Raw genomic sequence first — 46,359 nt, forward strand, 5'->3', positions numbered from 1 at the left:
CCGACCCCGATGAAAACGCGCAAGGATGCGCTTTTGGGTGCTGCGCGGGTGGTTGATCTGGTTAATAAAATCGGTCTGGACCGGTCGCCTTTGGCCTGTGCGACGGTGGGGATGATGCAAATCCACCCCAATTCGCGCAACGTCATTCCCGGCGAGGTTTCCTTTACGGTCGATTTCCGTCACCCCGATGATGCGGTACTGTCAGACATGGACAAGGCTCTGCGCGAAGGTGTGGAAAAAATAGCCAAAGACATCGGGCTTGAAAGCGCATTGGACAATATTTTCTATTACGCGCCGATCCCGTTTGATGCGTCCTGTGTTGATGCGGTGCGTAAGGGGGCCGAACTTGGTGGTTTCTCGGCGCGGGAAATCGTCTCGGGGGCCGGGCACGATGCGTGCTATTTGGCCCAGGTTTGCCCAACCGCGATGATCTTTATCCCGTGTGTCGATGGCATTTCCCATAACGAAATCGAAGAAGTCCATAAACACTGGTCCGATGCCGGTGGGCAGGTTCTTTTAAGTGCGGTTTTGGCCAAGGCCGATGAAACGGTGATGGCAAAATCCGACTGAGTTTCGGACGGACAATAACGGGACGGCTGACCATGCAGCTGTCCTTGCGGGCGGGCTGGTTATCCAGTCCGCCCGTTTTCTATTCCGGGGATGACAATCAAACGGGGAATTCGTTTTCCACCGGATGGATGACCTTGGTAAAGGGTTCGTCTTCGTTTTCAGCAATCCAGTGCGCCCAATAGCGCGGGCGGGCCCGGCTTGTGTCGGGCTCAAGGCTAAGGAAATTGCGGGCGCCAACAAACTTGGTGTTGGTGCCGGGGAATGTGCCCATCCGCGATATGATCGACGGATCGATTTCCTTTTCGTTATCAAGCAAATGGGTCAGGGCAAACAGCACCATCTTGCCCGGTGCCGGATGGACAATTGCCGATGAAATCAGCTGATTAATCACCCGCGTCTGACCAATGTATTCGGTCCGGTTGTTTTCAAGCATGCCAAAGGCCGCGACATGAACATCGCCCGACAGGATCGTCACCCGGATGCCGGTTTCCTGAATTTTAAACAGGCGATGGACCATGCGGCTGCGTTCGCCCTTATGGCTTCGGCTGCTCCAATGGTCTTGTAAATCGTCTTCAAGTTCCTGTTGGCCGGGTACGGCTCCGAGCAAGGTTTCAAGCACATTAAAGTCGGGATAGACGACCGGGATGCTCGACATCACAAACAGATGGTCGATGTCGGAAAGGCTGGAAAGCCAGTCATATATCTTGTCCCAGTGATCGGGCGATAAGACCTGTCTTTGGGTGCGTTCGGACCGCATATCAACAGACAGGATCGCTGTACTGCCGACAATGTGCCCAACCGAAAATCCATGATCAGGGGCCAGATAGAAGGCAGGTTTTTCGGTTTCGGGGGATAGATGTTGCTGAAAAACGCCAAACGCATGGGTGGCGATTTTGCCGATGCCCTGAAACACATCACAATTCTGGCGTTCGGGCGGATAGGAGCCCCAGCCATCGAAAATATCATGATCGTCCCACATCGAAATTGCCGGAACGGTCGCCATCATTTGCGCGACTTCGGGCTGGGCCCAGCGTTCGGTATAAAGATCGAAATAGAATTTTTCGAGTTGGCTTTTCATCGGTTTGGTGACGGTCGCCTTGTTGGCCTTGGTATTGGGTAAGGCGTTCCATGTCTTGATACTGGGGACCACTTCCCAAACGGAATCGGCATAGACCTGATCCCCGCCCAAAAGCATCAGATGATAGGGGGCTTGATCATGACGTCCGGCCATCTCAAGCCACATCTTGTTTTTAACCTCGACCCCCTTCATCACCTTTTGCGATGAAAACCCGTTACAGGATGCATAGGCCATGTTTGGTGCTTGGCCGCGGGGTGGTAGATGAACATCAAAATAGGTGTCTTCCGACGGGCTATACGTCAGTGTGGTCGGGGTGTCTGAAAGTGGGGCGTCAAAAGAAAAACTGTACGCCGCCCGGTCGCCAAGCTGCCAAACAAGCGTTGCGCTGGCAGGGGGCACATGGACATCGCCGATAAAGAAAAGATCGCCGGGTGGCCCGTTTTTGGTCACCATCAATGCACTGAATTTCCAGCGGTTTGTTGCTGCGTCATAACCGCGAAATGACAGCACCGGTCCCATCAGGATTTTCATCGTGCCCGCCCCTTTGTTTTGATTTTATGCCCGCTTTGGGTCGCCAATATATTGCAATTTAAAGTGGATTTGAACGCCCGTTATAAAGCTATTTCTCAGTGGCGTCGGCAAATTTGGAAATTTGGACAAGGGGGACCAAATGATGAATGGGCAGTGCCGAAATAATATCATCTGAAGGAACGTGTGATGCGTTAGCTGTCTGAGGGCGTCTCATTCATAACGCCGCGAAGGTGGCCGGTTGTCCATCTTTCAAGTGTGCCGTCTTCTTTCAACCTTTTGATCAGCAGATTAATTTCGGCAATATGCTGTGCGCAGGGACTTTGGCGCGAAAACATCAGCAACACTTCGTTGCGGGCCAGTGGGGGCTCTGCCGGTTCAATTACGTCCTCAAGATGGTTTTTATACAGGTTGGTCAGTCCGTCATAGCGGCCCAGTATCACATAATCGGCACGGCCATTGATCAGAACATCGAAAATTCTGTTTCCTGTCGGGGAATAGATCATATCAAGGCTGGTTTCGGCGTAATGATCTATGTAATCGCCATAACTGCCACCTTGCGGACGAGCGCCACGATAGCCGATCAAATCATAAATGTTGTTCATTGGAAAACGGTTCTGGCGATGTTGGAAAACCATGACATCGTCAAAGGCGAATGGCGCACTATAGGTGTAAATGCGGTTGCGTTCCTTGGTGAAATACGCACCTGCAATGACGTCAAGCTCACCCTTACCCAGCATTTGGATCGATCGTGACCAGGGAATATCAAGCATGAGGTCAAGGTGGATGCCATGTCGCGCGGCATATTCATCAAGGATGTCGATGGCAAGGCCCAACTGCCGGCCATTCTCGTCGATATAGGTGATCGGTTCCCAGCCTTCAGCACCGCCAACAGACATGGTTTCGCATCCCTGCATCGCAACAGAATGTGTCGTTTGATTATTGGGTGCGTCAGGTTCGTCGGCAATCGCACTGCTGATCGACAAAATACTCCCGGCGCCAATAAATAAGGCACCAACAAATAAAGCAGCGTCAAAAAAGCCAACCGCACCTGATCGCGGGGGCGTGCACACCATTTCTGACCTCGGCGGAAGTTATATCAACATCTGCTGCTATAGGTTTGTTCCGCGGGTGGGGCTTGCAACTATCCATAAGTGGGGCAAGACGCGCTTTCAAGCCGATCTTTGATGTATTATCCGTCCAGTCCAACGCCTTTGAGGATAATGCGCACGACATTTTCTTTGGCCTCGGCGAATTGGGTTTCGCTCAGTGGCTGATCATTGTTGAAAATCTCGATCTGGGCCCCGAAATCGGCGTAATGCTGGGTGGTGGCAAAGATCATAAGTATGAAAAAGGGACAGTCGCCTTTTTCCGATGCAATAGGATCTTTTGGCTTGATTATGGATTTTATTTATAGGCAGAGATTACTTTATGCATAAGTTCGTAATTCATGTGTCGCCTCCAGTTCCACTTGAGATTACGTCCGTTTGATGTTGAATAAAGATACCGAAGAAATTGTGAAGGAAGCTGGGGATTGTTCATATAAAATGCGCGATTATTTGGATTCAAGTACCAAACGTATCCATGCTTGCTATCAAGTTCTGACAATGGATCCAATGGTCGCATTGTGAGTTCTTTTAACAGTTTTGATTCAAATTCTTCATCGTAGATCAAGCAATGTATATGAGCATGTGTGATGCAGCTTCCAGAGTGATTGCTAATCGTCCCTGAACCACTTTCAAAGAATATTAGATCATTTTTGTGATTTTTTTGGTAAGCTTTTTTGATATTCAAAAGTAATTCTGAAAGTTCTATTTTTTCTGAATTGCTCAATTGAGCAAAATTGTTTCTATGTTGCTTTGTGACTATTAGGGCGTGTGATTCATGAAGGGGGCCAAAGCTGGGGATAACTAAAAAATTAATTGTCTCTAACAGGATGTTTTCACCGCATTTAATTGATTCGATATAGTCAATATTGTCAATGTGAGAGTAATCACATTGTATTTCTGCACATATATTGCAGTTATTATTTTGCATCGGACGCCTTTGGAATAATTTTTTCAGCCCACGCTGCTAGCCGACTGAGTACTAGATCCGAAAAATAACCGAGCAGAAAACTGAAAGAGAACGCGAGCATTCCAGATTTTTGGTGCGCAAAGTTTATCGGAAGAACGCCAGAGGTAACCAAAAGATATGTGTTGAACGCAACTATTGCAGAGAGAAACGGTGTAAGCACTCTCCAATAGAATTTATGAGGCTGCCAACTAAATTTATATTGGTTGTTTTTCCCTCTTGCGGTGACGCGATAAAACCACTTTGTGTCGTACGTCCATCCGCCAAAGAAGCCGCCTAGTATAGAAAATATAAAGACCTTGTTGGGGTGTGACATACCCACATCGCTTGAAAAAAATTGCATGAAAATCATTACAGCAACTGCGACTAGGAATATTGCCACTAAATAAAAAAATTCAAATACAATTTGGTATTTGTCAGACGAGAAAAACGGTACGCAGTCTCTGCCCTCTAATCCGGTTTCTTGTTCTTTTGGCATCGCTTGTCTGATGTCCTGTCTGGGTTGATATCCTTCTGAGGTCGCAATCATAGGTTATGTTGGCTTTTTGAGCTAGTGTAATTGGGGGTGCGCGGTGGGCATCTTCAGTTCAATTTGTTTGTTGCGTTTGTGTTGTGGAAACCCAGCGAGAACTGCGTGGTCAACTGCACCTTTAAGTTGTTACAGACCGACACCCTTCAATATGATACGCACGACATTTTCTTTGGCCTCGGCGAATTGGGTTTCGCTCAGTGGCTGATCATTATTGAAAATCTCGATCTGGGCCCCGAAATCGGCGTAATGCTGGGTGGTGGCAAAGATCATATACATCAGTGAGTAGGGCTCAATGTGGTCCATCTTGCCCTCGGCAATCCAGCCGCGAATGACGACAACGCGGCTATCAAGCCAGTTTTTCACCGTGGTCGAGATGTAATCAGATGAAAACTTTGCCCCACGAATGATTTCATGCGCCCAAAGCCGCGAACCATAGGGCCGGGCGCGCGATAAATCCATTTTGGCTTCGATGTATCCGCGCAAGATGATGGCCGGATCTGCACTGTTGTCGAACGTCATGGCCGCTTCAAGCCAGTGATCACAGACGTCTTCCATAATCCGGCGATACAGCGCTTCTTTGGTGCTGAAATAATAGTGCACATTTGCCTTGGGGACGTTGGCAACTTCGGCAATCAGTGCGGTGGTCGCCCCCTTAAAGCCGTAATCAGCAAAAACCTTCTCGGCGGCAGCAAGAATTTGCTCTTCATTTTCCTGGCGAATGGCGGCTTTGTGTGCCCCGTTTTGCGCCGGTTTTACCGCTGTCTTGCTGTCTGTTTTTGAGCCGGTTTTAAGTGGGGTCATTCATGCTCTCTGATTTGCGTCATTTATCTTGACCGTTTGGTCAGGTTAAAATAACCTCTACCTTAAATATGCAAAAGAAACTTTTTTATGCGCGTCATGTTTTGGGGACCCGAAAAAGGGTTCCAGAGTCGGTTTTGTCCGAAATATCGAACACTCCCGATGAAAGATAAACAGAAAAAAGGCGCCGTAAACAAAAATCAGGGTTCCTAAAATGGCATTTGACGGTCGAAAATTCGAAACAATTCCCCGGTGGTGTTAAAGCTCTAGTGCATGGGCGTGTCTCATGCTAACGATTTTTGCGTGTCCGCATGCCGGACAACCCCAAATTAAAAATGTTCGACATTTCGGTCACTGCGTTGGTCTTTGGGCTGGATGAAAAACATACGTTTGGATGAAGAAGTCAGGTATCGGCGATTGGGGAAAGTCCCCCGACCGATATCAGGGAAGCAATGCGAAAAGGTACGGGAGACCTTTTATGACAGCCACCACGAAAATCAGCCGGCCGAATGATCTTTCGGCATTCTGGATGCCGTTTACGGCCAACCGCCAGTTCAAGCAGACCCCGCGTATGCTGGTCGCGGCCGAAGGCATGTATTACACAACCGATGACAACCGCCAGATCCTTGACGGGACGGCGGGTCTTTGGTGCTGCAATGCCGGGCATAAACGCCCGAAAATCGTTGAAGCGGTCAAGGCGCAGATGGACGAGCTGGATTATGCGCCAGCCTTTCAGATGGGCCACCCCAAGGCGTTTGAGCTTGCCAATCGTTTGGCACAGATCATGCCGGGGGACCTTAATCATGTGTTCTATACCAACTCTGGTTCTGAATCGGTTGAGACCGCCCTTAAAATCGCCCTTGCCTATCACCGTGCACGCGGCGACGGCCAGCGCACCCGCCTGATCGGGCGTGAGCGCGGCTATCATGGTGTGAACTTTGGCGGCATTTCGGTGGGTGGTATTTCTGGCAACCGCAAAACATTTGGCCAGATGCTGGGTGGTGTTGACCATATCCGCCACACATACCTTCCAGAAGAAAACGGCGTGACGCGCGGCATGCCGGAACATGGGGCCTTTTTGGCCGATGATCTGGAACGCATTTGCGCACTGCATGATCCATCAACCATTGCGGCCGTGATTGTCGAGCCGGTTGCAGGCTCCACCGGCGTTTTGATCCCGCCAAAGGGATATCTTGAACGCCTGCGTGAAATTTGCACCAAACATGGCATCTTGTTGATCTTTGATGAAGTCATCACAGGTTTCGGGCGCCTTGGCGCGCCGTTTGCGGTGGATTATTTCGGGGTTCAGCCTGATCTGGTGACAACGGCCAAGGGACTTACCAACGGCACCATCCCGATGGGGGCAGTGTTTGCCACCGATGATATTCATGATGCCTTCATGACCGGCCCGGAAAACATGATCGAGCTGTTCCATGGCTATACCTATTCGGGCAACCCGGTTGCCTGTGCAGCTGCCATGGCAACTCTTGAGACCTATGAAGAAGACGGTCTGTATGAAAAGGGCAAGGAACTTGGCCAGTATTGGGAAGATGCGGTCCATAGCCTGATCGACCTTCCGTTGGTCAAGGATATCCGTAACCTTGGCCTGATCGGTGCGATTGAGCTTGAGGGGATCGAAGGATTCCCGACCAAACGTGCCTTTAACGCGTTCCTGAAGGCGTTTGAAAAAGGCATCCTGATCCGAACCACCGGGGATATCATTGCGTTGTCGCCGCCGCTGATTATTGAAAAATCACACATTGATCAGCTGTTTGGCACGCTGCGCGAAGTGCTTAAAGAAATCGACTGATTGGTCGTTGAGCTATGTCTCTTGCCCGGATCGGGCAGGGGACAAAAGCCCGGTCTGCTGATTACAACAACGACAGCAGATCGGCGCATGATGAGGAAACATCTGTTTCGCGATTTTTCTGATCGCGTCCCGACTGGGAAATAGACCCGCATAAAAACAAGGGGTCTTTGGGGCGCGGTTGGACATAAGTCCGAAGATCGGCATAAGCCGGCAAAAGGACATTAAAATATCAGATCAAGGAGGTTATCTCGGATGTCAAAGCTGAGAGGCGGCCTGATTCAAATGAGCCTGAAAGGTTCAACCGATCAGACCCCCGAAGAAATCCGCAAAGCCATGATCGAGGCACATCTGCCCTACATCGAAGAGGCGGGTAAAAAAGGTGTGCAGGTCCTGTGTTTTCAGGAAGTTTTCACCCAGCCCTATTTCTGTCCCAGTCAGGACAAGAAATGGTATGCGGCGGCGGAAAAGATCCCCGATGGCCCGACCACGCAATTGATGTGTGAACTGGCGGCCAAATACAAAATGGTGATTGTTGTTCCGATCTATGAGGAAGACATCACCGGGGTCTATTACAATACCGCTGCGGTGATTGACGCCGATGGCACCTATCTTGGTAAATACCGCAAAACCCATATCCCCCATGTCGCCGGTTTCTGGGAGAAATTCTTCTTTAAACCCGGTGCGTCAAACTGGCCGGTGTTTGAAACCCAATATTGCAAGCTTGGTGTTTACATTTGCTATGACCGCCACTTCCCCGAAGGCTGGCGTGCGCTGGCCTTAAATGGGGCGGAATATATCGTCAATCCATCGGCCACTGTTGCCGGGGTTTCAGAATATATCTGGAAACTCGAACAGCCCGCATCTGCCGTTGCCAATGGTTGCTTTATCGGGGCGATCAACCGGGTTGGCCGCGAACAGCCCTGGGATATTGGCGAGTTTTATGGCCAAAGCTATTTCGTCAATCCGCGCGGCGAAATCGAAGCACAGGCATCGCGTGAGAATGACGAACTGCTGGTCCATGACATGGATATGTCGATGGTGCGTGAAATTCGCAATAACTGGCAGTTCTTCCGTGATCGTCGTCCATCGACCTATACCCGACTGACAGACGGAAATTGACATTAAATACCGGCGAACGGGGAAACCCGCTCGCCGTTTTGCTTTGACCGACATATGGGGCAATGACCCCGAAATTCCGGCAAAGTTCAGGGCAACGTCCCTGAGGGAGGCTTCCATTGAGTGTGCCAAAAGAAACTCTTTTGGTTCCGAGAGAGACATACGATCAGGGGACACCCCATGACTCTAAAACAAGTTGTCGATAACGTTGCCGCGATGCCCGCATCGAAAAAAGCCGTTGTTGATATCAAAGATTTATCGCTGACTTTTCAAACGGCTGATGGCCCGGTTTACGCGCTGTCAGAAGTTGATCTTACGATTGAAGAAGGCGATTTCGTATCGTTCATTGGTCCGTCGGGCTGTGGCAAAACAACGCTTTTGCGCGTGATTGCCGATCTGGAAAAAGCCACGGGCGGCGAAATTTCGATCAATGGCGTCTCGCCCGAGGCGGCCCGCGAAGCGCGCGCATATGGCTATGTGTTTCAGGCGCCGGCATTGTTGCCGTGGCGCTCCATTGAACGCAATGTGACCTTGCCGCTTGAGATCATGGACCTGTCCAAGGAAGAACGCATCAAGCGCGCCCATGAAGCGCTCAAGCTTGTGGAACTCAACGGGTTTGAAAAGAAATTCCCATGGCAGCTTTCAGGCGGGATGCAGCAACGCGCGTCCATTGCGCGTGCGCTTTCATTTGATGCTGATTTGCTTTTGATGGATGAACCATTCGGCGCGCTGGATGAAATTGTCCGTGATCATTTGAACGAACAACTTTTGAAACTGTGGGCGCGGACCAACAAGACGGTGGCGTTTGTCACTCACTCCATCCCCGAGGCGGTATATCTTTCAAGCAAGATTGTCGTGATGTCACCGCGTCCGGGGCGGATCATTGATGTGATCGAAACCAAATTCCCCAAGGACCGAACACTCGACATTCGTGAAACGCCGGAATTCCTTGAGATTGCCCATCGGGTACGCGAAGGACTGCGCGCGGGGCATGGCCATGACGAGTAACACCGCAACCTTGTCGGAATCAGTTGGAGGACCGTCGCTTTGGACCCGGATGATGTCGGGGCACAGCGGGCCGGTCTGTGTTGTTCTGCTGGCCCTGTTGGTTCTTTGGTATGTCGGTGCGGTTTTCATGAATGCGCCGACCCAGATCGACCGATATGACCGGGCGGATCAAACATGGACGACCAGTCAGCTGATTGAAGATACGCTGGCACAGGAACGTCCAATCCTGCCTGCCCCCCATCAAGTCGTCGAGGAGATGTATAAATCCATCTTTGCGATCAAGATCACGTCAAAGCGGTCCTTGGTCTATCATAGTTGGGTCACGCTTTCGTCGACACTTCTGGGGTTTAGCATCGGGACCTTGCTGGGCATTGTTTTGGCGGTGGGCATTGTCCATGTCATGACGCTGGAAAAAAGCCTGATGCCGTGGGTGATTTCATCGCAAACCATCCCGATCCTTGCCATTGCGCCGATGGTCATCGTTGTTCTGGGCGCGATCGGGATCAAGGGGCTGGTGCCAAAGGCGATTATTTCGACATATCTTTGTTTCTTCCCGGTCACGATCAGCATGGTTAAAGGCCTTAGATCCCCACAGGTGATCCAGCTTGATCTGATGCGGACCTATAATGCCTCAAAATGGCAGACATTCTGGCAACTGCGGTTGCCATCCGCCATGCCGTACCTGTTTGCCAGCCTTAAGGTCGCGATTGCGATCAGTCTGGTGGGCGCGATTATTGGCGAATTGCCAACCGGTGCTCAGGCAGGTCTTGGCGCGCGCTTGCTTGCCGGATCGTACTATGGCCAAACCATTCAAATCTGGTCGGCACTGTTCACCGCCGCCTTTTTGGCCGCGATGATGGTGGTGATTGTTGGCTGGTGTGAACGGCGTGTTCTCGTCCGGATGGGGGTAAGCGCATGACACAGGTAAAGCTTGATAAATTCTGCCTTGTGGGGGCCGTTGCCGCCCTGTTGGCCCTGATTTTCCCGCTGGCGGGCATTGATGGTGATACCGGCAAACAGGTTGCCTTTGTCGGTGATATTCCCGGTCTTGCCAGTGCGATGGCGCTGTGCGTGATGGCCGGGGCGGCGTTTACCTGGATTGGTGTGCGCACCATTTTCCACGCGTTCATTATTCTAGCGGCGGCGGTGTTTGGCGCCTGGCAGGCGATTGATGCGCTGTATGATTACGGTGTGGCGGGCTATGCCAGCACCGGGTTCTGGCTGTTCATCATTTCGCTTTGGGCGTTTGTCTGGCGCGCGATTGATGTGATCGCCAATTACCACAGCCTTGAAACCGTCAAACAGCAATCGGCCAATATTATTGTGCCCATCGCGTTTGGCGTCTGGTTGCTGTTTGTCTGGGAAGTTGTTGTGTCGGGCTTTGGTGTGCCGCAGGTTTTGCTGCCGCCGCCCAGTATGATCGGGGTACGTTTCGTTTCTTCGACCGACACCATGATGGCCGATTTCTACCAGACCTTTGTCAAGGCAGCACTCAGTGGCTATGTCATGGGCTGCGGATCTGCGTTTCTGGTCGCGATTGCGGTAGACCGTGTGCCGTTTCTTAAACGCGGGCTTTTGCCGCTGGGCAATATGGTGTCGGCCTTACCAATCATTGGGGTCGCGCCGATCATGGTGATGTGGTTTGGCTTTGACTGGCAATCGAAGGCCGCGGTCATTGTGATCATGACGTTTTTCCCGATGTTGGTGAATACGGTGACCGGGTTGAATGCGGCGGGCAAACTGGAAAAGGATCTGATGGCGACCTATGCGTCGGGCTATTGGTCGACGCTTTTCCGTTTGCGGTTGCCAGCCGCCATGCCGTTTGTTTTCAACGCACTTAAAATCAATTCCACGCTTGCGCTGATTGGTGCAATCGTCGCCGAATTTTTCGGCACCCCGATTGTTGGTATGGGCTTTCGCATCTCGACCGAGGTGGGCCGCATGAATATCGACATGGTCTGGGCGGAAATCGCACTGGCGGCCCTTGCGGGGACCGCCTTCTACGGGGCCGTTGCGTATGTTGAGAGAAAAGCAACGTCATGGCATCCGTCTTTTAGGGTACGTCGCCATTAAAGGCACAATCAAAGACGACCCACCGGGAGGACTTGACGATAACCTTGAGGAGACATCGACGAATGAAGAAATTATTGGCGACTGCACTAGGGTTGAGTTTCGGTTTGACATCGCTTTCAGCGATGGCAGCAGATGACGTAACCCTGCAGCTTAAATGGGTTACGCAGGCTCAGTTTGCCGGCTATTACGTGGCACTTGATAAAGGCTTCTACGAAGACGCCGATCTGAACGTTACCATCAATCCGGGCGGTCCGGATGTGGCCCCGCCGCAGGTAATTGCTGGCGGCGGTGCAGATGTGATTGTTGACTGGATGCCATCGGCATTGGCGTCACGTGAAAAAGGCGTTCCGCTGGTCAATGTCGCACAGCCCTTTGCCAAATCTGGCATGATGCTGACCTGCCTGAAAGAAACCGGCGTTGAAAGCCCGGACGATTTCCCGGGCCGGACCCTTGGCGTCTGGTTCTTTGGCAATGAATATCCGTTCCTAAGCTGGATGTCGAAACTTGGCATTCCGACCGATGGCAGCGACAAGGGTGTTACCGTCCTTAAACAGGGCTTTAACGTTGATCCGCTGATCCAGAAACAGGCCGATTGCATTTCGACCATGACCTATAACGAATACTGGCAGGTGATTGATGCCGGTATTTCAGCCGATGACCTGAAGGTCTTCAAATACGAAGATCAGGGTGTTGCGACCCTTGAAGACGGTCTTTATGTGCTTGAGGACAACCTCAAGGACCCGGCATTTGTCGATAAAATGGCGCGCTTCGTCGATGCCAGCATGAAAGGCTGGATGTGGGCGAAAGAAAACCCGCAAGACGCGGCGATGATCGTTCTTGATAACGATATGACCGGTGCCCAGACCGAAAAACATCAGGTCCGCATGATGACCGAAGTTGCCAAACTGCTTGGTGATAGCGGTGCATTGGACGAAGCGGCCTATCAGCGGACCGTCGATAGCCTGCTGTCGGGTGGTTCTGATCCGGTGATTACCAAAAAACCGGAAGGTGCCTGGACCCATGCCGTAACCGATAAATCGGCAATGTAATCGGTTCTTGAACCGCGACTTTAAACCGTCCGGCGGACATCTGTTCGCCGGACGGGTTTATCTTCCGAAAATGCTTATCGTGATGCCCCGACACAGTTGGGGAAACAGGCGGAATGCCGGGCTGCCCGCACCTTTCCGCAAGAGACAGACAAGGAGCCACCCATGTCCATGGTTATTCGTGGCGGAACCATTGTTACCGCCGATCTGACATATAAATCTGACATTCTGGTCGAAGACGGCAAGATCGCCGCGATCGGGGACAATCTGACCGGGGACAAGGTGATTGACGCCGACGGTTGCTATGTCATGCCCGGCGGGATTGATCCGCACACCCACATGGAAATGCCTTTTATGGGCACCTATTCCGAAGACGATTTTGAAAGTGGTACCAAGGCGGCTGTTGCCGGTGGCACGACCATGGTGGTCGATTTCTGTTTGCCAGCCCCGAACCAGTCGCTGCTTGAAGCGCTTCAGGCGTGGGACAATAAATCGTCCAAGGCGGTCTGTGATTATTCCTTCCATATGGCGGTGACCTGGTGGAGCGAGCAGGTCTTTGACGAAATGAAAATCGTCGTCGAGGAAAAGGGCATCAACACCTTTAAGCACTTCATGGCCTATAAGGGCGCGCTTATGGTCGATGATGATGAAATGTTTGCATCCTTCTCGCGCTGTTCCGAACTGGGGGCAATGCCGCTGGTCCATGCCGAAAACGGCGACGTGGTCGCGACTTTGCAGCAAAAACTGCTGGCCGAGGGTAATAACGGGCCCGAAGCACATGCCTATTCCCGCCCCGTGGATGTCGAGGGCGAAGCATGTAACCGTGCGATCATGATTGCAGATATGGCCAATGTGCCGCTGTATATCGTCCATGTATCGTGCGAACCGGCCCATGAGGCGATCCGCCGCGCACGCCAGAACGGCAAACGTGTGTTTGGTGAACCGCTGATCCAGCATCTTGTTTTGGATGACAGCGAATATAAAAACACCGATTGGGATCATGCCGCACGCCGGGTCATGTCCCCGCCATTCCGCAGCAAGGAACATCAGGACGGTCTTTGGAACGGTCTGGCATCGGGCAGCCTTCAGGTGGTCGCAACCGACCACTGTGCCTTCACGACGGAACAAAAGCGCATGGGTGTTGGCGATTTTACCAAAATCCCGAACGGGACGGGCGGCCTTGAAGACCGCATGCCGCTTCTCTGGTCGCGCGGCGTGAATACCGGTCGTTTGACCATGAATGAATTCGTGGCTGTCACTTCGACCAATATTGCCAAAATCCTTAACATCTATCCGCGCAAGGGTGCGATCCTTGTTGGGGCGGATGCGGATCTTGTGGTTTGGGATACGAAGGCGTCAAAAACCATCACGGCAAAACATCAGCAATCCTCGATCGATTACAACGTGTTCGAAGGCATCGAGGTGACCGGCCTTCCGCGCTACACGATCAGCCGTGGCAGGATTGCAGCCGAAGAAGGCGTGGTTATTGCCAAATGCGGCGACGGCGAATTCATCGCCCGCGAACCCTATCCGGCGGTGAACAAGGCGCTTTCCAAATGGAAAGAAATCACATCCCCGCGCAAGGTTGAACGCAGCGGTATTCCGGCTGGCGTTTGATCGACCCGATATGTACCTGACCTTGAAATGCCGTCCTTCGGGGCGGCATTTCTTGTTTCAGGTATGGGTTTGACCGTGAAAGGCTCGGACCGAATTGATGAAGGCACGAAGGGCGGATGGCAGATAGGTGCGTTTGGGATAGTAAATCCAGAACTGGCCGTAATCGGGCATCCAGTCTTCCAGGATCGGGACAATTTCGCCCCGTTCAATCGCGTCATCTGCACTGCCTTGCAGCTTCTGGCCAATGCCGATCCCGTTCCTGACCGCATCAAGCATCATCTGCGTTGAGCTCACGGTCAGATTGCCGTTATTTGCCAAAACGAAATGGTTCTCGCCATCAGTGAAGTCCCATGGTGCAAGCTTGCCGCCGGGAAACAGCAGATTGATGCAGTTATGATTGGCCAGATCATTCGGGTTCATGGGCGTGCCATGGCGTTTGAGGTAATCCGGGCTTGCGATCACCATCGGGCGGATGGATGGGCCAAGGCGAATAGCGCTCATGCCTGGTGCTAGTGTTTCTTCAAACCGGATACCGGCATCAAAACCCCCGGCGACGATATCGACGAAACCATCATTTTCAATGATCTCAAGCCGCACATTGGGATTATCCCGACAAAAGCCGGCGATGGCCGGGGCAAGCACCACACGCGCGGCATTGGCCGGAACATTAAGCCGCAATGTACCGGTCGGGCCAGATCGATAATCATCGAGACTTTGCAACGCACCGCTCATCTCGCGCATGGCCGGACTGACCCGATCATAAAGTGCGCGGCCCGCATCGGTCGCTGCGACACTGCGCGTGGTGCGGTTTAACAACCGGACTTGCAGGCTGTCTTCAAGGTTTTTGATGCGGTGGCTGAGTGCCGAGGGGGTCACGCGCAATTGCTTGGCAGCGGCGCGAAAGCTGCCCAGTTCGATGATGGCGCAGAAGGCCGCCAGATCGCTGATGTTCTCATTCATCATTGATGAAAATATCTCATTAAATAATTCAGTATTGCGTAGATTGTTTCACCATAGCGTAGGTCATAGGCTGTCGTCATTCAGTTTCGCGGAAAATCCGCACAAAGCATGGAGTTTGGATGATGTTTGGGAAATCAACGATCTGGTTGGGCGCAATGGCGCTGTGCGCCGGGCTATTGGGTGGGGCTTCTGCCCATGCCGATGACGCAAAACGCATTCTGGTGTTTGGCGATTCAAACAGCTGGGGCTGGAAGGCAAAACTGGAGGCGTTCCCTGTTGAACGGTTTGGCGATGACGAACGGTGGGCTGGCGTCATGGCAACCGCCCTTGGCGAAGACTATACCGTGATTGTTGATGGGCTAAACGGCCGCACGACAGATCTGGATTTCGGTGAGGATTTGGGCGCACTGGCAGCCGAAGATTTCAATGGTGCCAAGGACCTGCCGGAAGTTCTGGCCAAAAACCTGCCGCTTGATCTGGTCGTTGTGATGCTGGGCACCAATGATGCGCAGGCGCAGTTTGATCGCAATGCCGATCAGGTGGCGCAAGGGGCAATGCATCTGGTGGATATCGTGCGCAACATCAATGGCGGGGTTTTGACCACTTATGGCACGCCAAAGGTGCTGTTGGTCACGCCGCCGCCGATGGGTGACATTTCCAAAACTCCGCTTTCGGCCAATATGGCGGGTGGTGTTGAAATCTCCCAACAATTTGCCGATGCATTTGACCGCGCGGCCAAGCTTGGCAATGTGCCGGTCTTCGATGCGGGAAGTGTCATTGGTACCAGCGGTGTCGACGGCATTCATTTCACCGCCGAGGAACACGCCATCCTTGGCAAGGCCGTTGCAAAACAAATCGAGGCAGGTGTGCTGGTTAACTGATCGGTACTATTTCGAACGAAAACAGGGCAGCCGTTGGCTGCCCTGTTTTGTTTCTGGATCAAATCCAAACTCAGGCCGGGCTGAACAATTTCAGCAAGATGATGCCGCCAAGAATCATGCAAATCGCGATCAGGCGTCCGATGCTGGCGGCTTCGCCCAGCATGACGATGCCAAAGATAACCGCACCAACCGCGCCAATGCCGGTCCAGATGGCATAGGCCGTGCCGAGTGGAATGGTGCGCATGGCAAGGGCCAAAAGCCAGAAGCTGCCTGCCATGGTGACAAGGGTAAAGATGGTGGGAACGGGTTTGGTGAAACCTTCGGAATATTTCAGGCCAGATGCCCAACAAACTTCCAAAACACCGGCAATGATCAATGCAATCCAAGCCATCGGCGGCCTCCTTTTAAAAAGGGGCCGTCCCCGTTGCTCTGATACCGAAAACCGGTCGTCCGGTTTTCGGGGTGCCTTGCGCGTGCAAGCTCACCATTGTGCTAACAGGATTTATAGGCGACAAATCACCGGTGGGCAATTGCCCGCTTGGCAATGGCGCTATGCCACTTTGTCATTACTCTGAGCATTCTGGGCGACATGACGAGATCAAGTGATACCCGTGCCATACCAAAGACCGCCGCCCTGATCCTTGCCGGCGGCGAGGGGCGGCGCATGGGCGGCAACAAACCGTTTCGCGAAGTGGGCGGTATGACATTGCTGGCACGCGTGATCAAAGCTGCGCGTGCCCAATGCGATCGTGTGATGATTTCGTCAAACGAAGATACCGCGATATTTGCCGAGTATGACGTGTCGGTGGTGCGCGACCTTCCCAAAGCCGGGCAGGGGCCATTGGGCGGCGTTCTTGGCGGGCTGGATGTATTGCCGGGCGATATTGACTGGCTTGTGAGTTTTCCGGTTGATTGCCCGATTGTACCCGATGACATGGTCGCACAGTTGTTGAGCGGTGCCCGAAATGCAGGCGTCAAAGCCGCCTTTGCCAGCTACGCGGATCGGGATCATTATCTTTCAAGTATCTGGCATCGGGACGGTGCGTCGGTCATTGCCAGACAGCTTGCCGACGATAACCGCCGTGTCGGGGCAGCCTTGCGGATGATGGATGCGGTAAAGGTAGCGTTTCCTGTTTCCGAAGGGGCGATTGAACCCTTTACCAATGTCAATTCGCCAGAGGATTTAAGCGCACTTAATAAAATGCTGTCTGGCTTTGTCGGGGGCACGGGGCGCTAAGCATTCCTCCGGACGGCATCTAGGGCGTACTCTAGAAAATCAAAGTTCAAACAATATTATTGCACACCAAATGCAGGTTGCAGGTATGATTGGACTTGTTCATTTCTGGTGGTTCTCGTTTGGCGATGTTTTGCGCCGATCCGGCCATCTAAACACCGAATCTTCGTTATCAGATTCGACATTCTAAGGGCTAAAGATGCAATCGACGTTTGCAATATTCTCGCTCGCCTTTGTTGTGCTGGCAGTCGTTCTGACTTTCATGAGTGTCAAAATCGTGCCGCAGGGCTACGAAGTTACCGTCGAAAGACTGGGGCGCTATTTGCGCACACTGGACCCCGGGATGCACGTTCTGATCCCGATTATTGATCGGCTCGGGCAGCGTATGAGCCTGATGGAACGGGTGCTCGACATTCCCAGTCAGGAAGTCATTTCCAAGGATAATGCGTCCGTTGCGGTTGATGGTGTCGTCTTCATCCGGGTAACCACCACCAAAGATGCGGCCTATAAAGTCGAACGGCTTGATTATGCGGTTCAGAATTTGGCAATGACCAATTTGCGCAGTGTGCTCGGCTCGATGGAACTCGACGAGATGCTGTCGAACCGCGAAAAGATCAGCCTGTTGCTTTTGGCAGTTCTTGACGAAGCGACCAGCGATTGGGGTGTTAAAATCACCCGGGTTGAGATCAAGGACGTCAATCCGCCAGAAGATCTTACCGATGCCATGAACCGTCAGATGAAGGCAGAACGCGAGAAGCGCGCGCTTATCCTTGAAGCGGACGGTGAACGTGAAGCCAACATCAAACGTGCGGAAGGCGAAAAATCGGCCGCCATTCTGGCCGCCGAAGGCCGCATGGCCGCAGCCGAGCTGGATGCACGGGCCCGTGAACGTACGGCCGAGGCAGAAGCCAAAGCAACCGAAACGGTGTCCAAAGCCATCCGCGAAGGTGATGTCCAGGCGATCAATTACTTTGTTGCTCAGAAATATGTTGAGTCACTGGGCCAAATTGCATCAAGCCCCAATAGTAAACTGGTGTTTATGCCGCTCGATGCGTCAGGTGTCGTTGGTTCGATTGGCGGTGTCGCCGAATTGATCAAAACGATTTCGCAGACGGATAAAAGCTAACGTGACATTGGGATCGCTGTAATGGATTTGTTTGCTGATCTGAGTATCGAGTTTTGGCACTGGTGGATTTTGGCCTGCCTGATGCTTGTGCTTGAAATGGTGTTGCCGGGCATCATTTTCTTGTGGCTGTCCGTCGCGGCGGCGGCCGTGGGATTGGTCGTTTTGTTGGTTCCCGACATTTCGGTGGAAATACAACTGATCGCGTTTGGCGTGTTTAGTGTGCTGTCGTTCGTGATCGGACGGCGGTTTTTTCGACCCGGGATTTCCGGTGCGAACGAGCAAGATGTCAGCAGTGCCAGTTCTTCGCTGGTCGGCAAAACAACGGTCCTGACCGAAAAAACCACCAATGGCCGTGTGCGACAAAGTGTCTATGGTTCAAGCTGGGTCCTGAAATCAGACGAAGACCTTGCCAAAGGACAGAAAGTCCGTGTCTGCGGTATCGAAGGCAGTATGCTTCTTATTGAGGCGGTCAAAACCGACGCACCAAGCTAGTCGCGTTTTTGGTAAATGAAAGGCCCCGATCTTGGTTGATCGGGGCCTTTTTGATTTGGTTAGTTGACCGAACAGGCGCGCCACGGCGTCCAAGGCTTATAACCGTCAAAGAACCGGGCCAGAAACTGATCAACCCGTTCACGGTTGGCCGCGCGCTCCGTCGGTTCAAGGTCCTTGTCAAACTTGCCACAATTCTTTTCGACCGCATCGCCAATGGTTTTCCAGTCGACATCTTCGTTATGACCGGGAAGGCCGGTGGCAATCGCGCACCAGCCAACGGCTTCGGCCGGATCGCCAAGGGACTTGGCTTCTTCGGCAAGATAGGCTGCGGCGCGCATTTCACCGCGTTCGGCCGCTTGGCGCAGATATTGATAGCGCGCGGTATCGCTGGCGGCAAAGCGGTTGGCAAGAAGGGTGGCCGCACGCGGATCACCAGCCTCCCATGCGGTGGTCAGATATTCTTTTGCCGGGTCGGTTTTACCCTGATCAAGCGCATCAAGGGCAAGCCACAGCATGGCTTGTGTTTGTCCCTGATCGGCGGCCTGTTGATACAGGGTGCGGATCAGATCGGCAGGGGCGCCAGTCGCCTCAAGTTTTCGGGCCATGACAATGCTGGCATCCGGGTTCTTATTACCCGCCGACGCCTTCATCATGGTCCATCCGGCGTCTTCATTGGCCTTAACGCCGACACCATTGATCATTTGACACGACAAAAGGTACTGCGCGGTGGCATTGCCCTGATCGGCAAGGGGGGTGAAAACCTGTGCTGATTTTTCAAATTCACCATGGCGATAGGCCGAAATGCCGTCATCAAGTACAGAAGACGCATCGGCCTGACTGGCGAATGTGGCCAATGCCAGCGATGCGGCCAGCATAAGGGCCGTGGGCCGCAAAGCCGACGTTTCCGATTTGTGCGGGACAGTCTTGCACACGGCAGACTTTGAACAATGGGCGATCAAGGTTTTCATGGAATTCTGTCTAACATTTTTGCTGTACTACAGGCGAAAAAAGCGCCGGGGCGGATACGGTAATTGGGGGCCAGTCACTGTATTAGCCCCGGCAAGTTCGCTCATGGCAGGGAGGATCTGGTTGGGCGCATGTCGTGGTTTTGGTCAGAAGCGTGGTCTGCTGGTTGATCCGAACGAATGGTGGTAAGGAAATCACGAACACGATTGCCCAGATCATCAGATTGCGTACGCAGGCGATCTGTCGCATCGCGCAGGCCATCCACGGCATGCAGGTTATCATCTGCCGCCGTGCTGACCTGTGCGATGGTGCTGTTCATTTCACCCGCCGCGGTGGCGGATTGTTCGACATTGCTGGCGATTTCGGCGACGAATTCCTGTTGCTCGCTGACCGCATCGGACATTTCGCCGACGGTTTCATGAATACCGGTGATGCTGTCGCGAATACCGGCAATCGCCTTGACCGCGATGCCGGTGGTTGACTGAATTTCATTGATCCGTTCGGCAATACGATCTGTTGCAGACCCGGTCTGATTGGCAAGGTTTTTGACTTCTTGCGCAACCACGGCAAAGCCTTTTCCGGCTTCGCCCGCGCGGGCGGCTTCGATGGTGGCATTAAGTGCCAGAAGGTTGGTCTGCGCGGCGATGTCCTGAATAAGGTTAAGGATCTCGCCGATTTCCTGCGCACCGGTTTCAAGTTCATGCATCGTGGCATTGGTGCGCTGCGCGGCATCGACAGCACTGGTCGCAGCAGTAACAGATTTCTGTGCCCGATGGCCGGTATCCTGTACCCGTTCAGACAGTGAATGCGTGGCATCAGATACCGACGCCATATTGATCGAGATTTCCTCAGACGCGCCAGCAACACCGGTCGCATTCGAGGATGCGGCTTGTGCACGGTCCCGCACCTGATTTGAGGTTGCCTGAATGTTTTCCGCTTCGCGGGCGACACCTTGGGCGACCTGCATGATGGAGGCCTCAAACGCATCTGCGAGATCAAGCATGGCGCGCCTGCGTTCGGTTTCGGCGTGTTCGCGTTCGCGGGCAACTTTTTCTTCAGCCTGCTGGGCGGCAAGGCTAGTTTCGCGAAACTGACCAAGGATTTCGGCCATGCGCCCGATTTCATCGCGTCCCTGATCTTTGACCTCGGTCGAAAGATCGCCGTTGGCCACACGGCGCATGCCATCAATCACCCGCAAAAGACGTTTGATCAGGTTGCCCCGGACATAGAAAATCAGGATCAAAAGTGAAATCACCAGAACAGCGACACCGATAAACGCAATCACTTTTTGATCGCGCACTACCTGCGACAGCGCATCGGTGGCATTGGCATCGACCTCGACCCGTTTGCCATCGACCATCAAGGTGATGGAATGCGACAGGGCTTCGGCACTGGCAAGTGTTGCTTCAAGGGTTTGTTCGGTCTGATACTGATTGTCCCATTCGGTTTCACGCAGATCAAACACACTCTTGCCGCCCGTGCCATACGCCAAAAGGGCCTTGGCAAGGTCGCGGATTTGGTTGCCATCATCAGTGTCGGGCAATTCTTCAAGCGCATCGGAAATGCGCAATTCCGCCCAGCTCCATTGGTTGCGGACTTCATCCATCGCCTCCCCCTCGGGTACGGCAATAGCAGCGGTCAACATGCCAAAGGCAAGGTTCACATTGGCGCGTATTTCAGCAATCAGCTGTGAAAAGGCGATGGTTTCTTCAAGTGTTGCGGCGGCATCAAGATTGCCATTCGAAACCCGGGAAATCCCGCGTGACACATCTATATCAACCACCTCAACCAGCGGATTGAGGAATTCCGACAGGTCGGCATAGGCAAAAACCATATCAAGCGTCAGATCACCGCGCTTTTTTTCAATCTCAAGGCGCTGGGTGGTCAGATCATGCAGGGTTTCACGGCGGGCAACAATGTCATCAAGCTGTGTGGTCAGGGTCGGGATCGCATCAACCAGTTCGGGCTCTGAGGGTGTGTCATCTTCCGATGCTGGATCCTCAGCGTTTTCGTCACGTGGAGCGGAAACGTCTATCATCACCGGTTCGGGATTGGCCGCAGCAATTTCGGTCAGACGCAGCCGGGCATCAGCAATCAATGTATCAAGGCGCGCCTGTGTTGCGGCCAACTCGTCGGCATTGCGGGACGCGGCAAGAACGGGGGCTTGCGCCGCAAGGCCAACCCCATCCATTGCCAGTTCCATCTGGCGAATGATTGACGGCAGACTGTCGGTGGTGATGTCGGCGACAAGGTCGCGACTGTTACCAAACGACACCCATGATACGACCGATGAAACCCCGGCCAGTACCAAAATTAGAGCAAAAGAAGCCATTAGCCGACCTTGAATGCCAAGGCCAGCGCGACGTTTTTGAATGGCGCTATTCACTGTTTCCTCCCTGTCTTGCCGCAGTTCTTATTGTTGAGGCAGACATTCCCGTTTGGGACATTTCGCATCCGTTTTCGGACGTCTCGGGTTTTTATTTGTAGGTCTTATGACTTAATGAAAAAGGTGTCTTTGAAAGCGTTGGTGGTACAAATGGTGGTTTTGGGAAGGGACGGTCGGGGATGAAAAATCACCCCCGACACCCCCAGTAGTGAAGCCCGAATTACTGGGCAGCACTCCATTCCGCGATCAGATCGTCATATTTAACGGTCTCACCCTGCGGTTTTTCGTTGTCGAGCAACGGTTTTGGTGCACCCGGCTGGTCGAACCAGTATTGTGCATCGCGCTCTTCGTTAAGCTTCGGTGCACATTCGCCACCGATGCCTGCACGTTCGAGACGTTCCATCACACGGTCCATCGCAGTTGCAAGGTTATCCATTGCTTCCTGCGGGGTCCGTTCCCCGGTGACAGCTTCGGCAACGTTCTGCCACCAGAGCTGAGCCAGTTTCGGATAATCAGGAACGTTGGTGCCCGTCGGTGACCACTGAACACGGGCCGGCGAACGATAGAATTCAACCAGACCACCCCAGTTCGGTGCGATGTCGGTCATGGCCTGAGTATCCAGGTCAGACTGACGGATCGGTGTCAGGCCCGTAAGGGTCTTTTTCAACGATACCGATTTCGACGTCGTGAACTGTGCATAGAGCCATGCAGCTTTACGGCGCTCAAGCGGGGTGGACTTCATCAACGTCCAGGAACCCACATCCTGATAACCAAGCTTCATGCCTTCTTCCCAGTACGGGCCATGCGGTGACGGTGCCATACGCCATTTCGGCGTGCCATCGTCATTCACAACCGGCGTACCTTTTTTGGCCATGTCGGCGGTAAAGGCGGTGTACCAGAAAATCTGCTGCGCGATCTGGCCCTGGGCCGGAACCGGACCAGCTTCACCAAAGGTCATGCCTGCGGCTTCTGGCGGCGCATAGGCTTTGAGCCAATCAATGTATTTGGTCAAAGCATAAACCGCTGCCGGGCCGTTTGCGGCACCACCACGGGTAACACTTGAGCCAGCAGGCGCACAACCTTCAACACGGATACCCCATTCGTCGACCGGAAGGCCGTTCGGGATGCCCTTGTCGCCAGCACCAGCCATCGACAGCCACGCATCGGTAAAGCGCCAACCCAGTGACGGGTCTTTTTTACCATAATCCATGTGGCCATAGACTTTCTGACCGTCGATTTCCTTCACGTCATTGGTGAAGAATTCGGCGATGTCTTCGTAAGCCGACCAGTTGACCGGAACACCAAGATCATAGCCATATTTGTCTTTGAACTGCTTTTGCAGGTCATCGCGCTGGAACCAGTCATACCGGAACCAGTAAAGGTTCGCGAACTGCTGGTCAGGAAGCTGATAAAGCTTGCCATCCGGGCCCGTGGTAAAGGACAGACCAATAAAGTCGTCCAGATCGAGCGTCGGAGAGGTCACATCAGCGCCTTCGCCGGCCATAAAGTCAGTCAGCGGCACAACCGCGTCATAACGCGAATGGGTGCCGATGAGGTCCGAGTCATTGATATAGGCGTCATAGATGTTGCGGTTTGACTGCATCTGAGTTTGCAGTTTTTCGATGACATCGCCTTCGCCAATCAGGTCATGGGTAATGTTGATCCCGGTGATTTCCGAGAACGCCTTTGCCAGAACCTTGGACTCATATTCGTGCGTGGTGATGGTTTCCGATACCACGTTGATGTCCATGCCGCGGAACGGTTCTGCGGCTTTGATGAACCATTCAAGTTCGGCCATCTGGGCATCTTTACTCAGGCTCGACGGCTGAAATTCGCTGTCGATCCAATTCTTCGCTGCGTCGGTATATTGGTCTGCAGATGCTGGGTTTGCCAGCACTGCAAGGCCAAGGGCGACGGCAACTGCACTGCCTTTGATTACGGCAGAGGATCCCTTAAACTTAACGATCATGTCGTTTCTCCCTGATCGTCTTCCTTTTTCTCGTCCGGTTGAACCGGTCATCAACAGCGGGGGAAGACGGGTACCCACCGTAATGAATGGATTGGGACCGGCACGGGTGTAGGACACCGTGCCGGTCTGGTTTCTTATCCCCAGCGCATCACAATGAAGAGCCAGAAAAGTGCTATGATTGACGCAATCCACAGGGCGGCATCGGTAAATGCCAGCCAGCCCAAATGGATATAGGCCGCGCCAAGAAGGCTGATAAACAGGCGGTCACCGCGCGTGGTGGTCAGCGGCAAGAAGCCGCGACGTGGTACGGTTGGTGAAACTGTCTGCCAAATTCCCATCCCGATCAGCATCAGGATAATGCAGCTGAAAAACACTGCCGTAATCGGGGTCCAGGCCATCCAAGACATATTATTATTCCTCCTGTTTTCCGATTACACGCGGCCCATCGCGAAACCTTTGGCGATGTAGTTGCGAACAAACCAGATCACCAAGGCCCCGGGCACGATGGTTAAAACGCCGGCTGCGGCCAAAACGCCCCAATCAAGCCCTGATGCCGAAACAGTACGGGTCATGGTGGCGACAATCGGTTTTGCATCGACCGATGTCAGGGTGCGGGCCAACAGCAATTCCACCCAGCTGAACATGAAGCAGAAGAATGCCGTCACCCCGATGCCCGAACGGATCAGCGGAATAAAGATCGTTCCAAAGAAGCGCGGGAACGAATAGCCATCAATATAGGCGGTTTCGTCGATTTCCTTAGGGATACCTGACATGAAACCTTCCAAAATCCACACCGCAAGCGGCACGTTAAACAAGCAGTGCGCAAGGGCGACCGCAATATGGGTGTCAAACAGACCGACACTTGAATACAGCTGGAAAAACGGAAGCAAGAACACAGCAGGCGGTGCCATCCGGTTGGTCAAAAGCCAGAAGAACAGATGCTTGTCGCCGACAAAGTTAAACCGCGAGAAAGCATAGGCTGCTGGCAGGGCGACCGCCAAGGATATGACCACGTTAATCGCAACATAGATCATCGAGTTGATATAGCCCGAATACCACGCCGGATCGGTCAGGATCGTTGCATAGTTCGCCAGTGTCGGATTGTCCGGGAACAAGGTCATTGCACCGAGAATTTCCGAATTGGTCTTGATCGACATGTTGAACAGCCAATAGATCGGCAACAACAGGAACAGTATGTAAAGAATGAGTGCGATATGACGTTTCTGGAACCGCATTTTATTGTTCCTCCCGCTTTCCGGCGTTCATCACGACGGTATAGAAAACCCAGCAAACCAGCAGAATGATCAGGAAATAGATCAACGAGAATGCCGCCGCCGGACCCAGGTCAAACTGACCCACAGCAATCGTCACCAAGAACTGGCTGAGGAATGTGGTGGCCGTACCCGGCCCGCCGCCCGTCAGAACGAACGGTTCGGTATAGATCATGAAGCTGTCCATAAAGCGCAGCAGCACACCGATCACCAGAACTGACTGCATTTTCGGCAGTTGGATGAACCGGAAAACCGCCCAGTTCGACGCGCCATCAATCTTGGCGGCCTGATAATAGGCGTCCGGGATCGACCGCAATCCGGCATAGCACAGCAAAACAATCAGGCTAGTCCAGTGCCAGACATCCATCACCAGAACCGTGACCCATGCATCCATCGGATTTTGGGAATAGTTATAGTCAATGCCCAGCATGTTGATGACATAGCCGCCAAGACCAATGTCGGCACGACCGAAAATCTGCCAGATGGTGCCAACCACGTTCCATGGAATAAGAAGCGGCAAGGCCAGAAGAACCATCGATGCCGAAACACCCCAGCCCTTGCGCGGCAACGTCAATGCAACCGCGATCCCCAACGGAACTTCGATAAGCAGCACGCTCATGGTGTAGACGATCTGACGCACCAGCGCGTCATGCAGGCGGCGATCACCCAGAACCTGTTCAAACCATTCGGTGCCGACAAAGAACCGCGTTTGCGGATCAAAAATATCCTGAACCGAATAGTTCACAACGGTCATCAGCGGAATAATCGCGCTGATGGCGACGATAAAGAAGACCGGCAGAACGAGGAACCAGGCCTTATTGTTGGTAATTTTGTTCATTTCCCCATTCCCCTCACGCGACCAACTGACTGTCGGCGTAAAGCTTGGTCCATTCAGGCGCGAAACGCAGCACGCCAGACTGACCGGTGATTTGGGCGTCTTCGCCAAGCTTGACCTTGATGTCGGATGCCCCGAACCGGGTGGTTGCGATCTTGTACTGGCCGAGGTCTTCGACCTTGACGATGTTTACTTCAACGCCGTTGTCACTGCTGACACCATCGCCGGTTTCAAGTTTTAGGAACTCTGGCCGGATGCCCAGTTCGATCTTGCCGGTTTGTTTGGAAACGGCATCAAGATGACGGTCGGTAAGGGCAATGCGTTGCCCATCAATCCAGGCCGCACCATCGTCGATCTTGCAATCCATGATGTTCATGCCCGGGCTTCCGATGAAATATCCGACAAAGGTATGGGCCGGATTTTCAAACAGTTCCTGGGGCGTGCCCAGCTGAACAACCTTGCCGCCATACATGACAACAACCTTGTCGGCAAAGGTCAGGGCTTCGATCTGATCATGGGTGACATAAACCATCGTCGGACGCAGCTTATTGTGAATTTCCTTGAGCTTGCGGCGCAGAACCCATTTCAGATGCGGATCGATCACGGTCAGGGGTTCATCAAACAGGATGGCCGACACATCATCACGCACCAGACCACGGCCCAGCGAAATGGTTTGCTTTTCATCCGCGCCCAGACCGCGTGCTTTTTGCTTGAGCTTGCCGGTCAGATCGAGCATCCCGGCAATTTCACGCACCCGTTCGTCAACCCGTTTGGGGTCAACACCGCGATTGCGCAGCGGAAAGGCAAGGTTTTCGTAAACGGTCATGGTGTCGTAAATGACCGGGAACTGGAAAACCTGTGCAATGTTGCGTTCTTCCGGGGCCAGTTTGGTGACATCCTTGCCATCAAACAGTACCTGTCCTTCGGATGGGGTCAAAAGGCCGGAAATGATATTGAGCAACGTGGTTTTGCCACAACCCGATGGGCCGAGAAGGGCATAGGCCCCGCCATCTTCCCAAACATGTTCCATGCGACGCAGCGCATAATCCGCGTCCGATTTCGGATCGGGGAAGTATGAATGCGCAAGGCTTTTTAGATCGATACGTGCCATTTTAATTCTCCAACCTCAGGCGGCCTTGCCGTTTTGAATTTCACTGGGCGGGGCTGCCACAAGGCGATCATTGGCGTCATAGGCAAACAGACGGTTCGGATCGAGATAGAATGTGGTGGCTTCGCCAAGCCGCGGGTTGTGAACGCCTTCTTCTTGAATCACCCACGAAACATCGTTGAAGTGAACATGAACAAAGGTTTCCGAACCGGTGATTTCGGCCAGTTCAACCTGACCCTGCATGGCAACGCACTGTGCGTTTTCCCGCTCGACTGACAAATGGTTGGCACGCACACCAACGGTGTAATTGCCATTGCCAAGATCGGCCAAGTGACCCGATAGCGAAACCTGATGGCCGCTGGCAAGATACAGCGCACCGTCGCGGACCTCTGCCTTAAGAAGATTGATCGGGGGATCGGAAAAGATCAGGCCGGTCTCGACATAAGCCGGGTTATGATAAACCTCTGTGGTCGGCCCGAACTGGGTGACGCGGCCTTCGTGCATGACGGCGCATTTTCCGCCCAGAAGAAGCGCTTCCATCGGTTCGGTCGTGGCGTAGACAACAATGGTGTCGCGCTTGGCCAAAAGATTGGGAATTTCTTCACGCAGTTCTTCGCGCAATTTGTAATCAAGGTTCACGAGCGGCTCATCAAGCAGCAGTAGCGTGCAATCCTTGACCATGGCGCGCGCCATCGCGGTGCGTTGCTGCTGTCCACCGGACAATTCCTGTGGCAGGCGATCAAGCAGATGTTCGATGTGCATCAACTCGGCCGTTTCGCGCACACGCTTTTCAATTTCAGCCTTATCGACACCTTGTAATTTCAAAGGGGATGCAATGTTGTCATACACATTCATCGACGGATAATTGATGAACTGCTGATATACCATGGCGACATTGCGTTTCTGCACTGCCATGCCGGTCACATCGGCATTATTGACGAGTATGCGGCCACTGGTTGGGGGTTCAAGCCCGGCCATCATCCGCATCAGGGACGTTTTACCGGCCAGAGTCCGCCCCAGAAGGACGTTGAATGACCCCGGTTCCAGCGTCATCGACACGTCGTCGATGTGAGTCTCCCCGCCCACGGTCTTGGTGATGTTTTCAAGCGTAAGGGTCATATTCCACTGTTTCCTTCGCCCGCTTTCACGGTGTTTTTTGATTTCAGTTCGGTGTCAAACCATTGGGTGATGGCATCACGGGTTTGGTCTGAAAGATGCAGGCCCAATTTTGAGCGACGCCACAAGACATCCTCGACCGTTCGGGCCCATTCGCAATCAACCAGATAACGCAATTCGCATTCATATACGTCATCGCCGAAATGCTTACCAAGCCCTTCCAGATCAGATGCACCCCCAATGATCAGCTTGGTAAGTGTGCCGTAATTTTGCACGTAACGGTAGATGTGTGGTTTGGGAATCCACGAAAACTTCTTGTGCATCGCGGTAAAGTAATCATCGAAATCGGCATTCGGCATATCGCCGCCCGGCAAGGGTTTGTCGGCTGTCCAGCGGATGTCATCGTGCCCCAAAAGCGGGCAAATCTTGCTCATCGCGGATTCTGCCAGCCTGCGATAGGTGGTGATCTTGCCGCCATAGATGTTTAGAAGCGGTGCAGCATTATCGTCACGATCACCCTTGTCGATTTCAAGAACATAATCGCGTGTGACCTGGGATGCATCTTCGCTGCCATCGCCATACAGCGGACGAACACCCGAATAGGCCCAGACAACATCGTCAGGTGTGATTTTCTTTTCGAAATAGGTGTTTGTCAGCTGACACAGATAGTCGGTTTCTTCGGCGCTGATGGCGACCTTTGCCGGATCACCTTTGTAATCGCGGTCTGTCGTGCCGATCAGGGTGAAGTCCTGTTCATAGGGGATGGCAAAGACAATCCGCCCGTCCGGGTTCTGGAAGATATAGCAATAGTCATGGTCAAACAGCTTGGGCACAACAATGTGACTGCCCTGAACCATGCGAATGCCCTGTTTCTTTTTGGCTTCAACCCGGTTTTCAAGAAGCTCGGCACACCATGGGCCCGCCGCATTGACGACAGATCGTGCACGGATGGTCCGTTCGCCATCCTCATTGCGGATGACCACTTTCCAAAGATCACCGTCACGTTTGGCCGAAACACATTCCGTACGGGTTTCGATTTCCGCACCCAGATCGCGGGCCGACATCGCGTTTAGCACAACAAGACGTGCATCCTGTACCCAGCAATCGGAATAAACAAATGCCTTATTCATACCGTGGACCAGCGGTTTACCCGCCGGGTGATTTTTAAGTTTGATGCCTTCGGAGCCCGGAAGCTTTTCGCGTCCGCCAAGATGGTCGTACAAAAACAGACCAAGGCGGATCATCCATGCCGGGCGTAGGCCTTTGACGTGGGGCAGAACAAAGCGCAGCGGCCAAATAATGTGCGGGGCTGCACGCAGCAGAACTTCACGTTCGATCAACGCCTCGCGGACCAGACGGAACTCGTAATGCTCAAGATAGCGCAGGCCACCATGGATCAGCTTTGTGCTGGCCGATGAGGTCGCACTGGCAAGGTCGTTCTTCTCACACAAAAAGACCTTAAGCCCACGACCCGCAGCGTCCCGTGCGATGCCTGTGCCATTGATACCACCGCCAATGATGGCGACGTCGTATGTTTCTGAACTGAGCAACCGCTTCCTCCCTGGTGCTCTGACTTGTGACAGATGTTTTCAACTGTCGTTCTTTGTTGTCATAGACGTTACGGAGCCCCCAAAATAATTGCAAGCGAAAATTATGATGATCTGAAATTTTCGATAATGAACTGAATTTTGCGGCCTGTAACAAATTGTAATTGAAAGATATTTTGAATTCAGATGCATATCTATGGTTTGGGAAAGGGGGAGGAGGCCGCTTCTGAGTGCCCTGTTTCGCGATCAGAATCGGTTGAAAATGAAAAAACAGCGCCGGTGTTAAATACCCGGCAGGGATATGCGGTGGCGATATATGTGCATGACGGGAACAGGTCGCCTTGACCGTGTTTGCCGCACATTCTGCCAAAACCAACTCTTTCAGGCGTATGGGGTGCAATCTTGTTGCAAAGCGTGGGTTTGTACCTGTTTGCGATTGCCAAGCCATAAATATCTCGCGAAGATGTGGCATCTTGACCGGAGCAGACTAGATGATGGCTATCGCATTTTGTCACTCCCAATGAAGAATACCGGAGGCACTAAAATGGTTTCGCTTAAAGACCCGTCACTCTTCACCCAGCAGGCCTATGTCGGCGGGGAATGGGTCAACGCCCCAGATGGGAAAACAGAACAGGTCACCAACCCGGCAAACGGGGATGTGATTGGAACGGTTCCGGTTCTTGGCCGTGACGCCGTCGCGCACGCGATTGACGTTGCTGAAAAGGCCCAGAAGCTTTGGAAAAAGCGGACAGCCAAGGAACGCGGTGCCATTCTGATGAAATGGTACGACCTGATGATGGAAAATCAGGACGATCTGGCGACCCTAATGACGGTCGAACAGGGCAAGCCGTTTGCCGAAGCCAAGGGTGAGATCGCCTATGGTTCATCGTTCCTGCAGTGGTTCGCCGAAGAAGGAAAACGCGTTTACGGCGATGTGATCCCCACCTTTGCCGAAGGACGCCGGGTTCTGGTGCTTAAAGAACCGGTGGGTGTTTGTGCCGCCATCACGCCATGGAACTTCCCGACTGCGATGATCACGCGCAAAGCCGCCCCGGCATTGGCTGTTGGCTGTGCGATGGTGGTTAAACCGGCCATGGAAACCCCGTATTCTGCCCTTGCCATGGCGGTTCTAGCCGAACGGGCCGGATTGCCCAAAGGGTTGCTGTCGATTGTGACGGGTGATGCGGTCGAAATCGGTGCTGAAATGACCGAGAACGCCAAAGTCCGCAAGCTGACCTTTACCGGCTCGACCGCGGTGGGTCGTTTGTTGATGCGTCAATGTGCCGATACGGTTAAGAAAATCAGTCTTGAGCTTGGCGGGAACGCGCCGTTCATCGTTTGCGAAGATGCCGATATTGATGCCGCCGTTGATGGCGCAATTGCATCGAAGTACCGCAATGCCGGTCAGACTTGTGTCTGTGCCAACCGTCTGTTTGTGCATGACGCGGTTTATGACGAGTTCGCGGAAAAATACGCTGCCAAGGTCGCGAAAATGCAGGTTGGCGATGGCTTTGAAGACGGGACTGTCATTGGTCCGCTGATCAACGAAAAGGCCATCCAGAAGGTTGAAAGCCAGATTGCCGATGCGGTGTCCAAAGGCGGGCGTATCCTGACCGGTGGCAAGCGTCATGAAAAAGGCGGATCGTTCTTCCAGCCGACCGTGATTGCCGATGCCAACCGGGAGATGACGGTCTTCCGCGAGGAAACCTTTGGTCCGATGGCCCCCTTGATCCGCTTCCACACGGACGATGAAGTGCTTGAGATGGCCAATGATTCCGAGTTCGGCCTCGCATCCTACTTCTATTCACGCGATATCTCTCGGATCTGGAAGCTGGCCGAGGGCCTTGAAAGTGGTCTGGTCGGGGTGAATGTCGGCGTCATGGCGACCGAAGTTGCCCCGTTTGGCGGTTTCAAGCAGTCTGGCGTTGGCCGCGAAGGATCGAAATACGGGATCGAGGACTACCTCGAAGTCAAATACGTCTGCATGGGCGGCGTTGACGAATAACGTGTGATCTTTGGCAGAACGCCAGATCAATCTGGCTTACACGAAAAGGGGCGCTGCTGGTTGCAGCGCCCCTTTTTCATCGACAGGTGAGTTCGGATGATAGGTCCACTTCTTAGATAAGCTGATCGTCTTTGGTGTTTTTGGCGTTCTTGTTGTCATCGCCAAGGATCGATTGCGATGATCCGGCAGGCAGTTGCGACTGCAGTTCGGTAAAGACATCAAACATGCGCGGGTTGAAGGCGATCTGTACTTGCATCTTGTCGCGCCGTTCGCTTTCGCTTTCCGGTGTGTTCATTTCCGCATTGGCAACCGTATTGCCATTAAGCTTCTGCTCAATCGCATCAGAGATGGCTTTTTCGATGGCCTGACGTTGGGTGCCGTCCATTTCGGCCAGCGCTTCTTCATCCAGCCCCATGCTTTGCAGCATCTTGGCGCGCATTTCTTCGATCTTGCGTTCTTCGATTTCTTTGACGTAGGTGGTGAAACCGTGCTCGCGGATATAGGCCAGCTCGGCATTTTCTTCCTTGTTCTTCTCAGGAAGCGGCTGGCTGTTTGATGCAATCGTCCGCGCCTGCTCGACAGCGTTTTTGGCGCTATAGGCGGTGTTGGTGACGTTCATCAACGTATCATACAATCCCATAAGAGCCCTCCATGGGAAAAAGATGCCGGTTTAAATTCATACTCCGGATAAATCATGCAATCCTTGTGCCGGGGTATTTCGGCAATTTCTGCTGGGCGGTCCGCTAAAGAAATTGCTGTGAAAACAGGTGCTTGGTTGGGAAGGGTGAAAAAATTTTCGAAAACGAATTGTTTTTTGTGCGAAAATTTTCCTAAATGGCGTCATAAAACCATCGGTCACGTTTGTAACACGGGCCGAACCGCATGACTTCATGCAAGGAGAATACGGCAGGAAAACTGCCAGCTCGGGAGGAAAACAAAGATGACCGACACGCGTTATATTCTGGCCATTGATCAGGGAACGACCAGCTCACGGGCGATTGTCTTTGATGAAAGCGGCCATTCCGTTTCTGTCGCACAGCAGGAATTCCCGCAACATTTCCCCAATAATGGCTGGGTCGAACATGACCCGGAAGATTTGTGGGACACGGTGGTTGCCGTCTGTAAAGAAGCGCTTGCGCGGGTCGATATTCAACAGGTTGCCGCTATTGGGATCACCAATCAGCGCGAAACCACCGTGGTTTGGGATCGTAAAACCGGCAAGCCGGTTTATAACGCGATTGTCTGGCAGGACCGGCGTACCGCGTCCCTGTGCCATGATTTGAAAAAATCCGATCCAAAACTTGAAGACGAGGTCAATGCGCGCTCGGGCCTTTTGATTGATCCGTATTTTTCCGCCACCAAGGTTGCGTGGATTCTTGATCATGTATCAGGTGCGCGTGCCCGTGCCGAACAGGGCGATCTGGCCTTTGGCACGGTGGATAGTTTCCTGCTGTGGCGGTTGACCGGCGGGAAATCCCATGCGACCGACGCCACCAATGCCGCACGGACCAATCTTTTTAATATTCGCGAAAACGACTGGGATGATCATTTGTGTGACATCTTCCGCGTACCGCGCAATATGCTGCCTGATGTGCGTGATTGTGCTGCCGATTTTGGTATGGTGGATGCCGATCTGTTTGGCAGTGAAATCCCGGTGCTTGGCATGGCGGGTGATCAGCAGGCCGCCGCATTCGGACAATGCTGCTTTGAACCGGGGGATATCAAAAGCACCTATGGCACCGGCTGTTTCGTGATCCTCAATACCGGGGATGAGGCGGTGACATCGCAGCATCGGCTTTTGACCACGGTGGGATACCGTTTGAACGGGAAAACAAGTTACGCCATTGAAGGTGCCATTTTCGTTGCCGGGGCAGCGGTGCAGTGGTTGCGCGATGGATTGGGGATCATCAAATCGGCAGCTGAGACCGAAGGCTTGGCCAAATCGCTTGATGGCAATCACGGGGTATATTTGGTGCCAGCCTTTACCGGGCTTGGCGCCCCCTATTGGGACCCGGATGCACGTGGGGCTATTTTCGGGCTGACGCGTGATACTGGCCCGCGTGAGTTTGTCCGCGCCGCCCTTGAAAGTGTCTGTTACCAGACGTTTGATCTTTTTGAGGCCATGGCGGCCGACGGTGTTTCGCCAAAGGCGGTGCGGGTTGATGGTGGCATGGTCAGCAATGACTGGATGTGTCAGATGCTTTCAGATGTTTTGGGCATTGATGTTGAACGCCCCAAAGTCACCGAAACAACAGCCCTTGGGGCGGCGTATCTGGCCGGGTTACAGGCCGGTATTTACCGCGATCTTGATCATATTGCGCAAAATTGGCACATGGATGCCCGTTATTCACCGGCGATTGAGCCCCGCCGCCGTGTGGACCTTCTTGCTGGCTGGAAGGATGCTGTCCGGCGCGTGCAAACAGATCAGGATCATTAACACGCATGGCAGCCTTGCCGCACTTTTGTGTCGTTGGGCTGGTAAGTCTCCGAAATGCTTTGTACTATTTCAGGACGGTGTCATTGGCACCGTCCTTTCTTTTTGCGGGTAGGGGCCCGTTCATCATAAGCAGTGCAGTGATAATGCCGGGGGACCTATGCTTGATCTGATCGTCGGAAAAGTCGGACCTGTGTTTCTGACGATCCTTGGGGGCTTTCTTTTGACCCACGTAAAGATCATCTCGCGCGAAGGCATACCGTTCCTTGCCAAAATTGCGATGAATGTCTTCATCCCGGCCATGCTGTTTCAGACCCTGTCGCAATCAGACATCAGTGCGCATTTCGATTTGCGCCTGTGGGGAAGCTACTATTCCGGTGTGCTTTTGAACTTTGCGCTGGTGTTCATGGCCGCACGTGTCTGGCTTAAGGCCAAAACAGACGAAGCGGCCGTGACGGCGATGGGCGGGGTGTTTTCCAACATTGTTCTTCTTGGCATCCCTCTGGTGCAGGCGGTGTACGGCGAAGAAGGATTGGTGCCGCTTTTGATCGTTTTGTCGATCCATCCGCTGACCCTTCTTGGCCTGACGATCCTGATTGTCGAGGGTACACGCGGTGGCGATGGGCATTGGCTGCCCAAGGTCGTGCGCAGTGTCGTGCGTGTCATGCGAAACCCGATTATTATTGCGATTGTGATGGGGGTTCTTGCCTCCCTGATTGATCTTCCGATCCCCGAAATGATCAACGGCACGCTGGAACGGTTCCGAACAGCCGGACCGACAATTGCGCTGTTGCTGGTTGGGGCCGGACTTTATGGTCAGTCGGTACGCGGGAATTTAAGTGCAAGTTTGCTGTGCACCGTTGCGAAAATGTTTGTGCAGCCGGTTCTGGTGTTTTCGGTAGCACATTTTGTTTTCGATCTGCCGCCTTTGTGGCTGACCATCGTGACACTGGTGGCGGCCCTTCCGGCCGGGGCCAATGTTGCGGTTGTGGCGGGGAATTATAACGTCTGTGTCGACCGGTCTTCGACAACGATCCTGATCACAACCATCATCAGCATGCTGACCTTGCCGCTGTTGGTCCTGTATGCCGGGCCACAGTAAGGCCCTTAGGTGTTCGCAGCGTTCAGGATGCGCTCCATCAGGTTGATCTCATCATTCAGTGATGGTGTGTCCGGGCCGGGTACGCCCTTTTCAATGGCTGCGACAAAGGCTTCAATCGCGTCTTTCTGCCCCTTGTCACGTGCCCGCCAGTTTCGCATCACGACCTTTCCATTGACCTGAAGTCTACGCCAATCATGTAGTGTTGCACCAAACTCCGGGGCCGCGATTTCAAGGGTTTCCTTGGGCTCATTGCGGGTTGTGTGCAAATAGCTGACCTCGCCAACCGACCCGTCCGAGAACAGTACGCGCCAGATGCTATCGCCCCTTTTCCGGTCCCGCCAGTCGCAGGCGATGTCACTGATTTTCGCACGGGACAGATAGGTCATAAGATCAATAAAATGGCTGATCTCGCCAATGGTGCGCCCGCCTTGATCGGGGCGGTTCAGCCAATGATCGGTAAATAATGGTTTGAACCGGACCCGATAGTGAAACTGCTTTGCGTCGGGCGGCAGCAATTTACGCAATTTCTGGCTCATCGCTGCGTAACGCCGGTTGTGGCCAATCATGAAAACCGATTTTTGGTTGGTCGCATGTGGGCGCAGGCGTTCCAGATCATCATGGGTGATTGCAATCGGCTTTTCCAGCCAGACATGTTTGCTCGCCGCCAATGCCTTATCGGCCAACGTCGCATGACTGTCATGGCGGGTGGCGATGATCACGCTGTTAATTTCGAAATTATCCAGGATGTCCGTGACGTCGGAATAGGCTTTTGCCGCGCGAAATTTGCGTGCAGCAGCCAACGCCGAAAGCCCGCTTTGGGATGCGCAGGCCAGAACATCAATCCGGGTATGTTTACGCAAGAGTGGTAGTATGCTACCCCCCAGATAATTCCCCGTCCCGATCAACCCGAGTGTGACGGGCTTATCTCGGCGGGGCTGACTGCGGGGCATGGAGATCGGCTGAGGGGCTACAAGGAAATCCTGCGTATCAGCATGCGCATTGGGGCTTTTACTGTCACCGTCTTGCGCCATCTCACTATGAGCAAAATGCACGACAGTCGCCAGATCATCAGCGTCAGCGCCTCGCGTGAAGTGATCGGCAATTGCATCGAACATAATGTCGCGGGTGATCAGGGGCAGGGGATCAAGCCTGCCATCGGCCATCAGGTCAAGGGCGGCTTTCATGTACCGGTTCACAGTCCAGCGCACATGTCCTTCGGGGTAGTCCTGACCGGCTTCTTCATAGGCCGGATCATAGCGGCCCGGTCCATAGGATCGCACCTGACGCAGATCGATTTCCTTAATATACAGAATATCGCGTGTGCCATGCGGGGCAACATCCCCGACACAGACAATGGTTCCGCGATCCCGGCACAGCCGTGCGGCGTCATCAATCAGTGTATGGTTGCCCTGTGCCGGGGCACAGATATACACCGTGTCAAATTGCTTGCCCGGTGCGTCTTGGGCCGCGTGATATGTGCCGGTCGCACCAATTGTTTTTGCCGTTTTATGGCGTATGAGATTTGGCTCAATGACAGAGGTGCGTGCACCTGCGGCCAATGCGGTTTGAACCACCAATTGACCAATCAGCCCGGCACCCAAAATTGCAACTCGATCGCCAATCCCGGTTCCCCCTTGTCGAAGGGCATGCAGGGCAAGGGCATACAGGGTCGTAAAAGCGGCCTTTTGGTCGCTGACTTCATCGGGAATGGGGCAGGCGAAGTTTTTTGGCACCACATTCCACTCGGCATGGTTGGCATAATTCATGCCGCCAATGGCAACCCGCTGCCCGCATGCAAGGTCGGCGATACCATCTGCGACGGCATGCACAACACCCGCGCCGCAGTATCCCATTGATAACGGGCGACCAAGGCGGTTTTGAACGCGATCAAAAGTTTGGCGCGCGCCATCTGATCGCAATGACTTAAGTGTCAGGGCCACAAGATCGGGGCGCTGCCATGCCTTTTGGATTAGCGATGCGGTGGTTTGTTGCGCCTGGTTAAACTCGGTACCGGGGCTTATGACGGTCGCGGATGTCCGCACCAGAACGGAATGGGGCTTCAATGAGGGTATCGGGCAGTCGGCAAGCATGATCTTCCGTTCACCGGGAAACCGTAACAGGGCTTTCATCACCGTCATGCTGTGCCTTTATGTCAAAAGGTTGAAAGATATGGTGACGATTAAACCATATGCGTCATGGTGGCGTCGATCCGTGATTGACGCCGACCCGGCAGCGGTTTAGCAAGACGGCAGACTTCATTTTGGAACCATTCACGATGCAACAATCTGTCCCGGCACGGCATTGGCGCGATACGATACTTAGCCTCGCCGCAATCTTGTTTGGCATTTCTGCGCCGCTGTTTTTCTTTGGCCGCGCTGCGCTGGGGATCGGGCTCGGCTTATCCTTGCTTCTCGCTATCGTATCTTCCGGCCATGGTGCTGCATGGCGTAAAATGCGGAATGATTTCATGGGGCCGTTAGGGTTGCTGATTGTAGCCACCTTGATTGTCTTCTTGATTTCAGCAGTCGGGTCGGTTGTCCCGTCAAAGTCCATCGAAACGTGGGTTGCAAGATTCTCGATGCTATCAGGCATTTGGTATCTGATGCGATTGATACAGCCTAAAGCACGCATTGCTTGGGATTCATGCATTCTTGCGACGTGGGCTTTGATTATCTTTTGCGTGTTTTCTATAGTGGTTCACCCGGAGTTACTTTCTCTAAAGGCTTTGCGCGAGCCTGATTTTAACTTTGATATTACGCGCCGTCTTAAGCCTGTCGGTAGTTTTCTTATCTTTGGCGCAATGATGCTTGTCGCGGATGCTTTCGACCGAAAAGGTGTCCGGAAATATGTATCTGTCATCGCAGCAATAGCAATTCTACCAATATTAGAGGTTTCTCAAGGGCGGGCTAATGTGGCCGCAATTCTGGCGGCAGGCTGTGCTATGGGCATTTGTTTAGTCTTCTTGATCAAGTCGCGGTTTATTAAAGTTGCTGTTTTTGCAGGGATTGCGGTCGCGATTGTTGGGGTGTTGCTATGGCTCGGTGAGGTTACTGGCAATATGAGTGATCTCAGAGGGTTCGTACCATATTTACCTACATGGCTTGTTGATGTTCATCGTCAAATGATTTGGCAGTTTACCTATAGCCATGTTTTTGATCATCCTTTGATTGGCTATGGAATCAACGCTTCCCCATGGGTTCCGGGTGCAAATGAACTCGCAGGTAGCTCAGCCCAATCTGTTTTACCTGGCCACCCTCACAGTTGGTTTATGGAGATCTGGCTTGAGGTTGGGATTATCGGTTTGCTCGTAATGGTTCCAATGGTTGCATGCTGCGCCGTTACGGCTTTCGTCGACGTTTTGCGCAATGGTGGCAAGGTTTCTGCCCTGCCGCTTGCTATGTTTGCAGCCTATTGGTTCGCCGGACTGTTTAACTACTCATTCTGGACGTCGTGGTGGTTTGGTGTGTTCATGTTGGGCATTTCTTTGGCATTCTTGCGGCGAGAGTGGCTGATTTTAGGAAAACCTGCTCTCGGAGGCCGTCAAACACTGCTTAGACGCAAAACCATGATCGTCTGTGCCGAAGACTGGTCTTTCGTATCCCATCGCATCGGACTTGGTCGTGCGGCCTTGGTGCGTGGGGACGACGTCGTTGTTGCCTGCAATGTGGGGGACGCTGCGGACGCGTTGCGCAGCGAAGGCTTTCGCGTCGTTGATGTACCGATTGCGCGCGGCGGCTTAAGCCCGCTCAAGTCATTTAAAACGGTAAAGTCGCTGGCCTGTCTGATCCGGCGCGAACAGCCCGACGTCATCGTCAATGTCGCGATACAGTGTGTTGTTCTTTCTGCCTTTGCCGGTCTATTGGTCGGGGCAAAGCGATCAGTTAATATGATAACCGGGCTTGGCTTCCTGTTTGTGTCTGGCGGTGCCAAAGCTCGCGTTGTTCGACATATTGTGTCGCTGGTTTTACGGGTGTATGCTCGGTGCCCGTCCATCAACGTGATCGTGCAGAACCGCGATGATCATGCTCTGATGTCTGGTCTTGGTTTTCGGGAAAGCCGACTGGCGCTGATCCGTGGGTCAGGGGTGGATATCTCGGCTTTCGCACCGAGAACCACATCATCGGACGGCCCCAAAACTGCAATCTTTGTCGCTAGAATGCTGTGGTCAAAGGGACTTGCCGAGCTGATCGAGGCGGCGCGTACTCTTAAATCGCGCAATCGAACCTATCGTTTCCTTTTGGTCGGTGATGCCGATCCTGCCAATCCTGACAGTGCATCGGAAAGCGATCTGGTGAAATGGCAGCAAGACGGGCTGATCGAATGGCTTGGCAAACGAAGCGACATTGCGCACTTGCTGCGTTCTGCTGATCTGGCCGTTTTGCCATCATGGCGCGAAGGCCTGCCCAAATCATTGTTAGAAGCCGCTTCCTCGGGGCTTGCCATGGTGTCAACCGATGTGCCCGGATGTCGCGAAATCGTCTCCCATCAGGAAAATGGTCTTCTTGTGCCCTTGCGCGATGCAAATGCGCTTGCCGATGCCATCGAAAAACTGATGGAGAATGATGCAACCCGTCATGCTTATGGCGCAGCAGCCCGGGGTCTGGTCGAACGAGAACTCTGTGATCAGGTGATCATTGCCAAAACACTTGCAGTCGTGACCGGGACGGCACCCGTTGATCATGTCCGCACAGTACGATTTGGACCACAGAAAGCGTAAAACGAGATATCTCGTCCCCTGGTGTTGTAGATTTGAAGGCTCCGTTCGCGGGGCCTTTTCTTTTTGGTCAAAAATCTCTTTGCATCCTCGATGTATATTTTGTATACAATATACATGAATTGAACATGCCCTCGTGAATATGGGTGTTTGAATGTGTAATGCGCGCGCCAAGACGGATCGCGCTGTATCAGGAGGTTACTTTCCCATGCAGGTAAACTGGACTGGCGTTTTCCCCGCCGTTGCCACACAGATGAACAAAGACGGCTCAATCGATTTCGACATGACCGCCGAACAGATCGAAGCCCTGATCACCGCGGGCGTCGATGGTCTGGTGATGCTGGGCTCGGTCGGTGAAAACACCGCCCTTGAGCCGGACGAAAAAATTGCCGTCCTCAAACTTGCTGTCGAAGTCACCAAGGGCCGCATTCCGGTTCTGTCGGGTGTTGCTGAAAACTCAACCCAGGCTGCGATCCGTTATGTTCAGGTCTGCGAAGAACTTGGCGCTGATGGCCTGATGCTGCTGCCGGGCATGGTTTACACCGCTGATCCGCGTGAAAATATTGAGCATTTCCGCACCGTTGCGGGCGCTACCAAGCTTCCGATCATGATTTACAACAATCCGGGTGCCTATCGCATCGACATCAAACCAGAAGAATTCAATCAGCTGGCAGATGTTGAAAATCTGGTCGCGATCAAGGAAAGCTCCGGCGATCCGCGCCGTATCACCGACATTTACAATGCCTGTGGTGATCGCTTCGTTCTGTTCTGTGGCATGGATGACCTTGTCATGGAAACGCAGGTGCTTGGCGCTGTTGGCTGGATTTCCGGTTTCACTGATGCCTTCCCAAAAGAATCAGTCGCGCTTTGGAAACTGCTTTCTGAAGGTAAATACAAAGAAGCCCTGACCATTTACCGCTGGTTCACGCCTATTCTGCACATGGATGTGCATGCCAAACTGGTTCAGTACATTAAACTGGCACAGGAAATGACCGGTGTGGGCAAGGCGCATGTGCGCGCCCCGCGTCTTCCGCTGGTTGGCAAAGAGCTTGAAACGATCAAGGCTGAAATCCAGAAAGCAATCGATACCCGTCCAAGCCTCTAGGCACGACCTAAAATGCAGCCGGTTGTGGCATCAACCGATTGCATTTCGATTGCGAATGATGAAACAGTAAGCTCCCTCGTGACATCTCGCGGGGGAGTTTCCTGCCATCTTGTCGGCAGTTAAATCCCAGAAACGACACGCACCATATTTGACGAGGCCCGCAAATGTCCCAATCGCCCTCAAAATCCAAAACCCCGAATGCATCTGGTCAAAAGGCCGTCGTGATTGGTGCGGGGATTATCGGCGTGAATGTCGCACTCGCCCTTCAGGATAAGGGCTATGAGGTGACCATTCTGGACCGTGGTGAGCCGGGAATGGGGGCATCCTTTGGTAATGCCGGTGGGATTGCGGTAACCGAATGTGCGCCGATTGCAATGCCTGGAACACTCATGAATGTGCCCGGCTGGCTTCTCGATCCGCTGGGGCCGCTTTCGGTGCGCTGGGGATATTTGCCCAGAATGTTGCCATGGCTGTTACGTTTTCTGGCCGCAAGCTCCAAATCCCGGGTTGAGCAGATCGCAATCGAACTGGCCGCACTCCTTAACCGCGCATGGGATGACTACGATCCCGTGATTGCCAAGGCTGGCCTTGCCGATGCCGTCTTTAAAAAAGAGGGGGCGATGGCGGTCTATCGCAGCGATGCCTCGCGCCGTAAAGATGATTATGCAATTGACCTTCGTCGGCGGAACGGCATTAAAATCCGCGATCTTACCCGTGCTGAAGTGCGCGACCTCGAACCCGATCTGGCGCCGATCTTTTCATGCGGCGTGATGGAAGAAGACTGGGGCAGGGTGCTTGACCCCTATAAAATCGTGATGGGGCTGTATAAATGCTTCCGTGATCAGGGGGGTAAATTTGAAACCGCCGAAGTCACTGACTTTGTCTATCGCGATGGCAAACCACGTGCGGCAATGACCACATCTGGGGATCAGATTACCTTTGACACGGTGGTGGTTGCCTGTGGAGCATGGTCCAAAACGCTCGCCAAACGTCTGGGCTCGCCAGTACCGCTTGATACTGAACGGGGCTATAACACCACCGTTCCCTATCACGGCGCCAAACTGTCGCGCATGGTGATTTGTGCCGATGACAGTTTCGTCATGACGCCGATGGAAATGGGCATTCGCGTTGGCGGTGCGGTCGAACTTGGCGGTCTGACCGCGGCACCCAATTATGATCGGGCCAAGGCACTGTTTGCCAAGGGTAAGGAAGTCCTGCCCAAGCTGAATGGCGAAGGCGGCACGGAATGGATGGGCTTTCGTCCGTCCATGCCCGATTCAAAACCGGTCATTTCCAAAAGCCCCAATCATCAGAACGTCTTTTTCGCCTTTGGGCACGGGCACCTTGGCCTGACCATGGCAGCCACCACCGGGCGTCTGATTTCCGATCTTATGAGCGGGGAAGAAACCCCGATCAACATGACGCCCTATCGTATCAATCGTTTCTAGAAGGCCCCACCCATGGCGAAAGACAGTTTCTTTTGTATTGATGGTCATACTTGCGGCAACCCGGTGCGTCTGGTTGCCGGCGGCGGACCCAAACTTCACGGTGCGACCATGCTTGAAAAGCGGGCGCATTTTCTGGCCGAATATGACTGGATCCGCACCGGGTTGATGTTTGAGCCGCGCGGTCATGACGTGATGTCAGGTTCGATCCTCTATGATCCGACGTCCGATGATTATGATGTTGCAGTGCTGTTCATTGAAACGTCGGGCTGTCTTCCGATGTGCGGCCATGGCACCATCGGGACCGTCACCATGGCGATTGAAGAAGGCCTGGTAAAACCCAAAACACCGGGGCGCTTGCGGCTTGAAACCCCTGCAGGCTTGGTGATCGCCGAATACAATCAGGTCGGTGAATACGTCGAATCGGTCAAGCTGACCAACGTGCCGTCGTTCCTGTATAAAACCGATATTGCCGTTGACTGTCCCGATCTTGGTCCGATCATGGTTGATGTTGCCTATGGCGGGAATTTCTATGCGATTGTCGAGCCGCAAGAAAATTACCGGGATGTATCGGACTTCACGGCCGGTGATCTGCAACGCATCAGCCCGGAACTCCGTCGTCGTCTGAATGAACAAAACGACTTTGTCCATCCGCTTTACCCCGACATCAAGGGCCTGTCGCATATCCAATGGACCGGCAAACCGACCCAGCCTGACAGCACGCACCGCAATGCAGTGTTTTACGGCGATAAGGGCATTGATCGTTCACCTTGCGGCACCGGGTCGTCGGCGCGACTGGCACAACTCGTTGCCAAGCGGCAATGGGATCCGGCCCATGAGTTGATCCATGAAAGCATCATCGGATCACAATTTAGGGTCAGCGTGGTCGAGCACACCAAAGTCGGCGCGTATGACGCGGTGGTGCCCGGTATCGAAGGCTGGGCGCGCAAGCACGGGTATAACACGATCTTTATTGATGACCGTGATCCCTACAAACATGGCTTTGTCGTAAACTAACCGACCGAAGGGGGCTTTATGCTCCCTTCGTTGTATTTGCGCGATGGGTCCCTGATTATACAGTATGCAATTATATTGCGACTTGGCGGGTGCATGGTTATGACTAATCATGGATATGCCAGTCTAGCTGGACAGATCGTTACCCCGGATGCCATGAAACCGGGACCCATTATAAAAGAGCTGAAATGACCGCATCACCGCGATTTACCCGCCGCACCATTACCGATCAGGTTACCGAAGACCTCAGGGCCCGCATTTTATCGGGTGATTTCCCTGCGGGCTTCCAGTTGCGTCAGGATGCGATCGCCGGTGAATATAATGTGTCGCGCATTCCGGTCCGCGAAGCCCTTCAGCGCCTTGACGCCGAAGGATTGGTGTCGTTTCAGCCCCACAAAGGGGCGATTGTCGCCCAGCTGTCGCTTGATGAAATCGAAGAATTGTTTGAAGTGCGCAAATTGCTCGAATGCGAATTGCTCCGTCATGCCATTCCGCGCATGACACCGGCGGATTTAAAGTCGGTCGAAGATATCCTGATGGTCTATGACGAAGCTTTCCGGTCTGGCGATGTGTCGAAATGGGGGGAGCTTAACCGCGAATTCCATGACCGGCTGTATCGGGCGTCAAACCGGCCCAAAACGCTTGAGATCATCCGCATGATTGGCAACAACACGGTCCGTTTTGCGCAGGCGCAACTGGCGCTTTCGGGGGAAACCGATCGGGCCGAGCGCGAACACCACCAGATTTTCGAAGCCTGCAAAGCCGGAAACGTTGACGAGGCGGTGGGTCTTCTGGCTGACCATATTGAAAATTCCGCCAACAGCCTGATGGATTGCCTGCGCAACGCCCGTCAGTAGGGACGGCAAGGCGATTTTTAAAAACAGCGGTGGCCCAAACCGCCCTGCATTAGCGCAGCATAAATCCCCGTCCGACGTCATCATTGTCTTCAAACCAGAAACTGGCCTTGCCACTATAATGGGCCAACCCCTTGACCGACGCGATGACGGCCGGGCGCGGCCCACAGGTGGTTGTGCTGGTGACCGCCCCCTCAAAACCCGATCCGACAATGCTCTCGAACCGGCGCGATTGGCCGGTTTGGATCAGGCCCTTGCCGTGTTGAATGGCAAGCCGGGCGCTGACACCCGATCCGGTCGGACTGCGGTCAACCTGACTGTCGGCAAACACACATATATTGCGCGTCGGTGTGTCGCCAAAGGCGTCTTTGCCATCGGTCAGGATCGCGCCATATAAAAACGCCAGATCATCATGATCGGGGTGGGAAAGCGGGATGGCTTTCCTCACCGCCAAACATACTTCCTCAGCAAGCTGTGTCAGCTTGTTTGTGACCGATGAGCTGATCGGCAGCCCAAATTGTCCGGCATCAAGAATCGCGTAAAACGCACCGCCATACCCGATGTCGGTTTTAAAGCTGCGTCCATCTTCCAGGGTCAGCGCAAGGTCGCTGGCAAACATAAAGGAGGGCACGGATGAAAACCGCACCTTGCGGCTTTGTCCGTTGGTGACTTCGACTTCGGCCCGAACCATGCCACATGGGCATTCGATATTCACGTGCGTGACCGGCTCGACCACTTTGACCAGGCCATAATCAACCGCATAGCGGCCAAGGGCGATGATCGCGTGCCCGCACATGGTTGAATAGCCTTCATTATGAATGAACAGCACGGCCATATCTGCCCCCGGGAGGCTCGGTTCAACCAGTATCGCGCCATACATGTCGGCATGCCCGCGCGGTTCAAACATCAAAAAACGGCGCAAATGATCAAGGTGATCGCGGGCATAACGCCGCTTGGCCAGAATATCGTCGCCCGGAATCGTCGGATACCCCGATGTGACAATCCGCAACGGCTCGCCGCCGGTATGCATATCAATCACCTCAATCGGGGTGCTTTGGCCGGGCAGGGCGTTTGATCGGGGCGAATCATGGTTGGGTTTGCTGTGGGGCATGGGGCCTCATAATAGAATTTTGGGTATTTTTGATCTGTTTTGATTTTTTGCGTCACCTGATTCTCGGTATTTAACGGTGCCGCGCGAACATCTTAGCTCTTTAAACGCTCAAAAGAATATGGTTACAATCGGGTTGGGACAAAACTTCTTAAGATGACCCCTCTTGCGGGTCATAAAAGTGAAACCTATATGTGTCTTCGCGCAAAAATTTTGCGTAAGGGCATTTCTGTCCCTTTTTTACAAAAAGGTGTTTGACAGTTTAAGGGGGTGGGCCTATAACCCGCCTCCACCGACGAGGCGCGGCGCTGATGAGATTGGCGACGCGGGTTGGGCGGTTTAGGGTTTCGGCCTTTGAGTTCTTTGACATTGTTGATCAGTAGGAAGGGATGCGCGGGCAGCGTTATGGCGTTAGTCTGTGCATCCTGGAGACGACGG

Annotated in this window: 40 protein-coding genes (1 of these 40 cut by a window edge); 20 read left to right on the plus strand and 20 right to left on the minus strand. The window is 53.3% G+C overall.

Annotation, left to right across the window (positions count from 1 at the left end; translation table 11 throughout):
- Nucleotides 1-570, plus strand: the end of a protein-coding gene (locus AMM48_RS18455) for a Zn-dependent hydrolase (RefSeq protein WP_102785261.1). It extends 708 nt beyond the left edge of the window; only the last 570 of its 1,278 coding nucleotides appear in the window; its start codon lies beyond the left edge, outside the window; its stop codon occupies nt 568-570.
- A gap of 97 nt (nt 571-667) precedes the next feature.
- Here AMM48_RS18455 and AMM48_RS18460 read toward each other — a convergent pair whose 3' ends face one another.
- The 5 genes from AMM48_RS18460 to AMM48_RS18485 all read right to left on the minus strand — a co-directional run bounded on the left by AMM48_RS18460 (nt 668) and on the right by AMM48_RS18485 (nt 5,582).
- Nucleotides 668-2,179, minus strand: coding sequence for an alkaline phosphatase D family protein (locus tag AMM48_RS18460; protein WP_102785262.1), 1,512 nt, complete (start codon nt 2,177-2,179; stop codon nt 668-670).
- Between the two features lie 191 nt (nt 2,180-2,370).
- Nucleotides 2,371-3,075, minus strand: coding sequence for a transporter substrate-binding domain-containing protein (locus AMM48_RS18465; RefSeq protein WP_244271300.1), 705 nt, complete (start codon nt 3,073-3,075; stop codon nt 2,371-2,373).
- 293 nt (nt 3,076-3,368) lie between these two features.
- Entirely contained in the window at nt 3,369-3,518 is a 150-nt protein-coding gene (locus tag AMM48_RS18470; protein WP_244271301.1) for a TetR family transcriptional regulator C-terminal domain-containing protein, read from the minus strand.
- Nucleotides 3,519-4,202: 684 nt separating this feature from the next.
- The gene (locus tag AMM48_RS18480; RefSeq protein WP_102785265.1) at nt 4,203-4,727 is read right to left on the minus strand and encodes a hypothetical protein; all 525 of its coding nucleotides are present in this window, start codon (nt 4,725-4,727) and stop codon (nt 4,203-4,205) included.
- Between the two features lie 180 nt (nt 4,728-4,907).
- On the minus strand, nt 4,908-5,582 hold the full coding sequence (locus AMM48_RS18485; RefSeq protein WP_102785266.1) for a TetR/AcrR family transcriptional regulator: 675 nt from the start codon (nt 5,580-5,582) through the stop codon (nt 4,908-4,910).
- Between the two features lie 475 nt (nt 5,583-6,057).
- Here AMM48_RS18485 and AMM48_RS18490 point away from each other — a divergent pair, with 475 nt between their 5' ends.
- The 7 genes from AMM48_RS18490 to hydA all read left to right on the plus strand — a co-directional run bounded on the left by AMM48_RS18490 (nt 6,058) and on the right by hydA (nt 14,249).
- The gene (locus AMM48_RS18490) at nt 6,058-7,389 is read left to right on the plus strand and encodes an aspartate aminotransferase family protein (RefSeq protein ID WP_102785267.1); all 1,332 of its coding nucleotides are present in this window, start codon (nt 6,058-6,060) and stop codon (nt 7,387-7,389) included.
- Nucleotides 7,390-7,641: 252 nt separating this feature from the next.
- A complete protein-coding gene (locus AMM48_RS18495) occupies nt 7,642-8,508 on the plus strand; it encodes a nitrilase-related carbon-nitrogen hydrolase (RefSeq protein ID WP_022732186.1) in 867 nt (288 codons plus the stop codon).
- A 213-nt stretch (nt 8,509-8,721) separates the two neighbouring features.
- On the plus strand, nt 8,722-9,513 hold the full coding sequence (locus AMM48_RS18500; RefSeq protein WP_102785307.1) for an ABC transporter ATP-binding protein: 792 nt from the start codon (nt 8,722-8,724) through the stop codon (nt 9,511-9,513).
- The gene (locus tag AMM48_RS18505; protein WP_102785308.1) at nt 9,503-10,432 is read left to right on the plus strand and encodes an ABC transporter permease; all 930 of its coding nucleotides are present in this window, start codon (nt 9,503-9,505) and stop codon (nt 10,430-10,432) included. The genes AMM48_RS18500 and AMM48_RS18505 overlap by 11 nt, the downstream gene beginning before the upstream one ends.
- On the plus strand, nt 10,429-11,586 hold the full coding sequence (locus AMM48_RS18510; protein ID WP_102785268.1) for an ABC transporter permease: 1,158 nt from the start codon (nt 10,429-10,431) through the stop codon (nt 11,584-11,586). Before AMM48_RS18505 ends, AMM48_RS18510 begins: the two co-directional genes overlap by 4 nt.
- 62 nt (nt 11,587-11,648) lie before the next feature.
- Nucleotides 11,649-12,635, plus strand: coding sequence for an ABC transporter substrate-binding protein (locus AMM48_RS18515; RefSeq protein ID WP_102785269.1), 987 nt, complete (start codon nt 11,649-11,651; stop codon nt 12,633-12,635).
- Between the two features lie 162 nt (nt 12,636-12,797).
- Nucleotides 12,798-14,249 (plus strand): dihydropyrimidinase, encoded by a 1,452-nt coding sequence (hydA, locus tag AMM48_RS18520; protein ID WP_102785270.1) that lies wholly within the window; start codon nt 12,798-12,800, stop codon nt 14,247-14,249.
- A gap of 57 nt (nt 14,250-14,306) precedes the next feature.
- Here the strand turns inward: hydA and AMM48_RS18525 are convergent, their stop codons facing one another.
- Nucleotides 14,307-15,212, minus strand: a complete 906-nt coding sequence (locus AMM48_RS18525; RefSeq protein WP_102785271.1) for a LysR family transcriptional regulator — start codon at nt 15,210-15,212, stop codon at nt 14,307-14,309.
- Nucleotides 15,213-15,331: 119 nt separating this feature from the next.
- Between AMM48_RS18525 and AMM48_RS18530 the strand changes: the two genes are divergently transcribed.
- On the plus strand, nt 15,332-16,090 hold the full coding sequence (locus AMM48_RS18530; RefSeq protein ID WP_158246488.1) for an SGNH/GDSL hydrolase family protein: 759 nt from the start codon (nt 15,332-15,334) through the stop codon (nt 16,088-16,090).
- A gap of 70 nt (nt 16,091-16,160) precedes the next feature.
- Here AMM48_RS18530 and sugE read toward each other — a convergent pair whose 3' ends face one another.
- Nucleotides 16,161-16,481 carry a quaternary ammonium compound efflux SMR transporter SugE gene (gene sugE, locus AMM48_RS18535; protein WP_102785273.1) on the minus strand — a complete coding sequence of 107 codons (321 nt, stop codon included), beginning with the start codon at nt 16,479-16,481 and terminating at the stop codon, nt 16,161-16,163.
- Between the two features lie 198 nt (nt 16,482-16,679).
- Between sugE and AMM48_RS18540 the strand changes: the two genes are divergently transcribed.
- The 3 genes from AMM48_RS18540 (at nt 16,680) to AMM48_RS18550 (ending at nt 18,942) form a co-directional block, all read left to right on the plus strand.
- On the plus strand, nt 16,680-17,327 hold the full coding sequence (locus tag AMM48_RS18540) for an NTP transferase domain-containing protein (protein WP_102785274.1): 648 nt from the start codon (nt 16,680-16,682) through the stop codon (nt 17,325-17,327).
- Between the two features lie 196 nt (nt 17,328-17,523).
- Nucleotides 17,524-18,450 carry an SPFH domain-containing protein gene (locus tag AMM48_RS18545; protein ID WP_102785275.1) on the plus strand — a complete coding sequence of 309 codons (927 nt, stop codon included), beginning with the start codon at nt 17,524-17,526 and terminating at the stop codon, nt 18,448-18,450.
- Nucleotides 18,451-18,471: 21 nt separating this feature from the next.
- A complete protein-coding gene (locus AMM48_RS18550) occupies nt 18,472-18,942 on the plus strand; it encodes an NfeD family protein (protein WP_102785276.1) in 471 nt (156 codons plus the stop codon).
- Between the two features lie 59 nt (nt 18,943-19,001).
- On the opposite strand, the gene AMM48_RS18555 is transcribed toward AMM48_RS18550, so the two are convergent.
- The 9 genes from AMM48_RS18555 to glpD all read right to left on the minus strand — a co-directional run bounded on the left by AMM48_RS18555 (nt 19,002) and on the right by glpD (nt 30,143).
- The gene (locus tag AMM48_RS18555; RefSeq protein WP_102785277.1) at nt 19,002-19,910 is read right to left on the minus strand and encodes a sel1 repeat family protein; all 909 of its coding nucleotides are present in this window, start codon (nt 19,908-19,910) and stop codon (nt 19,002-19,004) included.
- A 101-nt stretch (nt 19,911-20,011) separates the two neighbouring features.
- Nucleotides 20,012-22,294, minus strand: a complete 2,283-nt coding sequence (locus tag AMM48_RS18560) for a HAMP domain-containing methyl-accepting chemotaxis protein (RefSeq protein WP_102785278.1) — start codon at nt 22,292-22,294, stop codon at nt 20,012-20,014.
- A 220-nt stretch (nt 22,295-22,514) separates the two neighbouring features.
- Nucleotides 22,515-24,263 carry an ABC transporter substrate-binding protein gene (locus AMM48_RS18565; RefSeq protein ID WP_101302524.1) on the minus strand — a complete coding sequence of 583 codons (1,749 nt, stop codon included), beginning with the start codon at nt 24,261-24,263 and terminating at the stop codon, nt 22,515-22,517.
- Between the two features lie 134 nt (nt 24,264-24,397).
- Nucleotides 24,398-24,670, minus strand: a complete 273-nt coding sequence (locus tag AMM48_RS18570; protein WP_102785279.1) for a DUF2160 domain-containing protein — start codon at nt 24,668-24,670, stop codon at nt 24,398-24,400.
- A gap of 24 nt (nt 24,671-24,694) precedes the next feature.
- A complete protein-coding gene (locus AMM48_RS18575) occupies nt 24,695-25,498 on the minus strand; it encodes a carbohydrate ABC transporter permease (protein WP_101302526.1) in 804 nt (267 codons plus the stop codon).
- A gap of 1 nt (nt 25,499) precedes the next feature.
- Nucleotides 25,500-26,372 (minus strand): sugar ABC transporter permease, encoded by an 873-nt coding sequence (locus AMM48_RS18580; RefSeq protein WP_102785280.1) that lies wholly within the window; start codon nt 26,370-26,372, stop codon nt 25,500-25,502.
- Between the two features lie 13 nt (nt 26,373-26,385).
- Nucleotides 26,386-27,480: an ABC transporter ATP-binding protein gene (locus AMM48_RS18585; RefSeq protein ID WP_102785281.1), complete on the minus strand. Its 1,095-nt coding sequence runs from the start codon at nt 27,478-27,480 to the stop codon at nt 26,386-26,388.
- A gap of 15 nt (nt 27,481-27,495) precedes the next feature.
- On the minus strand, nt 27,496-28,596 hold the full coding sequence (locus AMM48_RS18590) for an ABC transporter ATP-binding protein (RefSeq protein ID WP_102785282.1): 1,101 nt from the start codon (nt 28,594-28,596) through the stop codon (nt 27,496-27,498).
- Entirely contained in the window at nt 28,593-30,143 is a 1,551-nt protein-coding gene (gene glpD / locus AMM48_RS18595; RefSeq protein ID WP_102785283.1) for a glycerol-3-phosphate dehydrogenase, read from the minus strand. Before glpD ends, AMM48_RS18590 begins: the two co-directional genes overlap by 4 nt.
- 541 nt (nt 30,144-30,684) lie before the next feature.
- On the opposite strand from glpD, the gene AMM48_RS18600 reads away from it, so the two are divergent.
- Nucleotides 30,685-32,145: an NAD-dependent succinate-semialdehyde dehydrogenase gene (locus AMM48_RS18600; RefSeq protein WP_102785284.1), complete on the plus strand. Its 1,461-nt coding sequence runs from the start codon at nt 30,685-30,687 to the stop codon at nt 32,143-32,145.
- A 112-nt stretch (nt 32,146-32,257) separates the two neighbouring features.
- On the opposite strand, the gene AMM48_RS18605 is transcribed toward AMM48_RS18600, so the two are convergent.
- Complete coding sequence (locus AMM48_RS18605) at nt 32,258-32,785, minus strand: hypothetical protein (protein WP_102785285.1); 528 nt, start codon at nt 32,783-32,785, stop codon at nt 32,258-32,260.
- 300 nt (nt 32,786-33,085) lie between these two features.
- On the opposite strand from AMM48_RS18605, the gene glpK reads away from it, so the two are divergent.
- Both glpK and AMM48_RS18615 read left to right on the plus strand, forming a co-directional pair.
- Nucleotides 33,086-34,582, plus strand: a complete 1,497-nt coding sequence (gene glpK / locus AMM48_RS18610; RefSeq protein ID WP_102785286.1) for a glycerol kinase GlpK — start codon at nt 33,086-33,088, stop codon at nt 34,580-34,582.
- 157 nt (nt 34,583-34,739) lie between these two features.
- Nucleotides 34,740-35,681: an AEC family transporter gene (locus AMM48_RS18615; protein ID WP_101302538.1), complete on the plus strand. Its 942-nt coding sequence runs from the start codon at nt 34,740-34,742 to the stop codon at nt 35,679-35,681.
- A gap of 5 nt (nt 35,682-35,686) precedes the next feature.
- Here AMM48_RS18615 and AMM48_RS18620 read toward each other — a convergent pair whose 3' ends face one another.
- Entirely contained in the window at nt 35,687-37,810 is a 2,124-nt protein-coding gene (locus AMM48_RS18620; RefSeq protein ID WP_158246489.1) for a bi-domain-containing oxidoreductase, read from the minus strand.
- Between the two features lie 64 nt (nt 37,811-37,874).
- A complete protein-coding gene (locus AMM48_RS22215) occupies nt 37,875-38,273 on the minus strand; it encodes a hypothetical protein (protein ID WP_158246490.1) in 399 nt (132 codons plus the stop codon).
- Between the two features lie 211 nt (nt 38,274-38,484).
- Between AMM48_RS22215 and AMM48_RS18625 the strand changes: the two genes are divergently transcribed.
- The 5 genes from AMM48_RS18625 (at nt 38,485) to AMM48_RS18645 (ending at nt 44,816) form a co-directional block, all read left to right on the plus strand.
- Entirely contained in the window at nt 38,485-40,398 is a 1,914-nt protein-coding gene (locus tag AMM48_RS18625; protein ID WP_279627500.1) for a glycosyltransferase, read from the plus strand.
- A gap of 205 nt (nt 40,399-40,603) precedes the next feature.
- Entirely contained in the window at nt 40,604-41,500 is an 897-nt protein-coding gene (locus AMM48_RS18630; protein WP_102785289.1) for a dihydrodipicolinate synthase family protein, read from the plus strand.
- 164 nt (nt 41,501-41,664) lie between these two features.
- On the plus strand, nt 41,665-42,948 hold the full coding sequence (locus AMM48_RS18635) for an FAD-binding oxidoreductase (protein ID WP_102785290.1): 1,284 nt from the start codon (nt 41,665-41,667) through the stop codon (nt 42,946-42,948).
- Between the two features lie 12 nt (nt 42,949-42,960).
- Nucleotides 42,961-43,962, plus strand: coding sequence for a 4-hydroxyproline epimerase (locus AMM48_RS18640; RefSeq protein ID WP_102785291.1), 1,002 nt, complete (start codon nt 42,961-42,963; stop codon nt 43,960-43,962).
- A gap of 185 nt (nt 43,963-44,147) precedes the next feature.
- Nucleotides 44,148-44,816 (plus strand): GntR family transcriptional regulator, encoded by a 669-nt coding sequence (locus AMM48_RS18645; protein WP_022732216.1) that lies wholly within the window; start codon nt 44,148-44,150, stop codon nt 44,814-44,816.
- Between the two features lie 49 nt (nt 44,817-44,865).
- Here AMM48_RS18645 and AMM48_RS18650 read toward each other — a convergent pair whose 3' ends face one another.
- Nucleotides 44,866-45,924, minus strand: a complete 1,059-nt coding sequence (locus tag AMM48_RS18650) for a proline racemase family protein (RefSeq protein WP_244271303.1) — start codon at nt 45,922-45,924, stop codon at nt 44,866-44,868.
- Between the last annotated feature and the right edge of the window lie 435 nt (nt 45,925-46,359).

The sequence above is a fragment of the Thalassospira sp. GB04J01 genome (assembly GCF_000751115.1).
GTDB lineage: Bacteria > Pseudomonadota > Alphaproteobacteria > Rhodospirillales > Thalassospiraceae > Thalassospira > Thalassospira lucentensis.

Bases quoted from the DNA above. Each gene is read 5' to 3' on its own strand.
- AMM48_RS18460 (WP_102785262.1), bottom strand. From the start codon at position 2,179: ATGAAAATCCTGATGGGACCGGTGCTGTCATTTCGCGGTTATGACGCA.
- AMM48_RS18465 (WP_244271300.1), bottom strand. From the start codon at position 3,075: ATGTCTGTTGGCGGTGCTGAAGGCTGGGAACCGATCACCTATATCGAC.
- AMM48_RS18470 (WP_244271301.1), bottom strand. From the start codon at position 3,518: ATGATCTTTGCCACCACCCAGCATTACGCCGATTTCGGGGCCCAGATC.
- AMM48_RS18480 (WP_102785265.1), bottom strand. From the start codon at position 4,727: ATGCCAAAAGAACAAGAAACCGGATTAGAGGGCAGAGACTGCGTACCG.
- AMM48_RS18485 (WP_102785266.1), bottom strand. From the start codon at position 5,582: ATGACCCCACTTAAAACCGGCTCAAAAACAGACAGCAAGACAGCGGTA.
- AMM48_RS18490 (WP_102785267.1), top strand. From the start codon at position 6,058: ATGACAGCCACCACGAAAATCAGCCGGCCGAATGATCTTTCGGCATTC.
- AMM48_RS18495 (WP_022732186.1), top strand. From the start codon at position 7,642: ATGTCAAAGCTGAGAGGCGGCCTGATTCAAATGAGCCTGAAAGGTTCA.
- AMM48_RS18500 (WP_102785307.1), top strand. From the start codon at position 8,722: ATGCCCGCATCGAAAAAAGCCGTTGTTGATATCAAAGATTTATCGCTG.
- AMM48_RS18505 (WP_102785308.1), top strand. From the start codon at position 9,503: ATGACGAGTAACACCGCAACCTTGTCGGAATCAGTTGGAGGACCGTCG.
- AMM48_RS18510 (WP_102785268.1), top strand. From the start codon at position 10,429: ATGACACAGGTAAAGCTTGATAAATTCTGCCTTGTGGGGGCCGTTGCC.
- AMM48_RS18515 (WP_102785269.1), top strand. From the start codon at position 11,649: ATGAAGAAATTATTGGCGACTGCACTAGGGTTGAGTTTCGGTTTGACA.
- hydA (WP_102785270.1), top strand. From the start codon at position 12,798: ATGTCCATGGTTATTCGTGGCGGAACCATTGTTACCGCCGATCTGACA.
- AMM48_RS18525 (WP_102785271.1), bottom strand. From the start codon at position 15,212: ATGATGAATGAGAACATCAGCGATCTGGCGGCCTTCTGCGCCATCATC.
- AMM48_RS18530 (WP_158246488.1), top strand. From the start codon at position 15,332: ATGTTTGGGAAATCAACGATCTGGTTGGGCGCAATGGCGCTGTGCGCC.
- sugE (WP_102785273.1), bottom strand. From the start codon at position 16,481: ATGGCTTGGATTGCATTGATCATTGCCGGTGTTTTGGAAGTTTGTTGG.
- AMM48_RS18540 (WP_102785274.1), top strand. From the start codon at position 16,680: ATGACGAGATCAAGTGATACCCGTGCCATACCAAAGACCGCCGCCCTG.
- AMM48_RS18545 (WP_102785275.1), top strand. From the start codon at position 17,524: ATGCAATCGACGTTTGCAATATTCTCGCTCGCCTTTGTTGTGCTGGCA.
- AMM48_RS18550 (WP_102785276.1), top strand. From the start codon at position 18,472: ATGGATTTGTTTGCTGATCTGAGTATCGAGTTTTGGCACTGGTGGATT.
- AMM48_RS18555 (WP_102785277.1), bottom strand. From the start codon at position 19,910: ATGAAAACCTTGATCGCCCATTGTTCAAAGTCTGCCGTGTGCAAGACT.
- AMM48_RS18565 (WP_101302524.1), bottom strand. From the start codon at position 24,263: ATGATCGTTAAGTTTAAGGGATCCTCTGCCGTAATCAAAGGCAGTGCA.
- AMM48_RS18570 (WP_102785279.1), bottom strand. From the start codon at position 24,670: ATGTCTTGGATGGCCTGGACCCCGATTACGGCAGTGTTTTTCAGCTGC.
- AMM48_RS18575 (WP_101302526.1), bottom strand. From the start codon at position 25,498: ATGCGGTTCCAGAAACGTCATATCGCACTCATTCTTTACATACTGTTC.
- AMM48_RS18580 (WP_102785280.1), bottom strand. From the start codon at position 26,372: ATGAACAAAATTACCAACAATAAGGCCTGGTTCCTCGTTCTGCCGGTC.
- AMM48_RS18585 (WP_102785281.1), bottom strand. From the start codon at position 27,480: ATGGCACGTATCGATCTAAAAAGCCTTGCGCATTCATACTTCCCCGAT.
- AMM48_RS18590 (WP_102785282.1), bottom strand. From the start codon at position 28,596: ATGACCCTTACGCTTGAAAACATCACCAAGACCGTGGGCGGGGAGACT.
- AMM48_RS18600 (WP_102785284.1), top strand. From the start codon at position 30,685: ATGGTTTCGCTTAAAGACCCGTCACTCTTCACCCAGCAGGCCTATGTC.
- AMM48_RS18605 (WP_102785285.1), bottom strand. From the start codon at position 32,785: ATGGGATTGTATGATACGTTGATGAACGTCACCAACACCGCCTATAGC.
- glpK (WP_102785286.1), top strand. From the start codon at position 33,086: ATGACCGACACGCGTTATATTCTGGCCATTGATCAGGGAACGACCAGC.
- AMM48_RS18615 (WP_101302538.1), top strand. From the start codon at position 34,740: ATGCTTGATCTGATCGTCGGAAAAGTCGGACCTGTGTTTCTGACGATC.
- AMM48_RS18620 (WP_158246489.1), bottom strand. From the start codon at position 37,810: ATGAAAGCCCTGTTACGGTTTCCCGGTGAACGGAAGATCATGCTTGCC.
- AMM48_RS22215 (WP_158246490.1), bottom strand. From the start codon at position 38,273: ATGCCTGATAGCATCGAGAATCTTGCAACCCACGTTTCGATGGACTTT.
- AMM48_RS18625 (WP_279627500.1), top strand. From the start codon at position 38,485: ATGCTTGTCGCGGATGCTTTCGACCGAAAAGGTGTCCGGAAATATGTA.
- AMM48_RS18630 (WP_102785289.1), top strand. From the start codon at position 40,604: ATGCAGGTAAACTGGACTGGCGTTTTCCCCGCCGTTGCCACACAGATG.
- AMM48_RS18635 (WP_102785290.1), top strand. From the start codon at position 41,665: ATGTCCCAATCGCCCTCAAAATCCAAAACCCCGAATGCATCTGGTCAA.
- AMM48_RS18640 (WP_102785291.1), top strand. From the start codon at position 42,961: ATGGCGAAAGACAGTTTCTTTTGTATTGATGGTCATACTTGCGGCAAC.
- AMM48_RS18645 (WP_022732216.1), top strand. From the start codon at position 44,148: ATGACCGCATCACCGCGATTTACCCGCCGCACCATTACCGATCAGGTT.
- AMM48_RS18650 (WP_244271303.1), bottom strand. From the start codon at position 45,924: ATGCCCCACAGCAAACCCAACCATGATTCGCCCCGATCAAACGCCCTG.